The organism is Sphingorhabdus sp., from assembly GCF_040079335.1.
In the GTDB taxonomy this organism is placed as follows: Bacteria; Pseudomonadota; Alphaproteobacteria; order Sphingomonadales; family Sphingomonadaceae; genus Sphingorhabdus_B.
Window position 1 is genome coordinate 1 of record NZ_JBEBKL010000013.1, and the last position, 55,028, is coordinate 55,028.

Genomic DNA, 55,028 nt, shown 5'->3' on the forward strand with positions numbered 1-55,028 from the left:
CCCCTATCCCCTCCCGTAAACGGGAGGGGGAATTCCTAAACCTCCCGGCTTTCGCACCGTTAAATGGTGGGAAGGAAGACGACCATGATCGGGAATATCGCCAACAGCCTTGGCTTCGGCTCGGGCATCAATGTCAGCCAGCTGGTGAGCGACCTTGCCACCGCGTCGCGCGCACCGAAAGCGGAGCGCTTCGACGCGCTGGCAAAGGCCTCGCAGGCGAAGATTAGCGCGGTGGCGCAGGCCCGGGCCGATCTGGATAGTTTTGCCGATACGCTCGCCAATCTGGTCTCGACCGGTAGTCTGGGCAGCCAGCCGACTGTGTCCGGTGACAATGCGCTGGTAGCCTCTGCGCTACCCAATGCACAATTGGGGAAGCTGGCGGCGGAGGTTGAAATTCGTCAGCTCGCACGCGCGCAAACGATGCACAGCGGCCTTCTTGCCTCGGCAAGTGATCCGGTCGGCACAGGAAATGTGACACTGACTGTCGGCGGGGTCGCGCATGCAATCACCATCGGTGCCAGCAACAACAGCCTCACCGGCCTCGCCGACGCGATCAATGCGAGCGGCAGCGGCGTTCGAGCCAGCATCGTAGCGGACCAAGGCCAGGTCCGACTGGTGCTGAAGGGCGAGACCGGTGCCGCCAAGGCCTTTACACTCAGCGCCGACGCTGGCGCTGATCCTGCACTCGCTGCTTTGATCACATCCGGATTTGCGCAGTCGCAGGCGGCAACCGATGCCGTCATCCGGGTAGATGGCGTCGAATATAACCGGCCGACCAACAGCATCGCCGATATCATCCCCGGCGTTTCACTGACCTTGAAAAAAGCCGAAGTCGGCAGCTTTATCGCGCTTGGCAGCACACGTCCGGCGGATGCGCTAAAGCTGACCATCTCGGATTTCGTGACCGTCTTCAATCAGCTGCAAACCAGCCTGAAAGAGGCCCGCCAGACCATCGGTGGCGCGGGCAATTTGCGCGCGCTCGACCGGCAGTTGACGGCTTTGGTGAGCAAAGCGTTGACCGGCAATGCCGGGATTAACAGCCTGTCCGATATCGGTATCAAAACCGACCGCAGCGGTGCGCTCATACTCGATCCCGCCAAACTCGACGCCGTGCTCGCTAGCGATCCCGATGCGGTCGAAGCCCTGTTCAATCCACCGCGCGACGGCGTGCGCACCAGCCTCACCGACCCCGGCCTAGCGGTTGCGCTCGATGAAATTCGCGACGCGGCGATCGCGCCGGGCGGGTTGATCGAGAGCCTCGGCAAATCGCTGCAGGTCGAAGCCGCCACCATCGCCAAAAACCGCGAACGCATGGAGACGCGCGAGGATGCCTATGAGGCGCGGCTGCAGAAACAATATGCGACGCTCGATGCGAAGTTGAGTGCCTTCAAGGCGACGCAAACATACCTCGAACAGCAGATCAAACTCTGGTCGAACGAGAAATAGGCGATGCGTGATCCGCATTACAGCAAGGCGAGCGCGCATTACCGGTCGCTCGCTGTATCAAGCCAGACCGAAAGCGCCGATCCGCATGCATTGGTGGCGATGCTCTATGACGAACTGCTTATGTGCATCGACGTCCTCACTTTACGGGCAAGGCGCGAGCGAACCCTTACGGACGACGAACAGGCGCATCGTGCACGCGGCATCATCCTTTCCTTGCGTGCCGGACTCGATTTTGAGTCGGGCGCCGATCTGGCATTCACGCTTGACGGCCTGTACGATGCGCTGGCTACAGAATTTGAAGAGCGGCTCTCATCGCCCGATCCGCAACGCTTTGCCGAACTGCGCGCCGGTGTGGAGTCGCTTGCGTCAGCCTGGCGAGCGATTGCCGACCCCTAAGTCAACAGCAACGCCGCGCCATTGTTGACCATATGGGCAACGATATTGACCCGAAGCGATCCAGTTTTGTGATACAGAATGCCGAAAACCGCCCCCATCACCATCAGCGCCGGGAAGGCGTGATAATCCATGTGCACAGCGCCAAATATCGCCGAAGCGCCCAATATCGCGCCCCATGCAGGCAGTTTTTTGGCCAGCGCATTCTGCACGAGACCGCGGAACAGGATTTCCTCCAGCAATGGGGCAATGCCGGCAATCGCCACGAACAGAATGACCGTGTTGAGCGGGGTATCGGGCAGCGCTTCAAACATCTTGCGTAACGCCTCCTGCACCTTGATGTCAGGAATGACATAATTGGCGTAGAGGTGGTTAAAGGCGAGGCCGAGCGCGATCAGGCCAATAGCCAATCCCACAGTCTGGATGAGGCTTAACTGACTCCAGCGCATCAGGCCGATCCGAACGGCGCGATCCTCTTTGCGCAAATGCAGCCAGAACAAGCCGAGCAGGACGAGGCTCGATGCCACCAGCGACAGGATCGTCGGTGCAGCGATGAAGCTGGGATCGCGGGCCAGTGCCATAGGATCGCGACCGCTTTTGTCCATCCCGATGGCGATACCCAGCGCCATCACGCCGGCGACTATCTGTAGAACAAGGAAAATGACGACCCAGCCCAACGCCCCCAATATCGTTGGAAACCGGTTATCCGGATGGCTGGCGTCGTGCAAATCTTCGGTCATGTTCCCCCCTGTCATTTCAAACTCTACCCACGGGCTAAGCGAGGCGCTGGGCAAAAGCAATCACACCAACCCCATTTTCATCAATTCGCCCAGCATCTTGGGTGGCATTTCATCGCGAGCATCAGCGCCAGCCGAACCCAGATCGGGCGGAGCATCCTTGCCCTCCAGATAACGCCAGCCCTGATGCGCGCGTTTGGGGATTGAACGGACAGGGATCAGTTCGGGACGCAGCCTTATCCATGTCCTGCCCTGCCCATTGTCCATGAAACCGAGTATCGGGCTGCGCCCGATCAGAGTGTGGTTCAATATCCAGTAGAGCGAACCGCCCGCCATCTCTTCATGTCGCTTGGGCAGATAGCGCGTGGTCAGCCGGATTTCGCCCGCCTCGGCATAGCTTTCGAGCCGCTGGCGTAGATGCGCCGGGCTTTCGGTACCGAAGGCTATCTTGGTCATGTTGAGCGGCATAGCTGCTATTTGGGATGCAAGAACTCAGCCCGCAAGACCGGCAAACACCGCAAGTCCAAGGAAGATCAGGAAGCCCATCGAGTCGGTAATCATCGTCACGAAAATCGAGCTCGACACCGCTGGATCTTGGTCGAGCCGATCAAGGAACACCGGAATGGCAACGCCGGACAAACCAGCCAACAGGATGTTGAACAGGATGGCCGCGGCAATCACTGCGCCCAATGTCCAATTGGAAAAGATCAGCCCGGCCCCAATCCCGGCGATCACCGCCACTGTCGCTCCAATCAGCAGGGCAACGCGGACTTCGCGCCAGATTGATCGCACAGTATTCGATTGCGTCAGCTGATTGGTAGCAAGTGCGCGCACCGTCACCGCCAGCGTCTGCGTGCCCGCATTGCCACCGATCGAGGCGACAATCGGCATCAATATTGCGAGCGCAACCATCGCCTCAATCGCCGCGCCGAATTGCGCGATGATGAAGCTCGCGACCATCGCGGTACCCAGATTGGCGATCAGCCAGCGCACGCGTGCCTTATAGCTGTCGGCGATCGGCTCGTTGATGTCACCTTCGCCCGCACCAGAGAGGCGCAAAATGTCTTCGCCCGCCTCTTCCTGAACGATGTGGACGACATCGTCGGCGGTGATCACACCGACGAGCCGCCCGGCATCGTCGACGACAGCTGCGGAAATCAGTGCATATTTCTGGAAACGCAGCGCCACTTCTTCCTGGTCCATATCGACCGGGATTAGCGTCTGCTCGCGTTTCATCACATCAGATATCGAGATGTTGCGCGGCGTCCGCAGCACCCAGCTCAGTTGGCAGGTGCCAATCGGGCGGTGCGCTGGGTCGACTACAAAGATTTCCCAGAATTCGGTCGTCAGATCAGGATTGTCGCGCAAATAATCGATCAGCTGGCCAACGGTAATATGCTCGGGCACCGCGACCAGTTCGCGCTGCATGATGCGGCCAGCGGATTCTTCCGGGTAGGAAAGCGCGTCTTCGATAACCGCCCGGTCTTCGGGGTCGAGTTCGGCGAGGACGGCCAGTTGCTCGTCCTCCTCCATATCCTCGATCATTGCGACCGCGTCGTCGGTCTCCATCTGCTCGGCGAGGTCGGCGATCTGCGCGGCAGGCAGCGCATCGACAATGTCGTCGCGCACCCAGTCGTTGATTTCGGCGAGCACATCGGCGCTCAGAAGGTCGCCCAGCGCAATCGCAAGATCGGCGCGATCCTCGCGTTTGGTCAACTCGAACAGGTCGGCAATATCGGCGGCGTGCAGCGGTTGTGCGAGCCGATAGGCTTCTTCGGTATCGCCACGTTCGACCGCATCAAGCACCAGCCGGACAAAGTCAGCCTTCAGTCGGTTGTCCTCGTCCAGCGTTTCATCTGCAGTTTCGACGGGGGGGAAATCAGGATCGGATTCGGCAGTCATCGTTCCCCCTTTGCTGCTATGATGTTGCGACCGCGCCCCTCCTACGCCGCGCCCGCGAAATTGCAATTTACTTTTGGCCTTTGGGGCCTATTGCGACGGCCAAGTTCAACGAAAAGGATTCCCTGAAATGGCCGAAACACTCACCCTGCACCTGTCGACCGGCGACGTCGTGATCAAGCTGCGCTCTGATCTGGCCCCCAAGCATGTCGATCGCATCACCGAGCTGGCGAGCGAAGGCTTTTATGACGGCGTCAAATTCCACCGTGTGATCGATGGCTTCATGGCACAAGGCGGATGCCCCAATGGCACCGGCACCGGCGGCTCTTCCAAGCCGAACCTGCCGCAAGAGTTCAACGACGAGCCACATGTCCGCGGTGCGTGCTCGATGGCACGTACGATGGATCCGAACAGCGCGAACAGCCAATTCTTCATCGTCTTTGACGACGCCACTTTCCTCGACCGCCAATATACTGTCTGGGGCAATGTCATCGAAGGCATGGAAAATGTTGACACTCTGCCCAAGGGCGAGCCGCCGCGCGAGCCCGGCGTGATCCAGTCGGTTACGCTGGCGTAAGGCTTTAGATCCGGAAGGTGCCGTCCACCACGGTGACGCAGTCGCCACCGACATGGACGGCATCGCCCTCTATCCGCACGCGAACAAGGCCGTCGCGGCCAACCTGTCGGCCCTGACTGGAGGTGTAGTGGCTGCCTGCCGAGATTTGCCCCGCTTTCAGGCGATAGGCGGCGACGGCACCATTGCCGCTGCCGCAGACCGGATCTTCGGCGATCCCGTCTGCAGGGGCGAAACTGCGCACGATGATGCTGCCATCAGGCTTTTCGGCATAGACGGTCATGCCAGTCGTTGATTGCGTTCGATCATAGTCGGCGAGCATCGGCAGGTCAGGCTGCAGTTGCTCGACGACTTCTGCTGATATCAGCTCGGCAATTACCCAGTGCGGGCCGACATTGACTATCTGAGGCACGCCCTTGATTGTGCCTTCCCCCAGCGCCGCTGCCAGTTTTTCAGCTTCGGGCGCGTCCTCAAAGGCATAGCGGGGCAGCCGGAACGACAGGCCGCTGCCAGACTGGCTGACTTCGACCAGCCCGACCGCACATTGCTGCACCACTTTGCCGTCCTTTGGCGTCGCCAGCCCAGACTCGATCACCGCATGCGCCGTCCCCAGCGTCGGGTGACCGGCAAAAGGCAGTTCACTTTTGGGGGTGAATATGCGCACCGCATAATCTGCCGCTGTGTCACTCGGCGGAGTCACGAAAGTGGTTTCGGACAGGTTGGTCCAGTTGGCGATTGCCTGCATTTGCTCCGCCGTCAGCCCTTCGGCATCAAGGATCACCGCCACCGGATTGCCCTTGAGCGCAACTGCCGTGAATACGTCGACCTGCTTGAAGGGCCTAGGGGTGGTGATGCTCATGGTCGTGGTCCTGATGCTCGACAGTTTCGCTCGGGATATAGCCCAGCTCATCCTTATGACCTTCGGGATCGGGGTGGATTAACACCTCTACACCCGGAAATTCGCGCATCAGCTCGGCCTCGATCTGGTCCATCACTTCATGCGCCTGCAGCACGGTCATGTCTGGATCGACCCAGACATGGAACTGGCAGAAATCATGTGCGCCCGCCGAGCGCGTGCGCATATCGTGGATGCCCTTGGCTTCGGGATGGCGGGTTGCAACTTCGATGAAGCGCTGACGCTTCTCCAACGGCCATTCGCGGTCGAGCAACTGGTCAAGCGCGAGGCTCGCGGCACGCCAGGCACCCCAGAGCAACCAAAGCGCAATCGCTATCCCAAAAAGCGGGTCAGCACCGCGCACACTCAGAAAAGCATCGAGGGCCAGCGCGATGATGACCGCGATATTAAGCAGCAAGTCGCCCTGATAATGTAAATGATCTCCATGGATCGCGACCGAGCCGGTCTTTTTGATCACATGCCGCTGATAGGCCAACAGCCCAAGCGTCGCCGCAATCGCGACGAGGGACACGCCGATGCCCATTTCGGGATGCTCGGTGGGTGCACCATCGCCGAAACGCACAACAGCGCGCCAGCCGATGAACAGGGCCGACACCGTCACCAGCATCACCTGCACCAGCGCCGACAAGGCCTCCGCCTTGCCATGGCCGAAGCGGTGGTCATCATCTGCCGGAAGCGCGGCATAGCGCACACTGAACAGGGTCAGCAGCGATGCCAGAAGGTCAAAGCCGGTATCGGCAAGCGAGCCCAGCAATGCAACCGAACCGGTCTCAATCGCCGCCCAGCTTTTGAGTACGGTCAGGAACAGTGCCATGACAACGCTGGCGATGGCGGCCTTCGCCGTCATCGAACCATGCTGGTGGTGATGGTGGTTGTGAGTCAGCGACATATTGCGTCAGGGATAGAGCATCTGCTTGCGCCAGCCATCGCCTTCGCGCTCGAAAACCCAGCGTTCGTGCAGGCGGAACTCGCGGTCCTGCCAGAATTCGATGCGCGCGGGGTTGACGATATTGCCTGACCAATGCGGTGGGCGGGGCACATCCTGCCCTTCGAACCGCGCCTTCGCCGCTTCGAAGCGAGCCTCAAAGGTTTCGCGGCTGTCGAGCGGGCGCGACTGGTCCGACGCCCAAGCACCGAGCTGCGAAAAGCGCGAGCGGGTGGCGAAAGAGGCGTCGGCGGTAGCGTCAGTGACGCGCGTCACCGGCCCTTCAATCCGAACCTGCCGGCGCAGCGATTTCCAGTGAAAAAGCAACGCGACATTCGGGTTTTCCGCCAGCTCACCCCCTTTACGGCTTTCAAGGTTGGTGTAGAAAATGAAGCCGCCTTTTCCGTCGGCATCGGGGCCATGGCCTTTGAGCAGCACCATCCGCAGCGAAGGGTGGCCGTCTGCGTCCGCCGTGGCCAACGCCATGGCGTTGCCGTCATTGAGTTCGCTGTCGCGTGCCTCTTTGAACCAGGCGTCGAAAATCGAATAGGGATCTTGGCTTTCCATATTGCCTCGATAGGCTAGACTGGGCTTTCAAGGAAGGGGGGACTGCCATGCAAATGCCGTGGGAGACGATTTTCGAATATGCGAACATCTATGCGATGGTCTGCTGGCTGGTGCTGCTTTTAGCACCGCGGCGCGAACAGGTGCTGCCGCTGCTGTTCATGGGCGGTTGCGGGTTGCTGGCTGCGACCTACACGGTGCTCATCGTTGGGCTGATGAGCGGGACGCTGAATGCAGCTGGGCCGCGTTCGCAGGATTTCTCTTCGCTTGCGGGCGTGATGGGGCTGTTCGACAGCAAGGGTGGCGCGACGATCGGCTGGATACACTATCTCGCCTTTGATCTATTCGTCGGCATTTGGGCTGCGCGCAACGCTGACCGGCGCGGGATTGCCCGCTGGATGCAGATCCCTGTTCTGCCCTTCATCTTCCTGTTGGGTCCGCTGGGGCTGGTTCTTTATCTGACGCTTCGCACATTTGCCGGGAAAAGCGTGGAAAATGGTGTTGCCCCGAGTTGACTCGCGGCGCTGTAATGCCAATCTAATACAGAGAGTTTGAACACAGGGACCAGAATGGCCGATCCATATTCCATATTGGGCGTTTCCAAGGGCGCAGACGAGAAGGCGATCAAAAGCGCCTATCGCAAGCTCGCCAAGGAACTGCATCCTGACAAGAACAAGGATAACCCCAAGGCGTCCGAACGGTTCAGCGATGTCACGCGCGCCTATGACCTGCTGTCCGATCCGCAGAAGCGGGGCCAATATGATCGCGGAGAAATCGACGAAAATGGCCAGCCGCGTTCGCCCTTTGGCGGCGGTTTTGGCGGGGGCAGCCCGTTCAGCGGTGGCGGACCGCGCCCCGGCCAAGGCGGAAATTTCGAATTTGGCGCAGGCGGCATCGATTTGGGAGACATTTTCGACGGCCTGTTCGGCGGCGGTGCAGGCGCACGGCCTGGTGGACCCGGTTCCGCTGGCAGGGGGCCACAACCCGGTCCACCACCCAAAGGCGCGAACATCGCCTATGACCATCTGGTTTCATTCACCGATGCAGCCAAGCTCGAACCCCAGCGGATCACCATGCGCGACGGCAAGACGGTTGAGTTCAAACTTCCAGCAGGTGCCGTCAGCGGTCAGCAGATCCGGATCCCCGGCAAAGGCGCTGCTGGCCCCGGCGGTAATGGCGATGCCATGGTCACGCTCAAAATCGGCAAGCACCCCTTTTACGAGCGCGACGGCGACAATATCCGGCTCGAACTGCCGATCAGCCTGAAAGAGGCAATCAACGGCGCAAAGGTGAAAGTGCCGACCATAGACGGCGCGGTGATGCTCAGCGTGCCTGCAGGCGCGCAGTCAGGCACCACGATGCGGATCAAAGGGCGGGGTTTTGCCAAAAAGGGCGGTGAACGCGGTGACCAGTTGGTAACGCTGCACATCCGACTGCCCGCCGACACGGCAGCGCTCGCAGCCTTGGCCGAAGCTCTGCCCGACGATCCGAACATCCGTTCCGCCCTTGGTCTCTGAACACTCCCCTCTCTCGCCCGAGGCGCGCGCGCACGATCCGCGCCCACATCCGGAGAGCGAAGTTGAGTGGTTTCACCATCTCGACCCTTGGCATCAGGCCAAAGAGGTCGTCCGCCGTGTTGTCGTTGGCGTGTATAGCGACGGCTTTGTCCATGCCGGGAATTTCGCCTATCTGTCGATAGTCGCCCTGTTTGCCTTCTGCATTGTGGCCGCAGCAATTGCAGGCAGCCTCGGACAGACCGAATCCGGTCTCGCCCTCATCGACGCTTTTTTCAAAACCGTGCCGAATAGCGTCGAAGCTGCGCTGGAAGGGCCGGTGCATGCCGCCATGTCGGCACGTTCCGGGCCACTATTGTGGCTGAGCGCGATTGTCAGCCTGTGGACCACCACCAGCCTGATCGAGACGATCCGCGACGTCCTCCACCGCGCCTATGGCACCCAGCCCGAACGCTGGTTCTGGCAGTATCGGCTGGGTAGTTTTGTGGTGATAGTCGCTGCCGTAATTCTCGCCATGATGGCTTTTTCGGCGCAGGTTTTGGTCGTGACGATCGAGGATCTGGTGTATCGTTTCATTCCAGCGGCCGAACGCGCGGCAGACTATTTCGCCTGGGGCCGGATCATCCCCTTCGCCATCCTCTTCCTTGCCATCTATACCATCTATCGTGGGTTAGCTCCGCGCCAATATCGCGGACGGATTTTCCCCAAATGGCCCGGCGCGGTTCTAGTCAGCGTCTGGTGGGTCGGCTGCACGATGGTGTTGCCCTGGTTCGTTTCGAGCATCACCAATTATGACCTGACCTATGGTAGCCTTGCCGGGGTGATGATCGCGCTGATTTTCTTCTACCTTGTGGGCCTTGGCATGGTCACCGGTGCGCAACTCAACGCCGCACTGGCCAACGCGAGAGAAAATGGCTTAAAGGGCAGTTCGGATACAGGAAAAGACAATCAGGAGTTCATCCAGACATGACCGGTTTGATGGCAGGAAAACGTGGCCTCATCATGGGCCTCGCCAACGACAAGTCGCTTGCATGGGGCATTGCGCAGCGGCTGAAGGCCGAAGGGGCTGAGCTGGCGATCAGCTATCAGGGCGAGGTGATGGAAAAGCGCGTCCGTCCGCTCGCCGAGCAATTGGGCTGCGATTTCCTGATCGATTGCGATGTTTCGGACATGGCCAATCTGGACGCCGCCTTTGCGCAACTCGGCGCACGCTGGCCGACCATAGATTTCGTCGTTCACGCCATCGGCTTCACCAACAAGGAGGCGCTGCGTGGCAAATATTTCGACGTGACGCTCGACGACTTCCTGATGACGATGAACATCAGCGTTTACAGCTTCACCGCAGTCGCCAAACGCGCCGCCGCGATGATGGTCCCCTTCGATCCCGAAACCGGCAAGGGCGGCGGATCGATGCTGACTTTGAGCTATTATGGCGCCGAAAAGGTCGTGCCGCATTACAATGTCATGGGCGTCGCCAAGGCCGCGCTGGAGGCGAGCGTCAAATATCTGGCGAACGACGTCGGCCCCGATGGCATTCGGGTCAACGCGATCTCGGCTGGACCGATCAAGACGCTGGCAGCTTCGGGGATTGGCGATTTCCGCTATATCCTGAAGTGGAATGAGCTGAATTCGCCACTGCGCCGCAATGTGACGATCGACGATGTTGGCGCGTCGGCGCTCTATTTTCTTTCGGATCTTGCGGCAGGCGTCACGGGTGAAACCCATCATGTCGATGCGGGCTATCATACGGTGGGCATGAAGCAGGAGGATGCTCCTGATATCGGGCTTGCCTGATATGTTTGAGGGGCACAGCAACGAACTGGTCCTCCTCCTCGCCGGGACGACGGCGATTGTCGGGCTTTTCGGTTATCTGCATGCCCGCAAATTCTGGGAAGGCCTGCCGCCGCTGCTCGACGGCTTTGTATCGGCAGCCGGGTTTCTGTTCGTGATAGCTGCATTTGTGTTCGGCGGGCGTTTTGGCGGAGCGTGCAACCACCCGCATGCCGGACGCGTGCTGGCAGTTGCTGCAGCAATTATCATCTATCGAACGCTGCGGACATGGATTGGCAAAGAGCAGGTCAAATATCGCAAGGTCCGGATCAACCCGCCTGGGGACGCATGATCATCCGCCCGATTGAACTCGCCGATTTTGATGTAGTCGATGCCGTCCACCGTGCCGCCTTTGCCAGCACCGCATTCGGTCATCAGGGCGAAGCTGATCTGGTCCGCACGGTCCATGCCGATGGCGATGCGTTGGTGTCGCTGGTTGCCGAAGCCGACGGCCAGATTGTCGGCCATGCGCTGTTCAGCCGGATGGAGGTTGAGGCCGATGGCGTGGCTCTGAAAGGTGCGGGGCTGGCACCTGTAGGTGTGCTGCCCGATCTGCACAGTGCAGGTGTTGGATCGGCTTTGATCTGGCGCGGTATCGCGATGTTGCAGGCGCTCGACATCCAGATCAGTTTCGTCCTCGGCCATCCCGATTATTATCCGCGCTTCGGCTATAGCGCCGAAACCGCCCGCCCCTTTGCCTCGCCCTTTGCCGGCCCGCATTTTATGGCGCTTTTGCTGGACAAAGGCGTGCCACTTCCCGAAAGCGGCCGCGCACGCTATGCACCGGCTTTCGGGCCCGAGAGGTAAGATGAGTTTCAACACATTCGGCCATGTTTTCCGTTTCACGACCTGGGGCGAAAGCCACGGGCCGGCGCTGGGTGCGATAGTTGACGGCTGCCCCCCGGGAATCGCGCTGTCCGAAGCCGATATCCAGCCTTTCCTCGACAAACGGCGTCCGGGCACCAGCAAGTTCACGACGCAGCGGCAGGAGCCCGATCAGGTCCGTATCCTGTCAGGGATTTTCGAGGGCCGCACGACGGGAACGCCGATCAGCCTGATGATCGAAAATGTCGATCAGCGGTCAAAGGATTATTCCGAAGTCGCCAAGGCCTATCGCCCCGGCCATGCCGATTACAGCTATGATGCCAAATATGGCTTTCGCGACTATCGCGGCGGCGGGCGGAGTTCGGCGCGCGAGACGGCGGCACGTGTTGCGGCAGGCGCAGTTGCGCGTGCGGTGATCCCCGAGGTCGAAATCCTGGCCTATGTCGTCGAAATCGGCGGCGATGCCATCGACCGCGGCAATTTCGAAAAAAGCCAGATCGGCAAAAACCCCTTCTGGTGCCCCGACGAGGCCGCCGCCGGGCGGTGGGAAAAGCTGGTCGACGAAGCACGCAAGGCAGGATCCTCGCTAGGCGCTGTCGTCGAATGTGTCGCAACCGGTGTTCCGCCGGGTTGGGGCGCACCGCTTTATGCCAAGCTCGACAGCGAGCTCGCCTCAGCGATGATGGGCATCAACGCGGTCAAGGCAGTTGAAATCGGCGCAGGTTTTGAAGCGGCGCGCTTTCGCGGCGAGCAAAATGCCGATCCGATGCGCCCCGGCACCAACCAGCCCGTGTTCCTCGCCAACAATGCGGGCGGGATCGCTGGCGGCATATCGACCGGTCAGCCTGTAGTCTGCCGTGTCGGCTTCAAGCCCACCAGTTCAATCCTGACCCCGGTCGACACCGTCACCCGCGAAGGCGAAGCAACCGAGATCGTCACCAAGGGCCGCCACGACCCGTGCGTCGGCATTCGCGGCACTCCGGTGGTCGAGGCAATGATGGCACTGGTGCTGGCAGACCAGAAACTGCTGCACCGCGCGCAGTGCGGCTAGGCCCTCGCGCTCAATAGTGCGCTTCGAGCGTGAGTCCCAATATATGGTCGTGGCGCACTGGCGCGCCTGAGCGGTTGACCAGCTGCCAAGTATAGCCCGGCATGATGCCAAAATGCTGCCCCACATCGAAATGGACCGCCGCCCCGGCCCGATTGGCGGCAAAGCCGCTGGTCTGGCCAAAATCGGTATCGTTGAGTGCAAAAATGATCTCATCGCTCAACTGCAGCTCGACCTTGCCTTCCTGATCCAAGCCGTGCCGCAAGCGCACCCGCGGGCGAAAGCGGAGCCCCACATCATTGCTGCCGGAGACTCCGAACACTTCCTCCAATTGCACCCGGGCGTCGACGTCTTGCACCAACGGGAAGGCAATGGCTTGCGCCAGCCGGTGTTGCACTGCGTCGCTACCGCCCGAAATTTCGGTCGTGACATGGGCATAGGATAGCGACAGGCTGACATCATCGGTCAGGTCGTGCCGATAACCCAGCCGGATGAACCGCTGGCCGAGATCGAACGAGTCCGGCTGCGAACGCAAGATCAGATGGGCAGAGACGCTGTCATTCGCATCCAGTTGGGCATCGCCGGTCAAAGTCAGCCATTGCTGCCGTGTCGAATCGGCAAAAGCTGCTTGCGAAGGGATCATCAGGGAGATTGTGCCAAGCAATTGGCAGAAGCGGCGAACGAACATGCGACCGCACCTAGCGAAGGTGGGCAGGCTTGCCAATCGGGAACCGAATGTCGCAAGACCGGAGCGGCACAACGATGCAAGCTGGACAGCGAAATGCCTCTCAACCAGGAACTAATCGCTTGGGGAGTCCGGATGCGATGCAGAAACGGTCATATCTTTTGCTAGCCTTGATCATGGCGACGCCCTTTGCGGCACAGGCCACCGCTGATGCCGATCTGGGCAGCGGGCATGCCAGCTATTACAGCAAAGAATTCGCCGGTCGGCGTACCGCCAGCGGAGAATTGTTCGATCCAGCGGCCTTCACCGCCGCACACCGGACCGTATCCTTCGGCACCCGCGTGAAGGTGACACATTTGGGCAATGGCCGGGAAGTTGTCGTTCGCGTCAATGATCGGGGCCCTTGGGGTCGCGGCCGGATTATCGATCTGTCTTATGCAGCCGCCAAGGAACTGGGCATGCACCGCAGCGGTACCGCGCAGGTCAAACTCACGCTGGTCCGGGATTAACCCGACCGGTCAGACAATAGTCTTGGTAAGCACCTTATCGGTCAAACCGGCATCTTCGACCGAGCCGACAATCGCGACATTGCCATCGGCATCACGCCGCGCGACGAGAACGACAAATTCCTCGGCACCTTGCGCAAATTCTGAGAGATCGCGGGCGCGCGCCGCACGCAAACGCGGGCGCGGATCGAGCGCAACAGGTTTGACATGCTCGCCCTTTTCAACCTTGCGGGCACGGCGTTCCGCCTGAACAACGCCTTTCAAGCCGCCATCATGCTTCGACAGCAGATCGGCCAGCTGGCCTGCGGGAACGGCATTACGGTGCGCATAGTCAAGTGCGGCTGCAAATTCGGTGAGGCGGGTCTTGTCATAACCGGCACCAAAGATCAGCTTGACGACCGGCGTCATCGGCGCACGATCCTGAACGGTAATGCCGTTGTCGGCCAGCATTTCTGCATAGTCCGCCGGATAGCGTTCTGCCGCCAGCGAGAAATCATAAGCCCGTCCAATTGCACGGTAGAGCGTATCGCGGCTGCGCGCGTCAGCATCGCGAGCAACATCGGCGCTGTCGCGGGCTACTTGCAGCCAGTCGGCAAGGCTGGAACCTTCATCTGGTTCAACCTCCTCGATCGCGACCGGAGTTGCCGCTGCGTCAGCAAAGCTGGCATCGAGAACGAGTTCGTCTTCTTCCTGATCTAATTCGAGAGCGGCACCGATATCGGCTTCGGTCGCGGCGGGACCGTCCGCCCAGACGGGCACATGGTCCTTGCGTACCGGCACAGCGGCGAGCGCAGCTTCGACTTCGGCTGCCAGCGGTGCGGCGATCTCAGACGGCGCGCCTTCTTTCCAGTTGATCACGCCATAGATGAAATCGATCGTGTCATCGTCGGACGAGTAAGGCAGCAATATGCCACGATACATGATGTTGACGCCGCGGTCGTTGACGAACTCGGCTTCGAATCCGATCGGCGCGCGGTTGGCGATGATCTGCAGATAATGGTCGGTAATGCGGGAAAGCAATGAGCGCGGCGGCACCTCGTCGAGATAGGTGATGTCGTCGGTCAGCCCGCATTCGTTGCGCAGCGCTTCGCCCAGATATTGGATCGATGGATTTTCAACACCCGAGGTGAAATCGAGCAGCACTGAATAATCGCGAAAATCCTCAACGGATTCGGGCTCAAGTTCTTCGATATTCGGATAATTACCCGCGCCCAGATGCGACGTCCAGAAGTTGTACGCGCGCACCTGCATACGGCGCTCGTCGCCCGAAATTACCGGCGGCGGCTCGATTGCGGCGTCTTCATGCTCTTCAAAACTGGCATAAGAAGGCGCTTCGGAATCATAATGGCCAAAGCCGTCCTGGCTTTCCCCAAATGGCCCAAATCCGCGCAAATTATCCATATAAAGGTCCTAATATCAGGTTTTCACCTGTTGCTTCCCGCCTCTCTATGCGCCGAGATGGTTAATATGCCGTTATCGGCGTTACGCGGCGAAACAGCGTTTCATACCAGATCGGAAAGCGCGATCCGAAGCTTTGCGAGCGCTGCTTTTTTGATCTGGCAGGCCCGTGGTGCACCGATGCCCAAAATCGCCCCGATTTCGTGCAGGTTCATCTCCTCTACAAAGAAGAGCTGCAGCACCAACGCTTCGCGTTCGGGCAGTTCGGCGAGTTGTTGAGCGAGCAATTCGCCCAACTGCTCCCGCTCGATCTGCAGATCGGTTGTTTCGGAAGGGTCAGCAAACCAAGGATCCAAATCGCTATATTGGTCGTCGATGCTGGCTTGCTCGACCGGCTGGCTTCCCGCTTCAAGATCGAGATAAGCCGACAAGGTCATCCCCAAGGCTTCGGCCATTTCGATGCCATCGGGGCTGCGCAGGAGGGTCTGCTCGAGCCGCGCACGGGTATCGGCGATCTTGCGGCGACCAACCATCGCCGAGCGGCTCATCTTGGCTTCGCGCCGCAGCTGGTCGATCATCGCCCCGCGCACCCGCATCGACGCGTAGGTCGCAAAGGCATGGCCGCGGTCCTCATAGCTGCGCGCCGCTTCGATCAGCGCGGCGAGCCCTATCTGCACCAGATCCTCCAACTCGACTGACGCCGCAACGCGCGAATGGACATGCCAGGCAATGCGACGAACCATGTCGTAATGGCTCACGATCAGGGCATCGGCCGCATCATCGCGATAAGCAACTTGCGCCCCGGTTCTGCGTCCGAATTTTTCGGGCGGGATATGTAACATGGTTCATTGGTCCTTTTCGATAGAATCGGGTTCCGGAAGCGCTGCTTCGTCGGTTCGACCGCCAACTGTGGCGATGATTTCAACTGATTTGCCTTCGGGAATTTCGAGGAATGAGAGCACTGCGACATCGGCAAATTGCGCGCGCAGCAACCGCGCCATTGCCGGGCGGCAAAGCGGCGAAACAATCACGGCAACGCTGCGCGCGGCGAGCAGCAATGGTTCTACCGCCTCGCGTATCGCGGTCACGATCCTGCGCGCGAGTTCGGGTTCGATCGGCCAAACGGCGTCGGGCGCCGCGCGCACCGATTGGTTGAGCAGCGCTTCCAGATCAGGATCAAGCGTTACCGCGAGCAGCGGCATTTGCGCGGGCACGATGGTCTGGACGATCAGCCCCGCCAAGCGCCCGCGGACGGCTTCGGTCAATTCGGTAGCAGCCATGTCTGGCTTGCCAACGGCTACCATCGCAGAGGCGAGCGCACGGAAATCACGCAGCGGCACCCGTTCGGCCAAAAGCGCGCGGCATAGCGCGGCAATCGTCGCCAGCGAATAGGGTTGCGGCGTCAGCCCCTGCGCCAGTTGCGGATAGCCCGCCTTGAGCGCCTCGATCAGCGCCTGCGCTTCATCGAGGCCGAACAGGTCCGCCGCCGAACGAGCGAACAACTGATTGAGATGCGTGGCGATGACCGTCGCTGGATCGACCACGGTATAGCCGTTGGCGATGGCATCAACCTGCCTGTCGGCAGCAATCCACAGGGCATCGAGCCCGAAGCTAGGATCCTTGCACGCACGTCCCGCAACCGGCTCCAGCGTGTCGCCTGCCGCCAAAGCGAGCAGTTCATTGGGCCAGGCTTCATCCTCGCCCACAACAACCCCGGCAATACGGATGCGATAGCTGTTGCCCGGCAATGCCAGATCGTCGGTCACTTTCACCGGCGGCAGGACAAAGCCCAGTTCGCGCGACAATTGACGGCGCACGGCGGTGATACGTGCCATCAACGGGGCGCCCTTGCGCTCGTCAACCAGACCGACAAGCGCATAGCCCAGCTCGAGCGCGACAGGCGCGGTTTCGCAAACATCCTCCCATGCGATCTGGTGCGGTTCGGCGACGATAGTGATTGGCGCAGGCGCTTTGCGTTCAGCCTGCTCGCGTTGGCGCAGCAACCAGCAGATACCGCCAGCGAACGCCGCTGCGGGCAAAACCACCATTTGCGGCATTGCCGGGATCAAGCCGAGCAGCGTCAATATTGCCGCCACCGGTGCCCAGGCCCGCCATTGGCCGAACTGGCTGCCAATCTGGCCGCTCAAATCAAACGGCGAGGAGACGCGGGTGACGATGGCAGCAGCGGCAATCGAGAGCAGCAAGGCCGGGATTTGCGCGACCAGCGCATCGCCGATTGCGAGCGTGATATAGGTCCGCGCCGCTTCGCCCAGCGACAGGTCATGGCTGATAACGCCAAGGATGAGGCCGCCGATGATGTTGACGAACAGGATCAGCAGGCCTGCAACCGCATCGCCCTTCACAAATTTCGACGCACCATCCATCGATCCGTAAAAATCGGCTTCGGTCGCCACCTCCTGTCGCCGTGCCTTGGCTTCATCGGGCGAGAGCAAACCGGCGTTAAGATCGGCATCGATTGCCATCTGCTTTCCGGGCAGCGCATCCAGCGTGAAACGCGCCGACACTTCGGAAACCCGGCTCGCGCCCTTGGTGATCACGACCAGATTGATGATCATCAGCACCGCAAAGACGAACAGCCCGACGACATAATCGCCGCCGATCAGGAAGGCGCCGAACGCCTCAATCACATGCCCGGCCGCCGCCGCACCCTGATGCCCATCAACCAGCACGACGCGGGTCGAAGCGACGTTGAGCGAAAGACGGAACAGGGTGGCGAGAAGAAGGACGGTAGGGAAGGCGGAAAAGTCGAGTGGTTTGGCTGCAGACAGTGCAACCATCAGCACCGCAAGGCTGATCATGATATTGACGACAAAGCCGATATCGAGCAGCAGCGCCGGCACCGGCACCACCATCAGTAGCACCAGCGCAAGAATCGCTGCGGGCAGGGCCGCGCCGGTCGCGAGCGATTTCCAGATTGGCGGGTTCATGCGGCAGCTCCGCGCGCGCCGGAGAGCTTGCGATACGCATCACGCGCGAAATCGAGCGACAGCCTTTTGGGCATGGGTTCGATCGCGCCCATTTCAAGCGACGTCCAGTTCGGCATGGTCGAAGCAATGGCGCTACGGTGGGTGGCCATCTCCGGACGCGGATTCAGCCCGACGTCGGCACTGAGTTTTGCAGCAAAGGAGCGCCGGATGGCGTCAAGCGAGCGCGGTGACCCACTTGCGTCAAAGAAGACAGGCCGGTTGGCCGCTGCGGCCTTGGCGAACAGGGTTGCCGCGGGCTGGTCGGGATTGGCGGCCCAGGCTTTCAGAAAATCGCTGGCACCCGCGGAGCCAAGGAAATGGGCGAGGTAAAGGTCAACCGGCTCCGGCGCACGGCCAAGCGCGTCCGCCAGATGCGCACGATTGTCGCTTGCGAGTTCCCCCGCCATCACCGCTGCAGCTTCCGGATCATTGCGCAGATCAAGGATGGCATTGCGCAGACTGGGGTCTGCTATGCGGTAACTGCCCTTGCCTACCGGAGCGATCGCCTCCGTCGCCCAGCCAAAGCCATGCTCAGCACCGTGGCGTTTCAGCGTGGTGAGCCAGGTCTGGGTGGTGAACTGGAAGAGGCCTGATGCGCTAGAGGTTGCTGCACGCGCATCCGGGCGAAAGCCGCTTTCGATCCGCGCCTGATCGAGCAGATATTCGAAATCGACGCCTGTCCGACGCGAAGCGCTTTCGATTGCGCGCCAGACGGGCGTGGAAATTGATGAAATGGGGCTGGCTTGATCCATGCCCATCTTACAGCAACGGCTGTGCCAGTTTGCGGAAACTTGAATTATATATTATATATTACAGTTATTTATAGAGATTCTGACGCGCCTTTACCGCCCGCAACTCTGCCACGCGGTCAATATTCTGACGCGTCCAATGCGCCATCAGATTGATCCGGATTGCCGCCGCCTGGTTCTGGCGCAATGCGCCGCGCAGCCGCTCTGCCGCCAGCGGGTCGGAGGGCCATGTTTCGACATTGCGCAATTGAGTGATCGCCGCCGCCAGTGCCTCGCTCGCGCGCACGATCGCACCGGCATCCTGTGCGTCGATTGCAGCGATAAGGTCGGTCTGGCAATCGAGAACGGCTTCGATGCTTTCGGCGCTCACGTACCCGCCCAGCCGAAATGGTCGAGCATTGCATCGGCAATCGCCAGTGCATCGGGGCGATAGTCGCCAGAGGCAATGGCCTGTCGAAGCTGCGCTATGCGTGCATGGTCGACCGGCGGCGCCTGCATCGCCAGTTCGTTCGCCAATCGGGAGAGCCTGGCAACCGGCACCGGCGGTGCGTTTTCGGCTGCGTTCACCGGTGTGTCGCGGGCAGCTGGTGCCTGTGCAACCGAATGGCTAGTACGAAGCGGGGTGAATGATACCGGCTGTGTCATCTTTATTATCCCATAAAGCGCCGTCGGTTTTCCGACAGCCTCACATGGGGAGTAACGGCAATCCGCCGTATGGATTTAGTGCATCGACAGCTCAGTCAACGATCCGCACCTTGCCATGACCCGAGACCGTCGACGCCATCAGGCCATTCGCCCCGGTGAATTTGACGCGGATCGTATCCCCCAAGCGCCCGGCCTCGGTCGCAATCGCTTGATAATGCAGGGTGAATTCATTACCGACGATTGCAACCTGAACGCTTTCGCCCCGTTTCACGAGGATCGGCTGCTGATCGATCAAGGCAGTATTTGGTGATGCAATCGGCACGCGAAAACGCCAACCACGCGACGGACAGGCGAGTTCCAGACCGCCCTGCATCGACGATTCAATTTCAGGAGGCTCTGCACAGCGCGCAAGACGGAGGCGGCGATCGAGACGCGCTGCGGAGCCATTGCTCGCTGCGCTTATCCGGGCGTCGAGCGCATCAAGGTCTTCGAGAGGCTGCTGGCTCGCCAGCAGGAGCGGCAGCAGCGGGGCAAGATTGATCATGTTTGTGGTCCTTTCCGATATGCTCCGCCCGCAGCAATGTGCGTGCCATATCGCGATAGAAGCGGGTTTATCGGCGCTGCACGAACCGAAGAGACGCCATATGTCGGGATTTTGGCAACCGCCCTTTGGGAGCTGCGCAGACCGATACTTAGCTATTGAATTTAATACATATTCCTAAATCTGGCACGGGCATTGCTTTTCTCCCGCCGAAGCTCGCAACGGGCAGGTGATCGAAAGGAACGCAATATGGCATCCGGTGACGTCTTCGGTATTCATGCGACCGCGCTGCAATTGCGCAGCCAGCGTATGGCGATGCTCGCCTCGAACATCGCCAATGCAGCGACGCCCAATTACAAGGCGCGTGACATCGATTTTTCAATGGCCTTGTCGCTTGCAGAGCGTGGCCAATCGACCGACAGCGCAATCGCCTTCCGTATCCCGCTCCAGCCTTCGCTCGACGGCAACACCGTAGAAATGGCAACCGAGCAGACGGCCTTTGCCGAAAACGCCCTCGCCTATCGGTCGAGTCTTGCCTTCCTCAACGGGCGCATCGGCACATTGAGCCGCGCGCTGAAAGGTGAATGAGCATGGGCAACACGCTCTCCCTTTTCGACATCAGCGGTCGGGCGATGGCGGCTCAACTGGTGCGGTTGAATACCACCGCATCCAACCTCGCCAATGCCGGATCGGTATCGGGAAGTGAAGCCGGCGCCTATCGCGCGATGAAACCGGTATTCCGAACCATCATGGGCGAAAATGGCACCGCGACCGTCGCCGTCGATCAGGTGACGCAAGCCACATCCACGCCGACCAAAAGGCATGACCCCAGCCATCCACTTGCGGACTCAGACGGCAATGTCTGGGAAGCAGCGGTCGATAGCGCGGCGGAACTGGTCGAGATGGTCGAAACCGCGCGCCACTATCAGAACAACGTCCAGGTGCTTTCGACCGCAAAGGGCCTGATTTCCGAAACCCTCAGACTGGGACAATAATCATGACAGCCATCCAGAATGTGAATGCCCGCAACTTGCCCGTGGTCCCCAAGGGCAGCGGCGAAAAGCAACTCGGCCAGACTGATTTCCTGCGGCTGATGTCGACCCAGTTGAAGCAGCAGGATCCGTTCGATCCGGTCGATAACCAGGCAATGGTCGCGCAAATGGCGCAATTTTCGAGTGTCGCGGGGATTTCGGAAATGAACGTCTCGCTCAAGTCGATCGCCGACCAGATCAAGGCGCAGACCGCATTGCTCACCGACATTCGTGCGGCAACGCGGCCCGCCACCTGAAAGGGAGAAATACCATGTCCTTCTACACATCGCTATCCGGCCTGAAGGCCGCGCAGACCGACCTTTCGGTCACGTCGAACAACCTCGCCAATGTCGGTTCGACCGGTTTCAAGAAAAGCCGCGCCCAATTTGGCGACCTGTTTGCCAGCGCGCCAACGCAGACCACGAAGATGATCGCAGGCCAAGGCGCGCGATTGAACGCTGTGGTCCAGCAGTTCACGCAAGGTACGCTGGAGGCGAGCGACAAGACGCTCGATCTGGCGATTGCGGGTGAGGGCTTTTTCGTGACCCAAGGCGATCCGCCTCGTGCTGCCGTCACCTACACTCGCAACGGTGCGTTTCAGGTCAACGCCAACCGGCAGGTGGTCGATACTATCGGCTCGACGCTGCAGCTGTTGCCGGTTGATGCGAGCGGAAATGTCACCGGCAATACCCTCGGCGATGCCTTCGACTTTGTCCTGCCTGCAAATGCCCCGGGCAACCCGACGGTCGCGCTGGTCAATGTTTCGGTCGGGATCGATGGTCTGGTGTCGGCAACCTATGCCGACGGCTCGGACGAGGTGCTCGGCAAGGTCGCAATGGCCAGCTTTACCTCGCAGGAAGGTCTGCGCCCGGTCGGCGACGGCCATTGGCAATCGACCGGTGACAGCGGACCTCCCGCAATTGATGCCGCCACCAATGGACCGCTCGGCACGATCCGTTCGGGCGCGCTCGAACGGGCCAATGTCGATGTGACCGAGGAACTGGTCGCGCTGATTTCGGCGCAACGTAATTTTCAGGCGAATGCCAAAGCGATCGAAACTGCGTCGAACATGACGCAGGCGATTGTCAGCATCCGGTAAACCTGACCCATGGACCGCCTTATTTACACCAGCCTGACCGCCCTTCGCGGAGCACAGGCGCGGCAGACCGCGACGGCGAACAATCTCGCCAATGCCTCGACGCCCGGCTTCCGCGCCGAAATGGCCGAAGCGCAGGCAATCTGGCTGCGCGGGCCGCAAGTCGATGGCCGAGCGGTCGCGAGCGAAGAGGTGATCGGGGCTGACATGCGCGCCGGAACGGTTACCGCAACCGGACGCGATCTCGACACCGCGCTTGATGGAAGCGCATTATTGGCCGTGCAGGCCGAAGATGGCGCTGAAGCCTATACACGGCGCGGCGATCTGCAATTGTCCGAAAGCGGACTGCTCACGACCGCGGATGGCCATCCTGTCCTCGGCAACGGGGGCCCGCTGATAGTCCCCCCTGCCGATAGCCTTCGGATCGACCGCGAGGGCCGCATCTGGATTGTTCCCGCAGGCGGCGACCCGCAGGCCCCGCAGGAAGTCGGCAAGCTGAAGCTCGCCAGCCCTTTGGGTTCGCCGGTTCTCAAGGGCCTCGACGGGCTGTTCCGCGTTCCCGATGGCGGCATACTGCCCGAAGATGTCGAGGCACGCGTGAAAAGCGGCGCGCTCGAAGGATCCAATGTCAACGCCAGCTACGCGCTGACCGAGATGATCGAGGCGAGTCGCAGTTGGGACGTGCAACTCAAGATGATCGGCGATGCCCGCGACCTCGATGCCGCGACCGCAGAGCTGATGCAGCTTCCGCAATAAGGAGACTATTATGGGAATGGGTGCACTCCATGTTGCCCGCACCGGGCTCGACGCACAGAATTTCCGGATGCAGGTGATCGCCAACAATCTGGCCAATGTGAACACCACCGGGTTCAAGCGTGACCGGGCGAATTTCGAAACGCTCGCCTATCAGGCGATGCTGGCACCCGGCGCGCCTTCATCGGCGCAGAACCTCTATGCCGTGGGTTTCAACCTCGGCACCGGGGTGCAGATGACTGGCACCGCACGAATCGATATACAAGGGACGCTCTCAACCACCGGCATTGGCCTTGATGTTGCCATCGAGGGCGCAGGATACTTTCAGGTCGAAATGCCCGACGGGCGGATCGGCTATTCCCGCGCGGGCAATTTCAGCCTGTCTGCGGAAGGCAATATTGTGACGCCCGACGGGATGCCGCTGGTGCCGCAAATCCAGATTCCCGATGGGGCGAGCGCGATTTCGATCGCCGCCGATGGCACGGTTTCGGCCGCGGCCCCGGGGCAGGTCGCGGCGGTCGAGCTGGGGCAGATTGAGACTGCCCGCTTCGTAAATCCTTCCGGACTGCAGGCGATTGGCAACAACCTCTTGGTCGAGACAGCCGCATCGGGGGCGCCGCAGGTCGGCGCTGCCGGGGCCGAAGGCCGGGGCACGCTGCGCAGCGGTGCACTCGAAAGCTCCAACGTCAATGTCGTCGAGGAACTGGTCGACATGATCGAAACCCAACGCGCCTATGAGGTCAATTCGAAGATGATCCAGGCCGCAGACGAAATGATGCGCAATGCGGCACAGAATCTTTAAGCTGCTGCTGTGCGCAGCCTTGGCGACGCCTGTTGCGGCCAAAGCCAATCCTGAACGCGATGCCTTCGCACCAACAGCCGCTGTTGCCCCTGCGACACCGGTCGCCAATGGCGCTATCTTTCAGGATGTTGGCTATGCACCGCTGACTTCAGGCAACCGCGCGGCGGCGGTGGGCGATATTGTCACCGTCCAGCTGGTCGAGCGGATAACAGCCTCGAAAAGCAACAGCGCGAGTACCGGACGCAACGGTTCGGTCGGCATTACTCCGCCTGTCACCGGCCCTTTGGGCAGCCTGTTTTCCGCGTCGGATGTAAATATGGGCGGCGATCAGTCGTTCAAGGGAAAGGGCGAAGCCGCCCAGTCGAGCAATTTGAACGGAGAAATCAGCGTGACGATCGCCGCCGTATATCCAAATGGCACGATGAAGGTACGCGGCGAGAAGCTGCTCACCTTGAATCGCGGTGACGACAAGGTGCAGTTTTCTGGCCTGATCCGCAGCGCCGACATTTCCGCCGACAACCGCGTCCCATCCAGCCGGGTCGCCGAAGCGCGCATCATCTATACCGGCAAGGGCGAGATCGCGCGCGCCAGCAAACAAGGCTGGCTGCAGCGCTTCTTCTCGAAAATCAGCCCGTTCTGATGATGCGCCTGTTCGCTCTCTTCCTAGCAACTCTGGTTGCCATTGCCGCCCCGGCCCATGCCGAACGCGTGAAGGACCTTGGCCAGTTCCAAGGGCTGCGCGCCAACCAATTGACCGGTTATGGCGTGGTGGTCGGGCTGGCAGGAACGGGCGACGACAGCCTCGTCTATGCAACGCAGGGTGTGCAGGGCGCAGTATCGCGCTTCGGCTTGACCATCCCACCAGGTGTCAACCCGAGCCTCAAAAATGCGGCTGCCGTGATGGTGACCGCCGAACTACCGCCTTTCGCAAAACCGGGGCAGCGACTGGACATCACCGTTTCCGCATTAGGCAAGGCAAAGTCGCTGCGCGGCGGCACCTTGGTGATGGCCCCTCTTTATGGTGCCGACGGCCGCATTTACGCAATGGCGCAGGGCAATCTCGTCGTCGGCGGGCTGGGTGTCGATGCCGCCGATGGATCGAAACTGTCGATCAACATCCCCTCCGCCGGTCGCATCGAAGGCGGAGCGACGGTGGAGCGTGCGGTCGACACTGGCTTCACCGCAGGCGAACATCTTAACTTCAACTTGCACCAGTTCGACGCCACCAATGCCGGGCGGATAGCCGATGCGATTGATCGGACATTTGGCACGGGCACAGCATTTGTGCTCGATGGAGCCACGGTACAGATCCGGGCTGCCCAAGGCGGAGATGCACGCACGCGGATGATCGCCTTGATCGAGGCGCTCGATATCGAGGCTGCACAGCCCCGCGCCCGCATCATCGTCAACGCCCGCACAGGAACAGTGGTGATCAATGGCGCGGTCCGCGTCGGTCCCGCTGCCGTCACGCATGGCAAGCTGACGGTGCGTGTCGACGAAACCCCCGCCGTGGTCCAGCCCGCTCCCTTCAGCCGCGGTGAGACCACGGTCGAACAGGCGAGCGACATCAAGGTTGAAGAGGCCGGAACGCCGGCGTTCCTGATTGGCGGAGGCGCTAAGCTTTCCGACATTGTCGATGCAATTAACCGCATCGGCGTGCCGCCAGGTGATCTTGTCGCCATCCTCGAAGCGCTCGACCAGGCGGGCGCGCTAACCGCCGAACTGGTGATCATATGATCGCGCCTGTCTCCGCATCGGCTCCAGCAAGTGCAACTGCGCCGGTTGATCCCGAACTGCGCAAAGCTGCGGTGGCTTTTGAATCCCTGCTGCTCCGCCAGTTGATTGGCACGATGCGCAAGGGGTCGCTTGGCGAAGATGTTTTCGGGTCGTCGGCCGGCGCTACCTATCGCGAAATGGCAGATGCACGCACTGCCGATGCTCTGGCCGAGCGCGGGGCGTTTGGCATATCGGCGCTCATCGAGCGGCAATTGCAGGGAATGGCGAAATGAGCGACCTTCTCAATATCGGTGCCTCTGGCCTACGGGCCTATTCGCGCGCCTTGGCGACCGTTTCTGACAACATCGCCAACGCACAGACCCCGGGCTATGCGCGCCGCACCATCGAATTACGCGAAGCCCCGGCAGCCGGCGATATCGTCCTTTCGCGTAACAGCATTCGCCCCGGCGGCGTCGAGACAGCAGGCGTCCGTCGCTCGGTCGACCAATGGCTGACCGAGGATGCCCGCACGGCATCGGGCGAAGCCGAACGCTCAGCTGCACGGCTGGGAGCTATTGACGCAACCGAGCGCGCGTTCGACGATGGTCCGGGTGGAATCGGGCAAAGCCTGACGCGCATCTTTACCACGGCCGACCAGCTTGGCGCCGATCCAGCGAATGCCACCTTGCGTGCCCAATTCCTGCAAGCCGTCGACGATAGCGCGGCTGCTTTTCGCAGAACATCTGCGGCGCTAGATTCGGCGGCGAACGGAATGGCCCAATCCGCGACAATCGCCGTCTATGACCTCAATACCGATCTCACCGCGCTCGAAGCCGTCAATCAGGGGCTCAGGCGGGCGCGCCCGGGCTCTACCAATGAGGCAACCCTGCTCGACGAACGCGACCGCCTGCTCGACCGGATTTCGTCCGCCTTGCCAGTCTCCGCCACCTATGACGCGCGCGGCGCCGTGACGCTTTCGGCCATCGATGGTGGCCTGCCGCTTGTTGCCAATGGTTCGGTTTCGACGCTCACAGTGTCGGCGCTAGCTAGCGGACAGCTCTCCTATTCGGTCGCACCCGGCGGCGCGCTTTCACCAGCTAGCGGAACGCTGGCCGGACTTGCTCAAGGTGCCGACCACATAGCCACACAACATACCGCGCTCGATGCGCTGGCCGCCCAGTTTGCGAGCGACCTCAATGGCTGGCACCAGTCCGGCCTCGACGCCGATGGCAACCCGGGCGCAGCGCTGTTGTCGGGATTCAGCGCCGCGACTTTGATGGCCGTAGCGCTAACCGCCGATGCAGTAGCTGTTGCCGATGCGTCCGCATCGAATGGCAATGCCTTGCAACTGGCCAATCTGCGTGGGAGCACTGGTGTGGAAGCTGGATGGGCGTCTTTGGTCGGGCAACAGGCGCAACAGGCCGCGAGCGCCCGCGCACAGGACGCCGCTGCATCGTCGCGCCGCGACGGTGCCTTTGCCGCGCGCGACAGCGTCAGCCAAGTCGATCTTGACCGCGAAGCTGCCGAACTGCTCCGTTTCCAGCAAGCCTATGAGGCTGCCGCCCGCACCGTGCAGATCGCGCGCGAGACGATGCAGTCGATACTCAACATATTCTGACGGACCACAGCCATGATCAACGCCACCGGCAACCGCATGACCCGCGAAATCGCCCGCCAGTCGCTACTGACGCAAAATATCGCCCAGACGCAGATCCAGGTTTCGACCGGAAAGCGCATCCAGCGGTCGTCGGATGATCCTGTTGCCGCCATCCGCATAACCACGCTGCGCACGGCGCAAGCGAATGATGTCGCGTGGAAGGCCAATGTGGATTTGGGCGTAACGCTTACTGCGCAAGCCGATAGCGTTCTCAAGTCGGCAGCAGACCTGCTCGTCCGCGCACGTGAATTGACCGTTGCTGGGGCCAGCCAGACGCTGGCTCCCCCAGATCGTAACGCGATTGCCACCGAACTCTCGGCGCTTGCGGACGAACTCGACAATCTGGCGGCGACCCGCTCCACATTGGGCGCGCCGTTGTTCGCTGCTGGCGCGCCGAGCGTCATGCGCTTTGATGGTGATACCCTATTCGCGCCCGTCCCGTCACGGACTGCGCTGTTCGAAAGCGGCGGACAATCGGCGGCGCAGCATGTGCGCAATGCGGCCACCACGGTTTCCAGCGGCAATTCGGTTACCATCGGCAGCTCGTTGACTGCACTGGACGGCGCCATCGACCAATTCGCGACCGCACAGGCGCAGATCGGCATCAATGCCTCCCGGCTCGACCGCTTGACCGAACTGCAGTCCGAACGCGGAATTGCAAACAAGGCCGAGCGCTCCGCGCTTGAAGATACTGACCTGACCAGCGCCATCGCCAAGCTCAACGCCCAGACGATCACGCTTGAGGCCGCACAGGCCGCCTTTGCGCGTATCAACCGGCGGACCCTGTTCGATATTTTGGGCTGACGCGCCTCAATCTTTGAGACGATCTGCCGTTAACCAAGAAGACGAAGCTTCACCACTCAGTCCCGAACTTCGTCATTCCCGCGAAAGCGGGAATCCATCACCTGCCGTCGAAATTTATTCCGCCGGTGATGGACCCCCGCTTTCGCGGGGGTGACGATTCAAATATGAAAAGGACCAGACCAAACCATGTTCGCGATAATCGGTATCCTCGTCCTGATCGCGATGGTCTTTGGTGGCTTTGCGCTGACCGGCGGCAATCTTGCGCCTGTGATGCACGCGTTACCGCACGAAATGCTGATCATCGGCGGGGCCGCCATCGGCTCGCTGATCATCGGCAATTCGAGCAAGGAATTGAAGGCGCTGGGCGGTGGCCTGACCAAGGTGTTCAAGGGACCACGTTTCGGCAAACAGGATTATCTTGATTGCATCTTGCTGGTCGGCAAGCTGATGAAGCTGTTGCGTAGCGAGGGACCAGTTGCGCTCGAACCGCATATCGAAAATCCCAAGGAGTCAGCGCTGTTCGCTGAGTATCCCAAATTGCTCGCAGACCAGACGCTTATCCACCTGATCTGCGATACGCTGCGTCTGGTGGTCGTCTCGTCAGGCACGCTTGATCCGCACGCGGTCGAAGAAGTGATGGATAATGCGATCAAGAACCACCACCATCATGCGATTAAACCGGCGGACGGGCTGCAAAATCTGGCCGATGCGCTGCCTGCACTGGGCATCGTCGCGGCGGTGCTCGGCGTGGTCAAAACCATGGGTTCGATCGACAAGCCACCCGAGATATTGGGCGGGATGATTGGCTCGGCGCTGGTCGGCACCTTTCTCGGCGTGCTGCTCGCTTATGGTTTAGTCGGCCCCTTTGCCAACCGCGCCAAGCAGGTTATCGAGGGCGATGCCGCGATCTACCACACGGTCAAGCAGATCATCATCGCCTCGCTGCACGGCCATCCGCAACCGCTGGTGATCGAGGCTGCGCGGTCGGGGATCGAGCATTCTAACCAGCCGAGTTTTGCCGAAGTGTTTGATGGGATGCGGGCGCGATAATGGCTGCCAATGCCAACCAGGTCATCCGTCCGGTGATCGTCAAGAAAGTGTATGAAGCGCCGCATGCCGCGCATCATGGCGGGGCGTGGAAAGTCGCCTATGCCGACTTTGTGACGGCGATGATGGCGTTCTTCCTGCTGATGTGGCTGCTGGGCGCGACAACCGAGAAACAGCGCAAAGCACTCGCCGATTATTTCGCACCGACATTGGTCAAGACCAAACAGGAAAGCGCAGGGTCGAACGGGATGTTCGGCGGGGATTCGATCGTCTCGGCAGACGATTATCCGCACCGCGCAGCGCAGACGGGGACCAAAGCGATCACCATCCCGCGCGATGCCAAGGGCGGGCCAAAGGAAGCCTCGGGCAAGGAGCGCGACAAGGCGCGGTTCGAGAAACTGAAACAGGCGCTGGCCCAGAAGATGCAGTCGAGCAAGGAACTGCGCCGCCTCGCCAAAAATGTCCGCTTCACCGAAACGCGCGAAGGGCTGCGCATCGATCTGGTCGATGAGGCCGATTTCAGCATGTTCGTCTCTGGCACCAACCAGATGACGCCCGATGCGATGCGGCTGCTCGATGAGGTATCGATGCTGGTGCGTGAACTGCCGAATGGCCTGATCATCCGCGGCCATACCGATGCCGCGCCTTATGCCCGGGGGCAGGGTATGAACAACTGGAGGCTGTCGGCCGAACGCGCCGAAATCACGCGAGCGATCTTCGCGCAAAAAGGGGTCGGGCCGGATCGTTTCCTGCGAATCGAGGGGGTTGCCGATCGCGAACCTTATGTTCCCAAGAACCGTTTCGATCCGCGCAACCGGCGGATGTCGATTACTTTGGGATGGGCGCGCGAATGAGGGTTGGTCCGATATGGATCATCCAGAGAAACCTGACCTATGTATTTCTGCCCCATCTTTGCTCCGTTTCGGATATAAGTCATATATTACAAATGTTTATATTCGCCGCCGAAACCATTCATTAACCCTTTTCGCCGCACTTCAACGCCATCGGAAAAGCGGGACGTTCCGCAGGTTTTTCGGGGGCAGATATGGCAGTTTCCACGGCAGACATCGAACGCGACATCGCATCTTTGGTGATTGGCACCAGCCCTGCCGTGCAGCGGTTGCGGGCGATGATCGCCCGTGTGGCGGCGTCGGATGTGTCGGTGCTCCTTGCCGGGCCTTCCGGGTCGGGAAAGGAATTGGTCGCACAGGCCATCCACGCCGCCAGTCACCGCAGCCCGAACCCTTTTATCGCGATCAACACCGGCGCGATCCCCGCCGAGCTGATCGAGTCCGAACTGTTCGGGCATGAGAAAGGCAGCTTCACCGGTGCGCATAGCAGGCGGACCGGCCATTTTGAGAACGCACATAAGGGCACGCTCTTCCTCGACGAGATTGGCGACATGCGCTTCGATATGCAGGTCAAATTGCTGCGCGTGCTCGAAGAACGTTTCGTGACCCGCGTGGGTAGCAGCAGCGGAACCCCGGTCGATGTGCGGATCGTTTCGGCAACGCATCAGGATATGGATAGCGCGATGGCCGAGGGCCGGTTCCGGCAGGACCTGTTTTTCCGACTCGGCGTAGTCCTTGTGCATGTTCCTTCATTGGCCGAGCGCTGCGAGGATATTCCGCTCCTCATCCGCCATTTCCAGAAAGGCAAGCCATCGGGCGCAATTGCCCATTTTGACGAAAGCGCGCTAGACCGTCTGATGGCGCATGACTGGCCGGGCAATGTCCGCGAATTGCGCAACGTCGTCGAGCGTGCAGGCGTGCTTTATGGTGGCGAGATATTGGACGCAGCGGATGTCGACCTGCTGCTCACCAACGCCGCCCCGCCGCTCGAAAGCCGCCGGGAACGATTGGCCGCTGCGCCGCTATCCTTCGCCCCGGTCGGCCCCGCGCCGAGCAAGGAGCAACCGATCGACCTGCGGCAGGAAATCGAAACTATCGAACTCGAACGCATCAATATGGCGCTCGAGCTGGCGGACGGGATCGTTTCGGAGGCCGCGCGTCTGCTGACATTGAAGCGGACTACGCTGATCGAAAAAATGCGGAAATATGGGGTTCAGGCGCTGGCCTGACTCCCCTCCCGCTTGCGGGGAGCCGCAGGCGTGGCGTAGACACAGCGGCCGGGGGAGGGCCTGAAACGATGCAAGGCTCGCTATGCTCGCCCCCTCCCCTAACCCCTCCCGTAAACGGGAGGGGAATGAGTCAACCTCGCTACACACGTTTCGCCAAAACCTTCCCAATCACCTGCGCGAAGGTCTCCGCACTCTGCGCACCGGGAACCATATATTTGCCGTCGAAGATGATCGCTGGAACGCCGCTGACATTTTCGTTGATCCAATAGCTTTCTTCACCGCGCACTTCGCGCGCCAGCGTTTCGTCCGCCAGCCAAGCTTCGCAGGCTGCGCGATCAAGCCCGATGCTCTCTGCCACATCGAGCAGCACCGCCCGGTCGCTGACATCCTTGCCCTGCTGGAAATAGGCCGCAAAGAAAGCAAGCTTCAGCTCGGTCTGCTTTTCCCAACCATATTCCGAGCCAGTGCGCGTCAGCAATTTGTGCGCGTCGAACGTATTGTACAGCCGCAGCGCGCCCATATCGCCAAAGACAAAACCCAGTTCGGCCGCTGTGCCCTTGATCCGCTCGCGCACTGCCTTGCCCTCATCAGGTGAGCGGCCATATTTGCGTGCGATATGCTGCCCCGCATCCTCGCCGTCGGGTGGCATGTCGGGGTTGAGTTCGAACGGATGCCAGTGGATTTCAGCCTCGACCGGGTCGGGCAATAGCGTCAGCGCCTTTTCGACCTGCTTATAGCCGATGATGCACCAGGGGCAGACGACGTCCGAGACGATATCGATGCGCAATTTTTCCATGCCTACATCTCCGCCCAGCGCCGCAACAAGGTGTGCGCAATCGCAAAGGGTGGCGGCGCGCCGAAACGTTTGTCTGCGGCATCGGCAAGCGCGGCGCGTGCCTCGTCCTTCGTCACCCACATCGCATCTTCAAGTTCATTATAATCGATGGTCAGCTGGTCGCCATCGGCATCGGCGACACAGGCGATCATCAGTTGCGATCCGCCAAAGGGCCAGGGCTGGCTGGTGACATAGCGCACCGCGCCACAGCTGATGCCAGCCTCTTCCATAATCTCGCGCCGCACCGCTTCTTCGATGCTTTCACCGGGTTCGAGGAAGCCGGCGAGCGCCGAATAATTGCCTGTCGGCCATGCCGATTGCCGCCCGAGCAAAGCCTTGCCCTCATATTCGGCGATCATGATCACGACAGGGTCGGTACGCGGGAAATGTTCGGCGTCGCAAGCTGTGCATTGCCGCCCCCAACCGGCGCGGAAGACCTTCGTCGAACCGCCGCAACGCCCGCAATATTTGTGGGCATTGTGCCAGTCGATCAGGCTGCGCGCGGTGCCGTAAATCGCGGCGTCCTCGGCAGGCAACAAGGATAGTGCGCGCCATACGGCGGGCGACCTTGCCATGCCGCCTGCACCTTCAACCAAAGGCACAAAATGCGGTTTGCCATTGGCAAGGCCGAGCAGGATCAGTTCGACCGAAACATCAATCTCGGCCATCGAATGCCATTTGAGGCCGCCTTCACTGGCGATCACCGGATCAAGCCCGTCGAGCCCGAGCACACGCGCGCGCCAATCATTGAGCGCGGCGTTGAAGCCTTCAATGTCGTTACGCAGCCGGTCTGCGCGGTCGAGCGGGGAGCCTGTGAAGCCTGGGTTCATGCTCTATCCTAACCCTGTAAATCCGCGACGACCCATTTGCCGAAATCGTCGTGGAAGCCTTGCGCGTTGGACGGCATATATTGGATCATGCCGGTGGCGCGCACCTTGCGGCGCGGATCGACGAAGGCGATCGTGCCTGCTGCACCGCCCCAGCCGAATATGCCTTCGGTGGCACCGCGACCAACACGTCCGCCTGCACCAAAGCCAGCGCCATGCGCATAGGTGCCATCGGTATTGACCCCGGCCGGAAGCAGGTCTGACATGCCAAGTGCTGCCATTTCAGGTGCCATCACCCGTGCGCCGTCGAGCTCACCGCCGTTCAGCAACATCGCGAGGAAACGGTCATAATCGCGCGTCGAGCAGACCAGCCCTGCCCCGCCAAAGGCAAAAGCCGGCTTATCGAGATAGACGCTGGTTGCCGCCGGATCGATCGGGATCAGCGCGCCGCCGAACACCGCATAGTTGGTGGCAAAACGCTTCACCTCGGATTGGGGCACCTGAAAATAGCTGCTGCCCATCTTTAGCGGATCAAAGAGGCGTGCTTTCAAGAACGCTTCAAACTCCATCCCGCTCGCCACCTCGATCACCCGGCCAAGCAGGTCGAGCGAAATCGAATAACTCCATTTGGTGCCGGGTTCGGCAATCAAGGGCAGTGTGGCTACCCGTTCGGCAAAGGTCTTCAGGTCGGGGGTCGGCGCGCCGGGTTCGAAGCCGGGGATCGGCATCCGGCTGATCGCGCCCGGGGTGATGCCATTATCCATATAGGCCTTGAGCAACGGCCCCTTGGTGATGATCGAATAACCAAACCCTGCGGTATGCGTCAGCAGGTGGCGCAGCGTGATCTGCGTTTTGGCAGGCACCGATTCCAGGCTGGTTTCGGGGCTGGTGAGTACCCGCATCTGTGCGAATTCGGGCAGGAAGTCGGCAATCGGCTGGTCAAGTTTGATCTTGCCATCACCGACCAAAATCATCGCCGCCATGCCAGTGACCGGCTTGGTCATCGAATAGACGCGGAACAAGGTGTCGATATCGACAGGCGTGGAATTACCAATTGCCAATGTGCCCGCAGCAATGATTTCAGGCGCGGCTAAACCTCGCCCGATCGCCGCGACCACACCCGCCGCTTTCTTGCCAGCGACATAGCCTTCAACCTGCGACCGCAGCGTCGGATATTGCTGTGCGAGGAAGCTCCATGCGGGAGTCGGCAGCATTGTTGCCATTGCGCCCAATCCGGCCATCGACAGGAAACCACGGCGGCTGGGATTCATCATTGCAGTCTCGGTTGCGGACATGCTCACTCCTCTAGATTTTCTGTCTTGCTCTGATGGCAAGCTTGGCTGCCTTGCTGAATAAGGTCGGCAAACCGGCGCTGTCCAATGATTTCAGCGGCCACCATTCGCCCGGCGGCAAGCGGCTTTCGTCGACCGGCGCTGCCGTAGCGGCAAGCCGCAGCGTGAGGCGGAAATGGGTGAAGACATGGACGACTTCGCCTGCAACCGGACTCCAGTCGGTGGCAAAGGGTGGCTGCGAGTCGCCATCGGCACGCGCATTCCAGCCATCATCGGGCAGGCTGCGCATGCCGCCGAGCATACCGCGATCGGGGCGGCGGACGAGCCACACATGGGCGTCACGCTCGATCCAATAGCTAGTTCCAATCCGGTCAGGTTTCGCCTTTTTGGCAGCTTTGCGGGGGAGCGTTTCGGCCAACCCCGCTTTCTGCGCGGCGCAGTTCGACCGCAACGGGCAGATCAGGCATTGCGGGTTGCGGACCGAACAAAGGCTCGACCCCAGATCCATCATCGCCTGCGCAAAGTCGCCGGGCCGGTCGGCGGGCGTGATTGCATCCACCGCCACCCTTATTTCAGGCTTGGCGGCGGGCAGCGGGGTTTCAATGGCGAACAGTCGTGCCGTCACCCGCTCGACATTGGCATCCACCACCGCGACGCGCTCGCCAAAAGCAATGGCGGCTATGGCAGCGGCGGTATAGGGTCCGATGCCCGGCAGTTTGGCGAGCGCAGCCGATGTTTGCGGCAGTTTTCCGCCATATTCAGCAACAACCGCACGCGCGCATTTGATCAGGTTGCGCGCGCGGCTGTAATAGCCGAGCCCAGCCCAGGCCGCCATGACGTCGGCATCTTGGGCAGACGCCAATGCGGCGAAATCCGGCCACCTCGCTATGAACTTTTCGAAATAGGCAATGACGGCAGCGACCGTGGTCTGCTGCAGCATGATTTCGGACAGCCAGACGCGGTACGGATCGGGTGGCGGCATTCCCGGCGGCGCACGCCAGGGCAGGTCGCGCGCATGCCGGTCATAATAGGCAAGCAAGGCGTTGGCGATATCCCCAGAATATTGTGTGCGTTGTTGGACGGCGGCCATTGAAAATGCGATAGCTGGGTGATGGAGGAAGGCAAGCCATCACCCGCGCCCAAAAAGGCAAAGGCCGCCACCAAGCCCGTTTTTGAACGGCGGCGGGGCGGTGAAGCGCGTGCGGTTTCCGACCTTGTTCCCGATATTGGCCGCGCCGCCTTCCGCAGATTCGGCTTTGTGCAAAGCTCGATCGTCAGCCGCTGGGACGAGATTGTCGGCCCGCGCTATGCCGATGTTTCAGCGCCTGAAATGATCCGCTTCCCCGCTGGTCAGAAGGCAGGTGGCACGTTGGAGCTAGTGGTCGAAGGCGCGCATGCGGTGATGATCCAGCATGTGCTTCCCGAAATTGTCGAGCGGGTGAACCGCTTCTTCGGCTATGAAGCGGTCGCCAAGGTCAAGATGCGGCAAGGGCGGGTGCAACGCGCCGAACCACGGCCAAAAGTTACCGCCGCACCGGTGCTGCGCGCGCCTTCGATCGAACTGGGCGATTCCCTGCGCGAAATTGCTGACTCGGAATTGCAGGCGGTGCTCGAAAATCTGGCGAAAAGCCTTGCCAAAAGCGACGAGTGATTGCAGATGCAGCGGTCCATTTCAGAGGCAAATATGGCCACCCGATTCCCGACTATATTCAAAAAATCGCTGACCCTTTTGGCTGTCGCTGCGGCACTTGGCGGTGGCGCGCTGGTTGCGGCTCCTGCCAAGAGCAACTGGCTGCAGACCTTTAGCCTGACGCCCAAGGGCAGCCACATCATCGGCAACCCGGCGGCGGCGACCAAGTTGGTCGAATATGCAAGCTACACCTGCGGCCATTGCGCGCATTTCGAGATCGACGATGTGCCGCAGATCAAGAACCAGTTTGTTGCAACCGGCAAGGTCAGCCTCGAGATGCGCAATCTGGTGCGCGATCCGATGGACCTTACCGCAGCGATGCTCGCGCGTTGCGGCGGCAAGGGCCGTTTCTTTGGCAACCACCGGCAGCTGATGGCGACCCAAGCGCAATGGGCCAATGGCAGCAAACTCAGCAAGGCAACGATTGACCTGCTGGAGGCGCAGAATCTCGTCGGCTTTATGCAGGGCGCCTACACCGAACTTGGGCTGGACAAGATCATGGCGCAGCGCGGTGTGACGGCGGCGCAGGCCAGGACCTGCCTTGCGGACAAGGCGGCGTTCAATACCGTCATAAAGATGACCGACGAAGCCACGGATGTGCTGAAAATCAATTCGACACCGACGTTGCTGATCAATGGCAAGATCGTAGAAGGCCATGATTTCGCAACGCTTAAACCACTTCTCTCGAAATAAGCTACAGACCCGCAAAGGACCAATGACATGCGCAGTTTGAAAATTCTCACCGCCTCGATCGCAGCACTGGCTCTCGCCTCTTGCGGCGGCAGCGGAACCAGTGAAGCGCCCAAGGGCGAACCCGTCGCTGCTGTGGCTCCGCCCGCTGGCAAGCAATGGATAGACGTGGTCAGCAAGACCGCCGAGGGCGGCTATCTGATCGGCAACCCCGATGCGAAGATAAATCTGGTCGAATATGCTTCGCTCACCTGCCATGTTTGCGCGCAGTTCGCGAAGGATTCGGGCGCCGACCTGCACGACAATTTCATCAACAATGGCAAGATTTCCTACGAATTCCGCAACTTCGTCCGCGATGAATTCGACCTGATGGCAGCCCGCATCTCGCGCTGTGGCGCCAATGAGGCAATGCTGCCGCTGACCGAACAATTCATGACTTTCCAGGAAACCCTGTTCGAAAACGCCAACAAGATCGGCGACGACAAGGCGCTGGAGGCCAAGATCACCACGCTGAAAGGCGGCGAACGCTTCTTCGCGCTGGCCGATGCGGTGGGTATCGTCGAATTCTTCGCCCAGCGCGGCGTTTCGCGCGACCAGAGCAAGGCCTGCCTTTCGGACACCGCCGAAATGCAGAAGCTGGCTGACCTGACCGCCGAATATGGCAAGAAATATACCATTCAGGGCACACCGACCTTCTATCTCAACGGCGCCCGCCTCGACGTGACGGCATGGCCGCAGGTCAAGGGCAAGCTGCAGGAAGCGGGCGCGCGCTGACCCGATAGGAGCAGCGTAGCGGGGGCGATATGCGGATCAAGCGGCTCAAACTCACAGGCTTCAAAAGCTTCGTCGAGCCAACCGAGCTGCATATCGAGGCCGGGTTGACCGGCGTTGTCGGCCCCAATGGCTGCGGAAAATCCAATCTGCTCGAAGCGTTGCGCTGGGTGATGGGTGAAAATTCGCCCAAATCGATGCGCGGTGGCGGGATGGAGGATGTGATCTTCGCCGGTACTGCGCAACGCCCGTCGCGCGATTTTGCCGAGGTCACGCTGCTCGCCGAACATGGGCCCGACGAGAATATCCCCGGGGTCATCGCGAACGACGATGATTTCGAACTGGAGGTTGTCCGCCGGATCGAACGGGGTGCGGGCAGCGCCTATCGCGCCAATGGTCGCGACGTCCGCGCCAAGGATATTGCGCTGATCTTTGCCGATGCGGCCACGGGTGCGCACAGCCCCGCCTTGGTCAGCCAGGGGCGTATCGGGTCGATCATCTCGGCCAAGCCGCAGGAACGGCGGATGATGCTCGAAGAAGCAGCCGGTATTTCCGGCCTGCACGTCCGCCGCAAGGATGCCGAGCAGAAATTGCGCGCGGCGGAAACCAACCTCAACCGTCTGTCGACGATTTTGGGTGATATGGATGCGCGCGCGCAGAGCCTGAAAAAACAGGCGCGGCAGGCCGAACGCTATCGCAAGCTTTCGGGCGAAATTGCCCAGGCCGAAGCGCGGTTGATTTTCGTGCGCTGGCAGGAAGCCAAGGCAGCGGCAGAAGCAGCACGTGTCGAGGCAGACGCCGCAGGCAAAGCAGTCGAAGAAGCCTCGGTCCGCCAGCGCGCCTTTGCCGAACAGCAGCAGGAGGCAGTGCGCAAGCTGGCCGAAGACCGGGCGGCGGCGATGGCGGCGCGCGATGCGGCAAGCGATTTGTCAAACCGGTTGGTGCAACTGACCGGCGAGCGCGACCGGCTGATCCAGCGGCAGGCTGATCTGGCGGCACAAGCGCGGCGGATCGAAGAAGATGGTGCGCGCGAAGGCAAGCTGACCCATGATGCGGCAGAAGCGCTGGCGCGGCTGCAGGCCGAAGCAGCGACGCTCGGCGAAACGATTAAGGCGAGCGAGGAGGAGCGCCCGCGCCTTACCCGCACGCTCGACGATGCCGAACGCGCAACGCGCGAAGGTGAAGTCAAACTCGCCAAGGCGGTCGCCGAGCAGGCGCGCGCCGAGGCCGAACTGCGCGTGGCCGAAGCCGCGCTGAACAATGCCCGTGCCCGCGTCGAGCGTGCCGAACGCGACAAGGCAAGGCTTGAGGCCGAGCGGGCAGCGCTGGGCGACGAGGCAGAACTGGCAACTGCCCGCGATGCGGCACGCGACGAAGCGGCGCGCCTGCAGGTGGAGCTTGAACAACAGGCGACGGCGATTGATGCCGCTGAAAGTGCACGCGCAACTATGGTCGCAGAACGCGATAGCGCGCAAAGCGCGCTTGCCAGTGCCAAGGCCGATCTCGCCGCTTTGGTCAGCGAGAAAAACGCCCTTGAACGCGCAACCTCCAAGAGCAGCGACAACCGCGCGCTCGACCGGATCAAGGTCAAGCCCGGCTATGAACGTGCGCTCGCGGCCGCGCTCGGCGACGATTTGAATGCCGCAGTCGGCGGGGTCATCGGACGGCGCTGGCAGGGCTTTACGACGGCGGCACCCAAACTATCGGGTGAGCGCCTGTCCGATGTCGTCGAGGCGCCGAGCGAATTGGCGCTGCGTCTGGCGATGGTGCGGGTGGTCGAGGCTGACGATGGCGCGATGCTCGAAATTGGCGAACGGCTGGTCACGCACGACGGCAAGCTGCGCCGCTGGGATGGCTTCGCCGCGGACGACGATGGTGCGGCAGCGGCCGAACAACTCGAACGGGCCAACCGGCTGGAGGCGCTGCTCGAAGCGATTCCGGCGGCGGAGGCAAAAGCCAGCGAGCAGGGTGCGGCGCTCAATGCGCTGGGCGAGCGCATCATAGCGGCGCAGGATGAGGCGCGACGCGTGGCTTCGGAACAGGCGGCGACCGAGGGCGCATTACGGCAGGCACTGCGCGATGCCGACCGGGCGGAGGATGCACTGACGCGCGCACAACAGGCGGCAATGGCGCTAGCAGAGCGTGGCGAACTGGCCGAGCAAGAAGCGGCACAAGCGCGACTCGAATTTGAGTCAGCTGAAATAGCCCGCGCCGAACTGCCCGATGGCGAGCAGCAACGCAGACTGGTGTTGGCACTGACCAACGAAGGCGAATCCCTGCGCCAGCTATTCGTGCGCGCACAGGCCGACCTATCAGGCCTCGACCAGAAAATTGCCCAACAGCGCGAACGGCGCGCGGTGGCGCAGGCCGAAATTCGCGGCTGGCAGGAGCGCGCAGGCGAAGCCGAGCGGCGCATCGCCGAAATGAACAAGCGGAGTGCCGAAATTGCCGGAGAGCTTGAAGCTATCGCAGGCAAGCCGGACATCATCACGCACGAATTGACCACGTTAGAGGCAGACAAGGCGGCTATTGGCGAAAAACTCGCCGCGCTTCAGGCCGCAGAGCAGACGAGCGAAGCGGCACTCAAGGCGCTCGAAACCCAGTTGGCCGCTTCTGCAGAGGCAGTTTCCTCCGCGCGCGAGCAACGCGCCGGGGCCGAGGCGCGCGCCGAGAATCAGGACGCCCGTCGCCGCGAAATGGCCGGGATTTCGGGTGAACGCTTCGAATGCCCGCCGCCCCTGCTTCCCGAAAAGCATGGCTTTGAGGAAGGCGAACTGGGCGACGCTTCGGCGGAATCGAGCCGCCTCGAAAAGCTGCAATTTGATCGCGAGCGGATCGGCCCGGTCAATCTGATCGCGGCCGATGAACTCGCCGAACTCGAAACCGAAATCGAAAAAGGGCAGAGCGAGAGCGAGGAATTGTCGCTCGCGATCAACCGGCTGCGCGGCTCGATCGGCAGCCTCAACCGCGAAGGCCGCACCCGTCTGCTCGCCGCGTTCGAAACCGTCGACCAGCATTTCCAGCGGCTGTTCAGCACTCTGTTCAACGGCGGGCAGGCACACCTAGCGTTGATCGACAGCGACGATCCACTCGAGGCCGGACTTGAAATCTTTGCCCAACCACCGGGCAAGAAATTGCAGTCGCTGACCCTGCTTTCAGGTGGCGAACAGGCGCTGACCGCGGTTGCCTTGATCTTCGCATTGTTCCTCACCAACCCCGCACCGATCTGCGTCCTCGACGAAGTCGACGCGCCATTGGACGACGCCAATATCGAACGTTTCTGCGACCTGCTCGACACGATGACGCGCGAAACCGACACCCGTTACCTGATCGTCACCCACAATGCTGTGACCATGAGCCGCATGCACCGTCTGTTTGGCGTGACGATGGTTGAACAGGGCGTCTCGCGCCTCGTCAGCGTCGATTTGGGCGGTGCCGAGCAGTTGCTCGCGGCCGAATAGGGTTGACTTTCCAGTTTTTGTAGTTACATAAATCCTTGGGTGGTATTCAATCGGCAGCAACATGCCCGCTTGATGCAGGGGTTTGTTGCCGAGCGGTACGAAAGCCCCTCGATGAAGATCGAGTATGATGAAGCCAAACGTCTCAAAATCTTGGAAGAACGCGGCCTCGACATTGCTGAATCAGCTCTCGTTTTCGAGGGCGACTATGTCGAGATCGAGGATGACAGGAGAGATTATGGCGAACGCCGTTATCGCGTTTGGGGCTATCTAAACGGCCAGCGCGTCAGTCTGGTTTGGACTCCTCGCGACGGAAATCGACGGATTATTACATTAAGGCAAGCCCATGAACCCGAACACAAAGCCCGCCTCAGAACCCTGGATTGATCCGGACGATGACGATATTGAGTGGACTGATGATATGTTCCGTCGTGCGGCCGTCTATAAGGGTAACAAACTTATCCGTCCTGCCGACGGCACGCTTACCAAACCGGGGCGGCCAAAATCTGCCGACCCCAAACAGCAGGTAACGCTGCGCCTCGACAGCGCGGTGCTGGAAAAATTCCGCGCGACCGGCCCCGGCTGGCAGAGCCGCATCAACGCGGAATTGCGGAAAGTGCTTGGCCTCTAACCCCTACCCCATCGGATAGAGGATTTCCTTGGTCACCTTGTGGATCGCCTTCATCACATCCGCTGGCAGCACCAGATCATTGGCCGCGAAGATTTCGGCGCATTGTTCAACCGTGCTGACGCCAACAATGGTCGAGGCGACGAAATCATGCTGTTTCGACCAGGCGGTTGCCAGCGTCACCGGCGACATCCCGGCTTCCTTGGCGATTTCCAAAATCTTTGCCGTCGATTCGAGGGCGCGTGGCCCGGCAAAGCGCATGGCCATCGCCGCCTGACGGGCATCTGCCATATCCATATAGCGGGTGAAGCGCGCACCTTCGGGGCGGGCGCCATCCTGATATTTGCCCGACAATACCCCGCCAGCCAGCGGCGAGTAGGGGATCAGGCTGACGCCTTCCTCACGGCAGACCTGCGCCAGTTCATCCTCGAACCGGCGGTTGTTGATCGAGAAATTATTCTGGATCGTCTGGTAACGCGCCACGCCCAGCCGCTCGGACGCCTGGATGGATTTCATCAGCCCCCAGCTGGTCTCATTTGAACAGCCAAGGATGCGCACCTTGCCCGCACGGACCAGCTCGTCGAGCACCTCCATCGTTTCTTCATAAGCCGTGCCATGGTCGGGCCAATGCGTCTGGTAAAGATCAATATAGTCGGTCTGCAAGCGGCGCAGACTGTCTTCGACGGCGACGGTGATATTGCGCCGGTCGAGCGAGGTCATCCCGCCGCGCTTGGGCGATTTGAACCAGACATGGCTGGGGCCAGAAACCTTGGTGGCAAGGATGATCGCATCCCGATTCTTGCCCTTCAGCCAGCGGCCGACAATTTCTTCGGTGCGGCCAACCCATTTGACATCGGGCGGCACCGGATAGCCTTCGGCGGTGTCGAAAAAGTTGATCCCGGCATCGAGGCTCATATCGAGCACGCGGTGCGCGACCGCCTCATCCGCTTGCGACCCGAAGGTCATCGTTCCCATGCAGATGTCGGAAACGACAATCGCACTCTTCCCCAGCCGCCGGTTGCCCATAAACTCTCCCTCTGTTTTAGCCTGAAGCGCCAACAACAAGGCAGGCGAGGGCTACCAAAAGCCCCGCAAGCTTGTTCGACCGGAAATGGCCGAGCGCATTGCTCCCATCCTTTTTGAGCGAAGCAATTTGATATGCCAAGTGGAAAGCGGCGGGGGCGAGTGCGACCAGCGCCTGCCCTTGCGGCCGCGCGCTCCAAATTGCCATGCCCCAACCCGTGAGCGCGAGCAGATAGCAGAGCGCCACGCCGCTGCGGATATGTTCACCCATGCGCAACGCGGTCGAACGGATGCCGACCAGCGCGTCATCCTCCCGATCCTGCATTGCGTAGATGGTGTCGTAACCCACGACCCAGAAGATCGTCCCGCCATAGAGCCAAAGCATTGCGGCATCGGCGCGTCCCGTCACCGCCACCCAGCTGACCGGCACACCCCAACTGAACACCAGCCCCAGCCAGAGCTGCGGCCACCAGATGATACGTTTCATAAAGGGATAGGCGGCAACAAGCGCAAGGCTGCACAGCGCGACGAAAATTGCCTCGATCCGAAGCTGCACGAGCACGAGCAGGCCGATGGCGCACAGCAGCAATAGCCATGCCCATGCCGCTTTCAGACTAACGGCGCCGCTGGCCAGCGGTCGGCTGGCGGTGCGCGCGACTTTGGCATCGAGATCGCGGTCGACAATGTCGTTATAAACGCAGCCAGCCCCACGCATCGCAATCGCGCCGAGCAGCATCCAGAGCACCAACTGCCAATGGCTGAACGCGCCACCCGCTAGCGCCAACCCATAGACGCACGGCCAGAAGAGCAGCCACCAGCCGATTGGCCTGTCAAAGCGGGCGAGCAAGGCGAAGGGCCGCAAGTTGGCTGGCAGCAGGCGGACAAGGCCTTGAATTTCTGTGTCGGGAGGGGCGGTTGCGGACATCGGGACCGACATAACGCCTTGCCCGCCGCTTGTCGAAGGCTATGCTGGGGCGATGGTTCAAACCCCTGCCTGGCCGCCGCATTCGACCCCACGCCTCTTCGTTGATGAGCCGCTTTCTGAAGGCAGCGAAATCCGCATCGCGGGCGGGCAAGCGCATTATCTGTTGCACGTCATGCGGCTGAAAGAGGGCGCGCCGGTCAAGCTGTTCGACGACCGGACGGGCGAATATCTCGCGACCGTGACCGCCACGGGCAAACGCGATCTCATGCTTAACATAGAAGGCAAATTGCGTGAACGCGAGGCGGCACCAGATCTGTGGCTCTGCCAAGCACTTATCAAGAAGGACCGGCTCGACTGGATCGCCGAGAAAAGTTGCGAGCTTGGCATTGCGCGTTTTGTCCCTGTGCTCACCCAGCGCTGCGTCGCCGACAAGCTGAAGGAAGACCGGTTGCGCTGCCAGATGATCGAGGCGGCAGAGCAATGCGAACGCACCGCGCTGCCCGAAATTGCAGAGCTGTCCAAATTGGATGCGCTTTTGCGCGATTGGCCATCGGACCGGACCTTGCTGTTTTGTGATGAACGCGGCGGCAGTCCGCTGGCGGACGTGTTAAAATCCGGCGAACACGCGAAATCCGCCATTTTGATCGGCCCCGAAGGCGGCTTCAGCGATGGGGAGAATGCCGCCATCCGCGCGCATCCGCAGGCGATGCCGGTGTCGCTTGGGCCGAATATCCTGCGCGCCGATACCGCCGCAATTGCCGCGATTGCAGTGTGGATGGCCTTGATCCCCACCAATAAAGGTTAACGCACAGCGGCAATCTGGTCCGAATGGGCGAGATTTTACATCTCGAAAGCCGCAGAATCGCGGCATTGTTTATCATTAATAAAGCAATTCAGGGCATCAAAGACGCTGTGAATCGTACGAAACGCCTTTCTTGCGCCAAAGTCAGCTTCGACGGCATGACAGCCTCCCGTTTTTGGGCGTGGCTGTCCGTCGTGTTGGCTATGTGCATCTTGGCCACAATTGCGAGCGCCAACCAGACGCCCTCGAGCAGCAGCGGGACCAATCCTGTCACCAAAACCTTTCCAGGCACGACAACGATGGTTGTTGCCGTTGCGGGTTCCAATGCATCAGTGTTTGATCCATCCAACCCGTTAAATGCTACGGGCGGCATTACCACAACCATGCTGTCGCCCGCTATTGCAGAGACTACCGATGCGGTCGACATCGATGTGCGGCCAACGGGCTGTTCAACTGCGACCTCACGCTGCGCCAATCGCGGCACAATGACATTGACGTTCAGCACCCCCGTTCGCGATCCCGTCATCCATATTTCGGGCCTCGGCGCCAATCGTGCCGGGACAACATTGTTCAACACCGCGCTTGTCATGACAGCCTGGACTGCTCCAGCCAAGCCGACGCTTTCGGTCACAAACGGTAACAGCAATTTCATTGTCAGCGGTGATGAAATCCGGGTGTCCACCGTTAACGGCCAGCCTTCGTGTACGACCACAAACAGAGCAGGGTGCGGCAGTGTCCGGATGACCGGAACCGTAACCTCGGTAACGTTTCAACTCGACCTGCTAATGGCGGGCAGCGGTACCGCAACCAACGCCGATGGCTGGACTATCACGGCCTCGCTTGACGAAGATTTTGGTGATGCCCCCGCGAGTTTTGATCCGACCGCTGCCGCCAGCCATATCGTCGGCGGCTATTATCTGGGTGCTGGCGTCACGGTAGAAAATGCCGGCGTTACAAATGTATTGGGCACCCCGATCACGCCCAGCCCGATCGCCAACGCGACGGCATCGTCCGATGCCAATGACGACGGTGCAACATTCGGCACGCTGGTGCGTGGATTAGCCTCAACCATTGATGTAGCCGTAACCGGCAGTGGCGGGCGTCTGCAGGGCTGGATCGATTGGGCTGGCGATGGAAGTTTTGCGACCGCAGGCGACCAGATCGCAACGAATGTGACCGATGGTGGTGCCGGCGATGCTGATGGTCTGGTCAATGGCGTGATCCGGCTCTCGGTAACCCCGCCTTCTGGAACAACGCAGAATACGCGCTTCGCTCGCTTCAGATGGTCACCAACCTCGAGCGTCGGCCCGACCGGCCGGGCGACGGTGGGCGAAGTCGAGGACTATCAGGTCATCATCTATCCGCAACGCGCCGATCTTTCGCTGTCTAAAATAGTCAGCAACAGCAGCCCGACCAATGGGGGAACAATCACCTACACGCTGACGACCACGAGCGCCGCCAGCCCGGCGTCCACCGCGACGGCAACGGGAATCACCGTACAGGACACGCTGCCCGCAGGTTTCAGCTTTGTGAGCGCCAGCGGCACCGGGACCTACAATAGCGGAACCGGCGTCTGGTCCGTCGGCAGCCTTGCACCCGGGGGCACTGCGTCGATCGACATAACCGGTACTGTGACGGCCACTTCGGGCACTGTCACCAATATCGCGCAGGTTTCCGCCAGCTCGCTTGCCGATCCGGATTCGACGCCCAATAACGGGGCGACGGCCGAAGATGATTATGCATCGGTTGCATTTACCGTAGCGACCGCAATGGCTGCTCCGTCTTGTCCTGTCGGCACGACGCAGCAGATCATTTCGAACGGAACTTTCGCATCCGGAACCGGCCCGAGCTGGCCCAACTGGACAGCAACAGCGGTTTGGACTGGTACGGGCGTGGCGGCGGTGAGCAACGACACGACTTCAGGAACACTGACCCAGTCAGGGCTGTCGGGACTCAAATTCGGACCCGGCGCAGGCGGCAGCGCGGTGATCCAACTGAGCCAGTGGTGGCGCAATGGCGCGCCCGCAGCCAGCTCGACAAGTGCGCAATTGACGGTGTCGGTTGCTGGCACTGACTATGCGCGGATAACCACTCCGGCCGGCGGCGGCACTTCTGCCACGGTGACCTATCTGAACGGGGCATCGGGGAATCTGAGCACGATCACAGAATTCACTAATACCGGCTGGCGGATCAACCTGCCGACAACCGTCAGCGCTACGGGCGCTCTCACCTTCACCCATTCCCCCGGCGGCAGCACTTCGGACGACTTTGAAATCGACAATGTCACCCTATACACCTGTCAGCCCGGCGAATTGACGGTTACAAAGGTGAGCAGCGTGCTGAGCGACGGCGTCAGCACCAGCAATCCCAAGGCGATCCCCGGCGCAGTAATCCGATATTGCATTTTTGTAGTGAATACTGGGCCGGTAACCGCCAGCAACGTGTCAGCAACGGACAATCTGCCCGCGGATGTTAGCTTTGTTCCGGGCAGCTTGGCTTCAGGTGCCAATTGCGCGGGCCTTTTGACAGCCGAGGATGATGACAATAGCGGGCCGGATGAAAGCGACCCCATCGGGATGAGCATCAGCGGAACTACGGTGACCGCGACCACTGCGACACTGGCAGTGGGTGCCAGCTTTGCGATGGTGCTCCATGCAATCGTGGACTGAAACCGGAACCCACAGTCAGAATCTAAGTCTTTGGATATATTTGTAAATGGAACTTAGCGCGACGTTAACTTAAGCATTCTATGCTTCAGCCATGTTCTGCTATCGGCCTTGGTATTCTATATGCCTATGGTTGGCTGCGCTGTGCGCGTTCCCGCAGGCCGCCTTCGCCCAGCTGCAATATACCAATTCGACCGATGGCACGGTGAACGAGACGGTAACACCGTGCACAAATCCGCTGGTCAGAAACTTTACTGTCAGCGACATTTATACCGTTGCCGACGTCAATATCGGCATACTCATGTCGCACACCTATCGCGGTGACCTTCAATTCTATCTGCAATCCCCGGCAGGAACGCAGGTTCAGCTGATCAACAATATCGGCGGCACGCGCAACAATGTGAATGTGCTGTTCGATGATGCCGCCGCCAATCCGATTTCGAACCACACGGCGAGCAATGATACGGCGACAGCGACCACTGTGGTTCCGCCCTATCAGCGAACATTCCGACCCTTTCAGGTCTTGTCGGCATTCAATGGGCAAGAGGCAAATGGCATATGGCGGCTGGAGATTTGCGACAGCCTGACCACGGATTCGGGCACATTCTACCAATCCGATCTTTTCATCACGGCGATGCCTGCGACGGTCAACGTCGCCAAGACCAGTTCTGTCGTTTCGGACCCCATCAGCCTGGCCAACGCGAAAGCGATACCAGCGGCGACGGTTCGCTATTGCATCACCGTTTCCAACGCGGGTCCGGGGACGGCGGCCGCGATCTCGGCAACGGATTCGGTTCCGGCCAATATGAGCTATGTTGGGGGATCGATGTTGTCTGGCAGCACCTGCGGAACAGCCGCCACAGCCGAAGATGATGACACAAGCGACGGAAGCGAGCTGGATGCCGTTACCGCCAGCCATTCTGCGGGAACGATAACGATCAACAGGGCTTCGCTGACCAACGGCGCAAGCTTTGCTATCACCTTCGCAGCCATCATCAATTAGTCGCTAATTCCAGCGCACAGTAGCAACGAAAAATGCTGGCAAAGCGTTGTTGCCGCTCTTAAAGCCGCGTCATGAGCACAAAAACAGTTTCGAAACGCAACGATCCTGTGATCGAAAATCGCGAGCAACTGATTGCCGCAATGGCGAAGGGCGAAAAGCCGAAGGACCGTTGGCGGATCGGGACCGAGCACGAGAAATTCGTCTATTGCACCGGCGATCATCATGCGCCGTCCTATGACGAACCCGGCGGCATCCGCGATCTGTTGATGGCCATGACCGAATTTGGCTGGGAACTGGTTTATGAGGGCGACAATGTCATCGCGCTCAAAGGTTCTGACGGCGCGGTCAGCCTTGAACCTGCGGGTCAGCTCGAACTCTCAGGCGCACCGCTCGAAAACCTGCACCAGACCTGCGCCGAAACTGGTCGCCACCTGCAGCAGGTGAAGGCCATCGGCGCAAAGACCGGCAAAGCGTTTCTGGGACTTGGCCTCTGGCCCGACAAGAAGCGTAGCGACCTGCCGGTCATGCCCAAAGGCCGCTATGAAATCATGCTGCGCCACATGCCGCGCGTCGGCAGCATGGGGCTCGACATGATGCTGCGCACCTGCACGATCCAGGTCAATCTCGATTATTCGAGCGAAGCCGACATGGCGCACAAATTCCGCACCTCGCTGGCGCTCCAACCATTGGCGACGGCGCTGTTTGCTAACTCGCCCTTCCTTGAGGGTAAGCCCAATGGCTTCCTTTCCTATCGCAGCCACATCTGGTCAGATACCGACCCGGCGCGCACCGGCATGCTGCCATTCGTCTTCGAAGACGGCTTCGGTTATGAACGCTATGCCGACTATATGCTCGATGTGCCTATGTACTTTGTGTACCGCGACGGCAAATATATCGACGCCTCAGGCCTCAATTTCCGCGATTTCCTGAAAGGCGAGCTTTCGGTGCTGCCCGGCGAAAAACCGACAGCGTCCGACTGGGAAGACCATATGTCGACCGCCTTCCCCGAAGTGCGCCTCAAAAGCTTCCTCGAAATGCGCGGCGCCGATGGCGGGCCGTGGAGCAAGATCTGCGCGCTGCCGGCCTTCTGGGTCGGCCTGCTCTACGACCAGTCGGCGCTTGATGCCGCTTGGGATGAGGTCAAGCACTGGTCGATGGAAGAACGCGAATTGCTCCGCTCCTCGGTCCCGAAGATGGGGCTCGATGCACCCATCGGCGGTGGTGGCAAACTACGCGACATTGCCGGACGCATCGTCGATATCGCCTCGGCAGGCCTGACCGCACGCAACCGCCTGAACAGCGGCGGCGACAATGAAAGCGGCTTCCTCGATCCGCTGCGCGAAGTTGTCGCCAGCGGCAAGACACCCGCTGAGGTGCTGCTCGACAAATATCATGGCGAGTGGGCGGGCGATATTGCACGCGTCTATGACGAGATGAGCTTCTAGGCCTGCGCCGCCAACTGTAACATCGTTGCAACAGTATCGGGGGAAAGCGCCGCGAAAGTGGCGGCTTTCCTTGACTTTTCAACGCTATTTTCTAAGCGCGACGCAGGTTCAGCAAGGGGCAAAAGCCCCGTCATTTCCATCTCTCAAACAACCGATCAGGGAGCACAACCGCCATGCGCACCTTTGCAACTTCGTTTATGGCCATTGCCATCGCCACCACCAGTTATGCCGCACCCGCCTTTGCACAGAGCGAAGCCGCAGCCGATGAAGGCCTGGGCGAAATCGTCGTCACAGCGCAGCGCCGCGAAGAAAATCTGCAGGACGTGCCTTTGTCGGTAACCGCCGTCAGCGGCGACCAGCTTGCCAGCATCCAGGCGGGCGGCGTCGACATTCGCGGCATTTCTGGCCGTGTGCCCAGCTTGCTTGTTGAATCCTCTTATGGCCGCACCTTCCCGCGCTTTTACATTCGCGGGCTTGGCAACACCGACTTCGACTTCAACGCATCACAACCGGTCAGCCTGGTCTATGACGATGTCGTACTCGAAAACCCGATCCTCAAAGGCTTCCCGATATTTGATCTGGAACGTGTAGAGGTGTTGCGCGGACCGCAGGGAACGCTTTTTGGGCGGAATACGCCTGCCGGTATCGTCAAATTTGACAGCGTGAAACCGAAGGATGAATTTGGTGGCTATGGCCGCCTTTCCTATGGCCGTTTCAATGCGATCAACGCGCAGGGTGCCGTCGGTGGGCCGCTGGGCGAACAAGTCAGCGTACGTTTGTCGGCAATGTACCAGACGCAGGACGATTATGTCGACAATGTGCTGCCCGGCGGAACAGCCAAAAATGCCTTTGAAGGCTATGACGAATTCGCCGCGCGCTTGCAGGTTCTCGTCAAACCCACTGAAAATCTCGACATCTTGCTGACCGGCCAGGTCCGTTCGCTCGACGGCACTGCCCGGCTTTTCCGCGGCAATATCTTCACCCGCGGACAGGCAGGGCTGAACAGCAATTTTGACCGTTACAGCGTTTCGATTGACGCCAAGAACGAGCAAAGCGTCGACACCCAAAACGCTTCGGCGCGGATCACCTGGGATGCTGGCCCGGTTTCGCTGATCTCGGTAACCAGCCTTTGGCGCGGCGACGCGACCTCGGTGGGGGATGTCGATGGCGGCTTTGGCGCCAACTTCCTTCCACCCAATCTATACGGTCCGGGCGAAATCCCTTTCACCGCAGAAACCCGCGACAGTTTGCCGAGCCTTAACCAGTTCACACAGGAACTGCGCATTGCCAGCAACGGCGACGGTCCGCTCAGCTATCAGGCAGGCTTCTTCTATTTTGACGAAGACCTGGAAATCGTCTCGCACAATTATTCGACGCTGGGCGATCCCAACAATGCGACCGGCGGGGTAAATATCGTCGTTTCGCAGGAACAGAACAGCAAAGCCTATGGCGTCTTCGGGTCGCTGACCTACAAATTGAGCGACCAGTTCAGCGTCACCGGCGGGCTACGCTATAATGACGACAAGCGCAGCTTTGTTGCCGTGCGCAGCAAGGATACCCAATTCCCCAACTTCCTGCAAAATCCGCTGGGAACTGTCACCCGCCAGGTCAGCGACAACAATCTGACATGGGATTTGAGCGCAACCTATGCGGCAAGCGACGATATCAACCTCTATGCGCGTGTCGCCCGTGGCTATCGCGCGCCGAGCATTCAGGGTCGCATCCTTTTCCCGCCCGCGACTGCGACGCCGCTGGAAGATGGCGTGACCGTTGGCGATTCGGAAACGATCACTTCTTATGAAAGCGGCATCAAATCGACACTTCTCGATGGCAAGGCACGGTTCAATCTGAACGGCTTTTACTATGAACTGAAAGATGCACAGTTGACCGCTGTGGGCGGCGGCATCAACGCCAACCGCTTGATTAACGCCGATATGGTACGCGGTTTCGGGTTCGAGGCCGATCTGGAATTCAAGCCAACGCCCGAATTGCTGCTCACCGCCGGACTCAGCTACAACAATACCAAGATCCGCGATGCCGGTCTGACCACGGCGGCGTGCGGCGCGGTACGCGTAGATACATTCCCCAATGTGTCGTTGTGCACCCCACTCGATCCGATAGTGGTGGCAGCAGCACCCTTCTCGGCGGCCATCGTCAACATCAACGGAAACAGCCTGCCGCAAAGCCCGCGCTGGATCGCCAACTGGACTGCACGTTATGGCGTCCCCGTCGGCAATGGCGAAGTCTATGCCTATACCGACTGGGCCTATCGGTCGAAGATCAATTTCTTCCTCTATGAATCGGTCGAGTTTCAGGACAAGCATATGCTCGAAGGCGGGGTGCGGTTGGGTTATAAAACCGACAGTTATGATTTCTCCGCCTTTGTCCGCAATATCACCAAGGACACTTCAGCTGTCGGCGGAATCGACTTCAACAACCTGACCGGTTTCGTCAACGAACCGCGCATCTGGGGTATCGAAGCCGGCTTTAAGTTCTAGTTCAGCCAAGGACGTATAAGGACGGGGCGGGTTTGCGAGAGCAGACTTGCCCCGTTCGCTTATCGGCGTTCTAGCTGACGCGATTTCCTGGCCATCAGATGATTGCATCTGACTTGAAATCGCTCTAAGGGCACCATTCTTCGCGGCAACGTGGAGCGCAGGAGTTTAGCTCAGTTGGTAGAGCATCGGTCTCCAAAACCGAGGGTCGTGGGTTCGAGTCCCCCAACTCCTGCCATTTTCCCGATCGCGCCATTTTTCGCTTGAACAGGCGACCGAGCCTATTCACACAGCTGTAAACAACGCGGTGTGAGGAGAATGGCGTGCAAGATGGCATCGGCACATCTGCCGAAGACGGTAACGCGGACATAACCCGCAGAACCACCGCTTATTATTCCGCCAGTGTCGGCCCGATCGCGATCATGGGCTTACCGCTCTCCATCTATCTGCCGCCCTATATCAGCGAAGGCGGGGTGGTGGCTGTGGCACTGGTCGGGCTGATGTTTTCGATCAGCACCTTGTGGGACGGCGTTGTCGATCCGCTGATTGGGACAATGATCGACCGGAAATCAAAGGGCGATGCGCCGCATCGGCGCTGGATGGCGGGTGCAGCCTTGCCGCTCGTCCTGCTGCTTGCGCTCCTCGTCACCATCGGCGACCGGCTGGATTTCTGGGCGCTGCTGCCGCTGCTGCTGCTCTATTATTCCTGCTACAGCCTGTTTGACGTAGCCCACCTCGCATGGGGATCGGCGCTCTCCAATGGCCGGTCAGAGGTGAGTGCACGGCTGTTCGGCGCGCGCGAATATGCCGCCAAATTCGTCCTCGTTGTGGCCTTTGCGGCGCCGGCGCTCGCCCAGTTTCTGATCCCCGACATCAGCCTGCAGGGCCGGATCATTGCCTATGTCAGTCTGGTCGCTTTCGCTATGCCGCTGGCGCTGTTTGCCAATCAAAAGGTGCCTGCCCGGCCGGTCATCGTCGAACCCGGTTTCGGCTGGCGGCGCGAATTGAAACTGTCGCTGCAGTCGCCGTCGCTGCTCCTCATCATGGCGGTCCATTTTCTCAACGCCTTCGCTTTCGGGGCGATGGCATCGACCTATATCTTCTTTGCCGAGGCCTATCTCAAGCTTGACCAGCATGGCTCGCTTTTACTGTTCCTGACCTTTGTCGGCGGCGCGATCACCACGCCGCTGTGGACGCTCGCGGCCCGAAAGCTGGGCAAACCCAAGGGCATGATCTTGATGTGCACGACACTCGTCCTGCTGCTGATTGGCGGGATGCAATTGCCGCTTGCCGGTCAATTGCTGCCCTCTGCCGTCTATACGATGATCCTCGGTGGCGCCTTTATGGGGCTGATCTTCATCTTCGGGATGATCGCCGACTATGCCCCGGTCGACGCGCAGATTTGCGGGCGCGACCGGACGGCGTTCATCTTTGCAACCGGTAATCTGATGCAGAAACTGGGCAACGCCTCCGCACTGGCGATTTCATACTGGCTGTTGGGGCAGTTCGGCTATGATCCCGAACACGCGCAAGAACATGGCGAACTGGTGCGCAATATCTGGGCGGGATTGCCGGTTGCGGCATGGGGGTTGGCGGCGATAGTCGCGCTGTTCCTTGTCCGCCAGCCCTGGGCGCGGGTTCGTCAGTTACCCCTTCCCCATGCGACTGGTGCGCGTTAGGCTGCAGCCATGGAGAGAGGGAATTGGCAAGAGTCGATAGCCGATCCCGCACGCTTTGCGGCGCTGCGGGCCGCATATGGCCGCGACGGCTATCTGATTTTCCCTTCGATATTGTCTGCCGAAAAGATTGCGGAATTGCGCGCCGCGCTGATACCGCATCTTGAGCAGAATATCGCCGGTCGCAACGATTTCGAAGGGCTGAAGACCAACCGCGTCTATGCGATGCTGGCGAAATCGCCGCTCTTTGCCGAACTGGCTATCCACCCCTTGGTGCTCGCCTTCGCCGAAGCCGATTTGGGCCGCGAATGCCTGCTCTCTGCCTGTCTGGCGATCAACATCCATCCGGGCGAGACGGTGCAACCCTGGCATTTTGACGACAGCCATTTCCGCCTGCCGCGCCCGCGTGCATCGCTGGGCCTCAGCGCGTTCTGGACGATCGACGCAACAACCGAAGAAAATGGTGCAACCGAAATCCTGCCCGGCAGCCATGTCTGGCCGGAGCAACAGATAGAGGGCGGCAACACCTTCTCGACCTTTTCCGATCGCAGCGAAAAGAGCCAGGATGAAGATCCCGGTGCGCGGCCCGATGCCATCAAGGCAGTCATGCCCGCAGGATCGCTGATGATTGCCAAGGGGACGCTATGGCACCGCGGCGGGGCCAACCGGTCGACCGAACCGCGGCTGATCATCACCCCGCAATATTGCCCTGGCTGGACGCGCACGCTCGAAAATATGAGCCTCGCGGTTCCGCCAGAAATCGCCGCCACCCTGCCCGAACGCGCGCGCGAACTGATCGGCTATTCGATCCACCCGCCCTTCATGGGCTATGTCGACGGCATGCATCCGCGGCGTTTGATCGCTTAGTTTTGGTTTCAGCGTTGCTGAAACATAGCGGCACCGGCCCACGCCCCCACCCGGCCTCCCATAGCAGATTCTGTTGGGGAGGCCGGGTGGGGGCGTGGGCCGGTGCCGTATCTTACCACACAAGCAAACCCGCTTGCGACTCCGCGAAATCGCCGCTAAAGGGCTGGTCTTTCCGAAATCGGAACCTATATCGCTCCCGACCAGAAACCGGGAGCGATGGCGGCTATCCGGTGGGCGCGATTACAGGAAACAGGAACATGGCAAAAACCAGCCCCGGTGAATTCATTCGTCAGGTGCGTGCCGAAATCGGCAAGGTCGTATGGCCGACCCGTCAGGAAACCACGCAGACCGCGATCATGGTGCTGATCATGACGATCATCCTTGCCGTTTTCTTCCTGGGCGTTGACGCCTTTTTCAACATGGTCGTGCAAGGCCTGTTGAGCCTCGCCAAATAATTCCACGAACGTTCAGGCCGAAAGACAGATCACATGGCACGCTGGTACATCATCCACGCATATTCGGGTTTCGAAAACAAGGTTCGCGACCAGATCCTCTCCGAAGCCGAGCGCAAGGGCCTGTCCGCACTCGTCGAATCGGTCGAAGTGCCGACCGAGCAAGTCACCGAAGTCCGCCGTGGCAAAAAGGTGAAGGCCGAACGCAAATTCTTCCCCGGCTATGTGTTGGCAAAGCTCAACATGAATGACGATGTCTATCACCTCGTCAAGAACACCCCCAAGGTCACGGGCTTCCTCGGCGCGAACAACAAG

General features: G+C 60.4%; 60 protein-coding genes and 1 tRNA gene (1 of these 61 running past the window's edge). 41 read left to right on the forward strand and 20 right to left on the reverse strand.

Annotated features, from left to right (window positions below):
- The first annotated feature begins 84 nt into the window (after positions 1-84).
- Together fliD and ABL922_RS05655 are read left to right on the forward strand one after the other, a co-directional pair.
- A complete protein-coding gene (gene fliD, locus ABL922_RS05650; RefSeq protein WP_349023235.1) occupies positions 85-1,446 on the forward strand; it encodes a flagellar filament capping protein FliD in 1,362 nt (453 codons plus the stop codon).
- A 3-nt stretch (positions 1,447-1,449) separates the two neighbouring features.
- Positions 1,450-1,842, forward strand: coding sequence for a flagellar export chaperone FliS (locus tag ABL922_RS05655; protein WP_349023236.1), 393 nt, complete (start codon positions 1,450-1,452; stop codon positions 1,840-1,842).
- Here ABL922_RS05655 and ABL922_RS05660 read toward each other — a convergent pair.
- Genes ABL922_RS05660 through mgtE form a run of 3 tightly spaced genes read right to left on the reverse strand, consistent with a single transcriptional unit; the run spans position 1,839 to position 4,478 of the window.
- Positions 1,839-2,579: a type II CAAX endopeptidase family protein gene (locus ABL922_RS05660; protein WP_349023237.1), complete on the reverse strand. Its 741-nt coding sequence runs from the start codon at positions 2,577-2,579 to the stop codon at positions 1,839-1,841. The genes ABL922_RS05655 and ABL922_RS05660 overlap by 4 nt on opposite strands.
- A gap of 60 nt (positions 2,580-2,639) precedes the next feature.
- Positions 2,640-3,044, reverse strand: coding sequence for a DUF1489 domain-containing protein (locus ABL922_RS05665; RefSeq protein ID WP_349023238.1), 405 nt, complete (start codon positions 3,042-3,044; stop codon positions 2,640-2,642).
- Positions 3,045-3,068: 24 nt separating this feature from the next.
- A complete protein-coding gene (mgtE, locus tag ABL922_RS05670; protein WP_349023239.1) occupies positions 3,069-4,478 on the reverse strand; it encodes a magnesium transporter in 1,410 nt (469 codons plus the stop codon).
- Positions 4,479-4,605: 127 nt separating this feature from the next.
- Between mgtE and ABL922_RS05675 the strand changes: the two genes are divergently transcribed.
- The gene (locus tag ABL922_RS05675) at positions 4,606-5,052 is read left to right on the forward strand and encodes a peptidylprolyl isomerase (protein WP_349023240.1); all 447 of its coding nucleotides are present in this window, start codon (positions 4,606-4,608) and stop codon (positions 5,050-5,052) included.
- Between the two features lie 4 nt (positions 5,053-5,056).
- On the opposite strand, the gene ABL922_RS05680 is transcribed toward ABL922_RS05675, so the two are convergent.
- The 3 genes from ABL922_RS05680 to pdxH are packed head-to-tail and all read right to left on the reverse strand — an operon-like array spanning position 5,057 to position 7,457.
- Positions 5,057-5,908 carry a PhzF family phenazine biosynthesis protein gene (locus ABL922_RS05680; RefSeq protein WP_349023241.1) on the reverse strand — a complete coding sequence of 284 codons (852 nt, stop codon included), beginning with the start codon at positions 5,906-5,908 and terminating at the stop codon, positions 5,057-5,059.
- Complete coding sequence (locus ABL922_RS05685) at positions 5,889-6,854, reverse strand: cation diffusion facilitator family transporter (protein WP_349023242.1); 966 nt, start codon at positions 6,852-6,854, stop codon at positions 5,889-5,891. Before ABL922_RS05685 ends, ABL922_RS05680 begins: the two co-directional genes overlap by 20 nt.
- Positions 6,855-6,860: 6 nt before the next feature.
- Positions 6,861-7,457: a pyridoxamine 5'-phosphate oxidase gene (pdxH, locus tag ABL922_RS05690; RefSeq protein ID WP_349023243.1), complete on the reverse strand. Its 597-nt coding sequence runs from the start codon at positions 7,455-7,457 to the stop codon at positions 6,861-6,863.
- A 47-nt stretch (positions 7,458-7,504) separates the two neighbouring features.
- On the opposite strand from pdxH, the gene ABL922_RS05695 reads away from it, so the two are divergent.
- From ABL922_RS05695 to aroC, 7 genes are read left to right on the forward strand one after another with little or no spacing between them, the layout of a single operon-like run.
- The gene (locus ABL922_RS05695) at positions 7,505-7,969 is read left to right on the forward strand and encodes an ABA4-like family protein (protein WP_349023244.1); all 465 of its coding nucleotides are present in this window, start codon (positions 7,505-7,507) and stop codon (positions 7,967-7,969) included.
- Positions 7,970-8,023: 54 nt separating this feature from the next.
- On the forward strand, positions 8,024-8,971 hold the full coding sequence (locus tag ABL922_RS05700; RefSeq protein ID WP_349023245.1) for a DnaJ C-terminal domain-containing protein: 948 nt from the start codon (positions 8,024-8,026) through the stop codon (positions 8,969-8,971).
- Positions 8,961-9,938: a YihY/virulence factor BrkB family protein gene (locus tag ABL922_RS05705; protein WP_349023246.1), complete on the forward strand. Its 978-nt coding sequence runs from the start codon at positions 8,961-8,963 to the stop codon at positions 9,936-9,938. Before ABL922_RS05700 ends, ABL922_RS05705 begins: the two co-directional genes overlap by 11 nt.
- On the forward strand, positions 9,935-10,762 hold the full coding sequence (fabI, locus tag ABL922_RS05710) for an enoyl-ACP reductase FabI (protein WP_349023247.1): 828 nt from the start codon (positions 9,935-9,937) through the stop codon (positions 10,760-10,762). Before ABL922_RS05705 ends, fabI begins: the two co-directional genes overlap by 4 nt.
- Positions 10,755-11,090 carry a hypothetical protein gene (locus tag ABL922_RS05715; protein WP_349023248.1) on the forward strand — a complete coding sequence of 112 codons (336 nt, stop codon included), beginning with the start codon at positions 10,755-10,757 and terminating at the stop codon, positions 11,088-11,090. Before fabI ends, ABL922_RS05715 begins: the two co-directional genes overlap by 8 nt.
- Entirely contained in the window at positions 11,087-11,605 is a 519-nt protein-coding gene (locus ABL922_RS05720) for an N-acetyltransferase (protein WP_349023249.1), read from the forward strand. Before ABL922_RS05715 ends, ABL922_RS05720 begins: the two co-directional genes overlap by 4 nt.
- Position 11,606: 1 nt before the next feature.
- Positions 11,607-12,674 carry a chorismate synthase gene (gene aroC / locus ABL922_RS05725; protein ID WP_349023250.1) on the forward strand — a complete coding sequence of 356 codons (1,068 nt, stop codon included), beginning with the start codon at positions 11,607-11,609 and terminating at the stop codon, positions 12,672-12,674.
- Between the two features lie 10 nt (positions 12,675-12,684).
- Here the strand turns inward: aroC and ABL922_RS05730 are convergent, their stop codons facing one another.
- Complete coding sequence (locus ABL922_RS05730) at positions 12,685-13,359, reverse strand: DUF2490 domain-containing protein (protein WP_349023251.1); 675 nt, start codon at positions 13,357-13,359, stop codon at positions 12,685-12,687.
- Between the two features lie 137 nt (positions 13,360-13,496).
- Here ABL922_RS05730 and ABL922_RS05735 point away from each other — a divergent pair, with 137 nt between their 5' ends.
- Complete coding sequence (locus ABL922_RS05735) at positions 13,497-13,865, forward strand: septal ring lytic transglycosylase RlpA family protein (RefSeq protein ID WP_349023252.1); 369 nt, start codon at positions 13,497-13,499, stop codon at positions 13,863-13,865.
- A 9-nt stretch (positions 13,866-13,874) separates the two neighbouring features.
- Here the strand turns inward: ABL922_RS05735 and ABL922_RS05740 are convergent, their stop codons facing one another.
- The 7 genes from ABL922_RS05740 to ABL922_RS05770 all read right to left on the reverse strand — a co-directional run bounded on the left by ABL922_RS05740 (position 13,875) and on the right by ABL922_RS05770 (position 20,185).
- The gene (locus tag ABL922_RS05740; protein WP_349023253.1) at positions 13,875-15,263 is read right to left on the reverse strand and encodes a hypothetical protein; all 1,389 of its coding nucleotides are present in this window, start codon (positions 15,261-15,263) and stop codon (positions 13,875-13,877) included.
- Positions 15,264-15,364: 101 nt separating this feature from the next.
- Entirely contained in the window at positions 15,365-16,102 is a 738-nt protein-coding gene (locus ABL922_RS05745; protein WP_349023254.1) for a FliA/WhiG family RNA polymerase sigma factor, read from the reverse strand.
- Positions 16,103-16,105: 3 nt separating this feature from the next.
- Positions 16,106-18,208, reverse strand: coding sequence for a flagellar biosynthesis protein FlhA (gene flhA, locus ABL922_RS05750; RefSeq protein ID WP_349023255.1), 2,103 nt, complete (start codon positions 18,206-18,208; stop codon positions 16,106-16,108).
- Complete coding sequence (locus tag ABL922_RS05755; protein WP_349023256.1) at positions 18,205-18,999, reverse strand: lytic transglycosylase domain-containing protein; 795 nt, start codon at positions 18,997-18,999, stop codon at positions 18,205-18,207. The genes flhA and ABL922_RS05755 overlap by 4 nt, the downstream gene beginning before the upstream one ends.
- A gap of 64 nt (positions 19,000-19,063) precedes the next feature.
- Positions 19,064-19,366: a hypothetical protein gene (locus ABL922_RS05760; RefSeq protein WP_349023257.1), complete on the reverse strand. Its 303-nt coding sequence runs from the start codon at positions 19,364-19,366 to the stop codon at positions 19,064-19,066.
- The gene (gene flgM / locus ABL922_RS05765) at positions 19,363-19,641 is read right to left on the reverse strand and encodes a flagellar biosynthesis anti-sigma factor FlgM (RefSeq protein ID WP_349023258.1); all 279 of its coding nucleotides are present in this window, start codon (positions 19,639-19,641) and stop codon (positions 19,363-19,365) included. The genes ABL922_RS05760 and flgM overlap by 4 nt, the downstream gene beginning before the upstream one ends.
- A 91-nt stretch (positions 19,642-19,732) precedes the next feature.
- Positions 19,733-20,185 carry a flagella basal body P-ring formation protein FlgA gene (locus tag ABL922_RS05770; protein ID WP_349023259.1) on the reverse strand — a complete coding sequence of 151 codons (453 nt, stop codon included), beginning with the start codon at positions 20,183-20,185 and terminating at the stop codon, positions 19,733-19,735.
- 246 nt (positions 20,186-20,431) lie between these two features.
- On the opposite strand from ABL922_RS05770, the gene ABL922_RS05775 reads away from it, so the two are divergent.
- From ABL922_RS05775 to ABL922_RS05840, 14 genes are all read left to right on the forward strand, one after another.
- On the forward strand, positions 20,432-20,770 hold the full coding sequence (locus ABL922_RS05775; protein WP_349023260.1) for a flagellar basal body protein: 339 nt from the start codon (positions 20,432-20,434) through the stop codon (positions 20,768-20,770).
- On the forward strand, positions 20,767-21,177 hold the full coding sequence (flgC, locus tag ABL922_RS05780; RefSeq protein WP_349023261.1) for a flagellar basal body rod protein FlgC: 411 nt from the start codon (positions 20,767-20,769) through the stop codon (positions 21,175-21,177). The genes ABL922_RS05775 and flgC overlap by 4 nt, the downstream gene beginning before the upstream one ends.
- A 2-nt stretch (positions 21,178-21,179) precedes the next feature.
- The gene (locus tag ABL922_RS05785) at positions 21,180-21,470 is read left to right on the forward strand and encodes a flagellar hook capping FlgD N-terminal domain-containing protein (protein WP_349023262.1); all 291 of its coding nucleotides are present in this window, start codon (positions 21,180-21,182) and stop codon (positions 21,468-21,470) included.
- Positions 21,471-21,484: 14 nt separating this feature from the next.
- A complete protein-coding gene (locus ABL922_RS05790; protein WP_349023263.1) occupies positions 21,485-22,312 on the forward strand; it encodes a flagellar hook-basal body complex protein in 828 nt (275 codons plus the stop codon).
- A 9-nt stretch (positions 22,313-22,321) separates the two neighbouring features.
- The gene (gene flgF / locus ABL922_RS05795; RefSeq protein ID WP_349023264.1) at positions 22,322-23,065 is read left to right on the forward strand and encodes a flagellar basal body rod protein FlgF; all 744 of its coding nucleotides are present in this window, start codon (positions 22,322-22,324) and stop codon (positions 23,063-23,065) included.
- Positions 23,066-23,075: 10 nt separating this feature from the next.
- The gene (flgG, locus tag ABL922_RS05800) at positions 23,076-23,864 is read left to right on the forward strand and encodes a flagellar basal-body rod protein FlgG (protein WP_349023265.1); all 789 of its coding nucleotides are present in this window, start codon (positions 23,076-23,078) and stop codon (positions 23,862-23,864) included.
- The gene (locus tag ABL922_RS05805) at positions 23,845-24,504 is read left to right on the forward strand and encodes a flagellar basal body L-ring protein FlgH (RefSeq protein WP_349023266.1); all 660 of its coding nucleotides are present in this window, start codon (positions 23,845-23,847) and stop codon (positions 24,502-24,504) included. Before flgG ends, ABL922_RS05805 begins: the two co-directional genes overlap by 20 nt.
- Positions 24,504-25,601 carry a flagellar basal body P-ring protein FlgI gene (locus ABL922_RS05810; RefSeq protein ID WP_349023267.1) on the forward strand — a complete coding sequence of 366 codons (1,098 nt, stop codon included), beginning with the start codon at positions 24,504-24,506 and terminating at the stop codon, positions 25,599-25,601. The genes ABL922_RS05805 and ABL922_RS05810 overlap by 1 nt, the downstream gene beginning before the upstream one ends.
- Positions 25,598-25,873, forward strand: a complete 276-nt coding sequence (locus tag ABL922_RS05815; protein WP_349023268.1) for a rod-binding protein — start codon at positions 25,598-25,600, stop codon at positions 25,871-25,873. The genes ABL922_RS05810 and ABL922_RS05815 overlap by 4 nt, the downstream gene beginning before the upstream one ends.
- Positions 25,870-27,198 carry a flagellar hook-associated protein FlgK gene (gene flgK / locus ABL922_RS05820; RefSeq protein ID WP_349023269.1) on the forward strand — a complete coding sequence of 443 codons (1,329 nt, stop codon included), beginning with the start codon at positions 25,870-25,872 and terminating at the stop codon, positions 27,196-27,198. Before ABL922_RS05815 ends, flgK begins: the two co-directional genes overlap by 4 nt.
- 12 nt (positions 27,199-27,210) lie before the next feature.
- The gene (locus tag ABL922_RS05825; protein WP_349023270.1) at positions 27,211-28,041 is read left to right on the forward strand and encodes a flagellin; all 831 of its coding nucleotides are present in this window, start codon (positions 27,211-27,213) and stop codon (positions 28,039-28,041) included.
- A 186-nt stretch (positions 28,042-28,227) separates the two neighbouring features.
- Positions 28,228-29,091, forward strand: coding sequence for a flagellar motor stator protein MotA (motA, locus tag ABL922_RS05830; RefSeq protein ID WP_349023271.1), 864 nt, complete (start codon positions 28,228-28,230; stop codon positions 29,089-29,091).
- Positions 29,091-29,942, forward strand: a complete 852-nt coding sequence (locus tag ABL922_RS05835; protein ID WP_349023272.1) for a flagellar motor protein MotB — start codon at positions 29,091-29,093, stop codon at positions 29,940-29,942. The genes motA and ABL922_RS05835 overlap by 1 nt, the downstream gene beginning before the upstream one ends.
- A 191-nt stretch (positions 29,943-30,133) precedes the next feature.
- A complete protein-coding gene (locus ABL922_RS05840) occupies positions 30,134-31,168 on the forward strand; it encodes a sigma-54 dependent transcriptional regulator (RefSeq protein ID WP_349023273.1) in 1,035 nt (344 codons plus the stop codon).
- A gap of 139 nt (positions 31,169-31,307) precedes the next feature.
- Here ABL922_RS05840 and ABL922_RS05845 read toward each other — a convergent pair whose 3' ends face one another.
- From ABL922_RS05845 to ABL922_RS05860, 4 genes are read right to left on the reverse strand one after another with little or no spacing between them, the layout of a single operon-like run.
- Positions 31,308-31,964: a DsbA family oxidoreductase gene (locus ABL922_RS05845; protein WP_349023274.1), complete on the reverse strand. Its 657-nt coding sequence runs from the start codon at positions 31,962-31,964 to the stop codon at positions 31,308-31,310.
- A 2-nt stretch (positions 31,965-31,966) separates the two neighbouring features.
- Positions 31,967-32,833, reverse strand: a complete 867-nt coding sequence (nudC, locus tag ABL922_RS05850) for an NAD(+) diphosphatase (RefSeq protein WP_349023275.1) — start codon at positions 32,831-32,833, stop codon at positions 31,967-31,969.
- Between the two features lie 8 nt (positions 32,834-32,841).
- The gene (locus ABL922_RS05855; RefSeq protein WP_349023276.1) at positions 32,842-34,125 is read right to left on the reverse strand and encodes a serine hydrolase domain-containing protein; all 1,284 of its coding nucleotides are present in this window, start codon (positions 34,123-34,125) and stop codon (positions 32,842-32,844) included.
- Positions 34,126-34,135: 10 nt separating this feature from the next.
- Positions 34,136-35,212, reverse strand: coding sequence for an A/G-specific adenine glycosylase (locus ABL922_RS05860; RefSeq protein WP_349023277.1), 1,077 nt, complete (start codon positions 35,210-35,212; stop codon positions 34,136-34,138).
- Positions 35,213-35,233: 21 nt separating this feature from the next.
- On the opposite strand from ABL922_RS05860, the gene ABL922_RS05865 reads away from it, so the two are divergent.
- Genes ABL922_RS05865 through ABL922_RS05890 form a run of 6 tightly spaced genes read left to right on the forward strand, consistent with a single transcriptional unit; the run spans position 35,234 to position 41,362 of the window.
- Positions 35,234-35,773 carry a DciA family protein gene (locus ABL922_RS05865; RefSeq protein ID WP_349023278.1) on the forward strand — a complete coding sequence of 180 codons (540 nt, stop codon included), beginning with the start codon at positions 35,234-35,236 and terminating at the stop codon, positions 35,771-35,773.
- Between the two features lie 33 nt (positions 35,774-35,806).
- Positions 35,807-36,505, forward strand: a complete 699-nt coding sequence (locus ABL922_RS05870; RefSeq protein ID WP_349023279.1) for a thioredoxin domain-containing protein — start codon at positions 35,807-35,809, stop codon at positions 36,503-36,505.
- A 27-nt stretch (positions 36,506-36,532) separates the two neighbouring features.
- The gene (locus tag ABL922_RS05875) at positions 36,533-37,276 is read left to right on the forward strand and encodes a thioredoxin domain-containing protein (protein ID WP_349023280.1); all 744 of its coding nucleotides are present in this window, start codon (positions 36,533-36,535) and stop codon (positions 37,274-37,276) included.
- Between the two features lie 29 nt (positions 37,277-37,305).
- Positions 37,306-40,734 carry an AAA family ATPase gene (locus ABL922_RS05880; protein ID WP_349023281.1) on the forward strand — a complete coding sequence of 1,143 codons (3,429 nt, stop codon included), beginning with the start codon at positions 37,306-37,308 and terminating at the stop codon, positions 40,732-40,734.
- A 39-nt stretch (positions 40,735-40,773) separates the two neighbouring features.
- Positions 40,774-41,118 (forward strand): BrnT family toxin, encoded by a 345-nt coding sequence (locus ABL922_RS05885; RefSeq protein ID WP_349023282.1) that lies wholly within the window; start codon positions 40,774-40,776, stop codon positions 41,116-41,118.
- Positions 41,078-41,362 carry a BrnA antitoxin family protein gene (locus ABL922_RS05890; protein ID WP_349023283.1) on the forward strand — a complete coding sequence of 95 codons (285 nt, stop codon included), beginning with the start codon at positions 41,078-41,080 and terminating at the stop codon, positions 41,360-41,362. Before ABL922_RS05885 ends, ABL922_RS05890 begins: the two co-directional genes overlap by 41 nt.
- A 3-nt stretch (positions 41,363-41,365) precedes the next feature.
- On the opposite strand, the gene ABL922_RS05895 is transcribed toward ABL922_RS05890, so the two are convergent.
- Positions 41,366-42,385, reverse strand: coding sequence for an aldo/keto reductase (locus ABL922_RS05895; RefSeq protein ID WP_349023284.1), 1,020 nt, complete (start codon positions 42,383-42,385; stop codon positions 41,366-41,368).
- 16 nt (positions 42,386-42,401) lie between these two features.
- Entirely contained in the window at positions 42,402-43,307 is a 906-nt protein-coding gene (gene ubiA, locus ABL922_RS05900; protein WP_349023285.1) for a 4-hydroxybenzoate octaprenyltransferase, read from the reverse strand.
- Positions 43,308-43,359: 52 nt separating this feature from the next.
- Here ubiA and ABL922_RS05905 point away from each other — a divergent pair, with 52 nt between their 5' ends.
- The 10 genes from ABL922_RS05905 to nusG form a co-directional block, all read left to right on the forward strand.
- Positions 43,360-44,112 carry a 16S rRNA (uracil(1498)-N(3))-methyltransferase gene (locus ABL922_RS05905; protein WP_349023286.1) on the forward strand — a complete coding sequence of 251 codons (753 nt, stop codon included), beginning with the start codon at positions 43,360-43,362 and terminating at the stop codon, positions 44,110-44,112.
- Positions 44,113-44,267: 155 nt separating this feature from the next.
- The gene (locus tag ABL922_RS05910) at positions 44,268-46,778 is read left to right on the forward strand and encodes a GEVED domain-containing protein (protein WP_349023287.1); all 2,511 of its coding nucleotides are present in this window, start codon (positions 44,268-44,270) and stop codon (positions 46,776-46,778) included.
- Positions 46,779-46,908: 130 nt separating this feature from the next.
- Positions 46,909-47,778: a proprotein convertase P-domain-containing protein gene (locus ABL922_RS05915; protein ID WP_349023288.1), complete on the forward strand. Its 870-nt coding sequence runs from the start codon at positions 46,909-46,911 to the stop codon at positions 47,776-47,778.
- 71 nt (positions 47,779-47,849) lie between these two features.
- Positions 47,850-49,223 (forward strand): glutamate--cysteine ligase, encoded by a 1,374-nt coding sequence (locus ABL922_RS05920; RefSeq protein ID WP_349023289.1) that lies wholly within the window; start codon positions 47,850-47,852, stop codon positions 49,221-49,223.
- Positions 49,224-49,396: 173 nt separating this feature from the next.
- The gene (locus tag ABL922_RS05925) at positions 49,397-51,721 is read left to right on the forward strand and encodes a TonB-dependent receptor (RefSeq protein ID WP_349023290.1); all 2,325 of its coding nucleotides are present in this window, start codon (positions 49,397-49,399) and stop codon (positions 51,719-51,721) included.
- A 159-nt stretch (positions 51,722-51,880) separates the two neighbouring features.
- Positions 51,881-51,956: transfer RNA gene (locus ABL922_RS05930), tRNA-Trp, on the forward strand.
- An 85-nt stretch (positions 51,957-52,041) separates the two neighbouring features.
- Complete coding sequence (locus ABL922_RS05935) at positions 52,042-53,397, forward strand: MFS transporter (protein WP_349023291.1); 1,356 nt, start codon at positions 52,042-52,044, stop codon at positions 53,395-53,397.
- Between the two features lie 9 nt (positions 53,398-53,406).
- Positions 53,407-54,261 carry a phytanoyl-CoA dioxygenase family protein gene (locus tag ABL922_RS05940; RefSeq protein WP_349023292.1) on the forward strand — a complete coding sequence of 285 codons (855 nt, stop codon included), beginning with the start codon at positions 53,407-53,409 and terminating at the stop codon, positions 54,259-54,261.
- 257 nt (positions 54,262-54,518) lie between these two features.
- Positions 54,519-54,716 (forward strand): preprotein translocase subunit SecE, encoded by a 198-nt coding sequence (gene secE, locus ABL922_RS05945; RefSeq protein ID WP_324335968.1) that lies wholly within the window; start codon positions 54,519-54,521, stop codon positions 54,714-54,716.
- A 33-nt stretch (positions 54,717-54,749) separates the two neighbouring features.
- Positions 54,750-55,028: the 5' portion of a transcription termination/antitermination protein NusG gene (gene nusG / locus ABL922_RS05950; RefSeq protein WP_324335966.1), read on the forward strand. Its footprint extends 258 nt past the window's final position; 279 of the gene's 537 nt are visible here — the first part of the coding sequence; its start codon is at positions 54,750-54,752; the stop codon falls past the right edge of the window.

Bases quoted from the DNA above. Each gene is read 5' to 3' on its own strand.
- ABL922_RS05920 (WP_349023289.1), top strand. From the start codon at position 47,850: ATGAGCACAAAAACAGTTTCGAAACGCAACGATCCTGTGATCGAAAAT.
- ABL922_RS05835 (WP_349023272.1), top strand. From the start codon at position 29,091: ATGGCTGCCAATGCCAACCAGGTCATCCGTCCGGTGATCGTCAAGAAA.
- flgM (WP_349023258.1), bottom strand. From the start codon at position 19,641: ATGACACAGCCGGTATCATTCACCCCGCTTCGTACTAGCCATTCGGTT.
- nudC (WP_349023275.1), bottom strand. From the start codon at position 32,833: ATGAACCCAGGCTTCACAGGCTCCCCGCTCGACCGCGCAGACCGGCTG.
- ABL922_RS05940 (WP_349023292.1), top strand. From the start codon at position 53,407: ATGGAGAGAGGGAATTGGCAAGAGTCGATAGCCGATCCCGCACGCTTT.
- ABL922_RS05860 (WP_349023277.1), bottom strand. From the start codon at position 35,212: ATGGCCGCCGTCCAACAACGCACACAATATTCTGGGGATATCGCCAAC.
- ABL922_RS05745 (WP_349023254.1), bottom strand. From the start codon at position 16,102: ATGTTACATATCCCGCCCGAAAAATTCGGACGCAGAACCGGGGCGCAA.
- fabI (WP_349023247.1), top strand. From the start codon at position 9,935: ATGACCGGTTTGATGGCAGGAAAACGTGGCCTCATCATGGGCCTCGCC.
- ABL922_RS05775 (WP_349023260.1), top strand. From the start codon at position 20,432: ATGGCATCCGGTGACGTCTTCGGTATTCATGCGACCGCGCTGCAATTG.
- ABL922_RS05840 (WP_349023273.1), top strand. From the start codon at position 30,134: ATGGCAGTTTCCACGGCAGACATCGAACGCGACATCGCATCTTTGGTG.
- ABL922_RS05895 (WP_349023284.1), bottom strand. From the start codon at position 42,385: ATGGGCAACCGGCGGCTGGGGAAGAGTGCGATTGTCGTTTCCGACATC.
- ABL922_RS05805 (WP_349023266.1), top strand. From the start codon at position 23,845: ATGCGGCACAGAATCTTTAAGCTGCTGCTGTGCGCAGCCTTGGCGACG.
- flhA (WP_349023255.1), bottom strand. From the start codon at position 18,208: ATGAACCCGCCAATCTGGAAATCGCTCGCGACCGGCGCGGCCCTGCCC.
- ABL922_RS05785 (WP_349023262.1), top strand. From the start codon at position 21,180: ATGACAGCCATCCAGAATGTGAATGCCCGCAACTTGCCCGTGGTCCCC.
- secE (WP_324335968.1), top strand. From the start codon at position 54,519: ATGGCAAAAACCAGCCCCGGTGAATTCATTCGTCAGGTGCGTGCCGAA.
- ABL922_RS05735 (WP_349023252.1), top strand. From the start codon at position 13,497: ATGCAGAAACGGTCATATCTTTTGCTAGCCTTGATCATGGCGACGCCC.
- ABL922_RS05740 (WP_349023253.1), bottom strand. From the start codon at position 15,263: ATGGATAATTTGCGCGGATTTGGGCCATTTGGGGAAAGCCAGGACGGC.
- ABL922_RS05655 (WP_349023236.1), top strand. From the start codon at position 1,450: ATGCGTGATCCGCATTACAGCAAGGCGAGCGCGCATTACCGGTCGCTC.
- ABL922_RS05665 (WP_349023238.1), bottom strand. From the start codon at position 3,044: ATGCCGCTCAACATGACCAAGATAGCCTTCGGTACCGAAAGCCCGGCG.
- ABL922_RS05905 (WP_349023286.1), top strand. From the start codon at position 43,360: ATGGTTCAAACCCCTGCCTGGCCGCCGCATTCGACCCCACGCCTCTTC.
- motA (WP_349023271.1), top strand. From the start codon at position 28,228: ATGTTCGCGATAATCGGTATCCTCGTCCTGATCGCGATGGTCTTTGGT.
- ubiA (WP_349023285.1), bottom strand. From the start codon at position 43,307: ATGTCCGCAACCGCCCCTCCCGACACAGAAATTCAAGGCCTTGTCCGC.
- ABL922_RS05810 (WP_349023267.1), top strand. From the start codon at position 24,504: ATGATGCGCCTGTTCGCTCTCTTCCTAGCAACTCTGGTTGCCATTGCC.
- ABL922_RS05890 (WP_349023283.1), top strand. From the start codon at position 41,078: ATGAACCCGAACACAAAGCCCGCCTCAGAACCCTGGATTGATCCGGAC.
- flgC (WP_349023261.1), top strand. From the start codon at position 20,767: ATGAGCATGGGCAACACGCTCTCCCTTTTCGACATCAGCGGTCGGGCG.
- ABL922_RS05730 (WP_349023251.1), bottom strand. From the start codon at position 13,359: ATGTTCGTTCGCCGCTTCTGCCAATTGCTTGGCACAATCTCCCTGATG.
- flgF (WP_349023264.1), top strand. From the start codon at position 22,322: ATGGACCGCCTTATTTACACCAGCCTGACCGCCCTTCGCGGAGCACAG.
- ABL922_RS05770 (WP_349023259.1), bottom strand. From the start codon at position 20,185: ATGATCAATCTTGCCCCGCTGCTGCCGCTCCTGCTGGCGAGCCAGCAG.
- ABL922_RS05925 (WP_349023290.1), top strand. From the start codon at position 49,397: ATGCGCACCTTTGCAACTTCGTTTATGGCCATTGCCATCGCCACCACC.
- flgK (WP_349023269.1), top strand. From the start codon at position 25,870: ATGAGCGACCTTCTCAATATCGGTGCCTCTGGCCTACGGGCCTATTCG.
- ABL922_RS05910 (WP_349023287.1), top strand. From the start codon at position 44,268: ATGACAGCCTCCCGTTTTTGGGCGTGGCTGTCCGTCGTGTTGGCTATG.
- ABL922_RS05855 (WP_349023276.1), bottom strand. From the start codon at position 34,125: ATGTCCGCAACCGAGACTGCAATGATGAATCCCAGCCGCCGTGGTTTC.
- ABL922_RS05755 (WP_349023256.1), bottom strand. From the start codon at position 18,999: ATGGATCAAGCCAGCCCCATTTCATCAATTTCCACGCCCGTCTGGCGC.
- pdxH (WP_349023243.1), bottom strand. From the start codon at position 7,457: ATGGAAAGCCAAGATCCCTATTCGATTTTCGACGCCTGGTTCAAAGAG.
- flgG (WP_349023265.1), top strand. From the start codon at position 23,076: ATGGGAATGGGTGCACTCCATGTTGCCCGCACCGGGCTCGACGCACAG.
- ABL922_RS05865 (WP_349023278.1), top strand. From the start codon at position 35,234: ATGGAGGAAGGCAAGCCATCACCCGCGCCCAAAAAGGCAAAGGCCGCC.
- ABL922_RS05700 (WP_349023245.1), top strand. From the start codon at position 8,024: ATGGCCGATCCATATTCCATATTGGGCGTTTCCAAGGGCGCAGACGAG.
- ABL922_RS05870 (WP_349023279.1), top strand. From the start codon at position 35,807: ATGGCCACCCGATTCCCGACTATATTCAAAAAATCGCTGACCCTTTTG.
- ABL922_RS05720 (WP_349023249.1), top strand. From the start codon at position 11,087: ATGATCATCCGCCCGATTGAACTCGCCGATTTTGATGTAGTCGATGCC.
- fliD (WP_349023235.1), top strand. From the start codon at position 85: ATGATCGGGAATATCGCCAACAGCCTTGGCTTCGGCTCGGGCATCAAT.
- ABL922_RS05675 (WP_349023240.1), top strand. From the start codon at position 4,606: ATGGCCGAAACACTCACCCTGCACCTGTCGACCGGCGACGTCGTGATC.
- aroC (WP_349023250.1), top strand. From the start codon at position 11,607: ATGAGTTTCAACACATTCGGCCATGTTTTCCGTTTCACGACCTGGGGC.
- ABL922_RS05825 (WP_349023270.1), top strand. From the start codon at position 27,211: ATGATCAACGCCACCGGCAACCGCATGACCCGCGAAATCGCCCGCCAG.
- ABL922_RS05875 (WP_349023280.1), top strand. From the start codon at position 36,533: ATGCGCAGTTTGAAAATTCTCACCGCCTCGATCGCAGCACTGGCTCTC.
- ABL922_RS05790 (WP_349023263.1), top strand. From the start codon at position 21,485: ATGTCCTTCTACACATCGCTATCCGGCCTGAAGGCCGCGCAGACCGAC.
- ABL922_RS05660 (WP_349023237.1), bottom strand. From the start codon at position 2,579: ATGACCGAAGATTTGCACGACGCCAGCCATCCGGATAACCGGTTTCCA.
- ABL922_RS05845 (WP_349023274.1), bottom strand. From the start codon at position 31,964: ATGGAAAAATTGCGCATCGATATCGTCTCGGACGTCGTCTGCCCCTGG.
- ABL922_RS05680 (WP_349023241.1), bottom strand. From the start codon at position 5,908: ATGAGCATCACCACCCCTAGGCCCTTCAAGCAGGTCGACGTATTCACG.
- ABL922_RS05815 (WP_349023268.1), top strand. From the start codon at position 25,598: ATGATCGCGCCTGTCTCCGCATCGGCTCCAGCAAGTGCAACTGCGCCG.
- ABL922_RS05695 (WP_349023244.1), top strand. From the start codon at position 7,505: ATGCAAATGCCGTGGGAGACGATTTTCGAATATGCGAACATCTATGCG.
- mgtE (WP_349023239.1), bottom strand. From the start codon at position 4,478: ATGACTGCCGAATCCGATCCTGATTTCCCCCCCGTCGAAACTGCAGAT.
- ABL922_RS05880 (WP_349023281.1), top strand. From the start codon at position 37,306: ATGCGGATCAAGCGGCTCAAACTCACAGGCTTCAAAAGCTTCGTCGAG.
- ABL922_RS05685 (WP_349023242.1), bottom strand. From the start codon at position 6,854: ATGTCGCTGACTCACAACCACCATCACCACCAGCATGGTTCGATGACG.